Origin of the sequence: Spirosoma oryzae (assembly GCF_003002825.1) — a bacterium.
In the GTDB taxonomy this organism is placed as follows: domain Bacteria; phylum Bacteroidota; class Bacteroidia; order Cytophagales; family Spirosomataceae; genus Spirosoma; species Spirosoma oryzae.
Window position 1 is genome coordinate 288,358 of the sequence record NZ_PVTE01000005.1, and the last position, 50,640, is coordinate 338,997.

The following is a 50,640-nucleotide window of genomic DNA, read 5'->3' on the forward strand; positions in this document are numbered from 1 at the left end:
TGATCGCCTGCGCACCGGTGTCGGCCACCGCATCGACAATCTCCAGCGCCCGGTCGAGTGACTGATTATGGTTTCCCGACATTTCAGCGATTACAAAAGGCCGGGCATCGGGGCTAATCGTATGGTGAGCAACCTGAATCGGTTGGGTTCTGCTCATGGTGTATTCACGTAAAGCAAGCTCATTTTGCCGCTTGCTGGATCTGTAAATTTACCGGTTTCTCCTAAGAATGTAAATCCGGCCTGCTCGAAGGCCCGGATCGATGCTCGATTGTCGGGTTTAATGTACGCATGAATTGGCACGTCGCCCCACTGCTTTCGACAGGCTGCATACCCCTGCTGAATTAGTTGACTGGCCAGCCCCTGCCCACGGAATGATGCATCCACCGATAGGCCGATGATTACTTCGTCGGGCATGTCGGCTTCGGGTTGTCGCTCAAATCGAACCTGCCCGACGGGCTCACCGGCTTCGTTTTCAAACACCAGCAGCAGGGCGTTGGCGTCGATCAGTTTGCGCGTAAACCAGTTTGCGTGCGTTTCGGGCGAAATAGGGTTACTGGTAAACGACTGTCGGCGTGTATCGGGATCGTTGGCCCAGTCGAAGTACAGGGCGGAGTCGTCGGGTCGGGCGGGTCGGTAGGTGAGGGTCATGGGTGAATGCTGTCGGAGGCAATTAATGAAACAACGCCCGGAAACGATCGGGTGATCGGCCATCGAAATAACGGCGCTGATTGGCCAGCGACTTTTCGATCTGCTCAGGGGTAAACTGCATCGACTGGATGGCGAGTTTGAGCATCGTTTTCAGTGAAATAGATGGGTCCATTCGACTGAGTAGCTGCGGAAAATGTACGGACAACGCTAATTTTTCGTCGCTCAGGAAACGGGCAATACGGTCCTGATTATCGGCTGTCAGGATACCGATCAGTGGGCGATTGACGGCGCAGACTTCGTACGCAATCGTGCTGCAGGCGGTGATGGCCAGACTACATTGCCTCAACTCTACTACCATCTGACCGGCGTCCAGGTTTTGTAGAACGGTCAGATTGGGTAAAGTGGCTTGCAGGGTATCGATACTGGCGCGGTGCGCATACAGTGGCCCCAGTACGAGTCGGATCGCCTGCTTCGGATCGAGCTCATGGATGGCCTGCACGACGGTCAGCGAATAATTAGCCGGGTCGGCCCCGCCCAGACTGACGAAATACGGCCCATCGACCGGAGTTGGACCAAAGCCTTCCGGGTTCAAAAACGGTGGCCGTAACAATGCATACAGCGGTCCCAGGCAGAAAGTAGTATCTGGGTCGGCGTCATAGTCGGCTGGTGTAACGTTGCCCGCGTGGTTGATGATGACGTCGGCAGTCTGATGACCGTCCACCAAATCGTCAATAAAATACAGCCGTTTTACCCGCGCTTTGATCGTCTGCTGGTATGCACTGTCGAACGAGTACCCGTCTAGCACAACCTGATCCTGTTCGTTGAGCAAGGTCAGCAAGTCAGTGTCCGCAGTAGCTGCGGTTAATGCGATTACCCGAACACCCGTCTGCTCAAGCATCGACTGTACGGCCGGGTCGGGTTCTATGATCGCCATATACCGGTCAACCGACGGACCAAGTATGTTTGCCAGCGCCAGGCAGCGCATGACGTGGCCCAGCCCAATTTGACTATTAGCGTCGGCGCGGAAAATGATTCGGTTCATATGAATTGTGTAACCCAGACCCGCCCGGCGGCCCGGTCCAGGTCTGGTGGCCGTCAGGCCAATAAAGCTGCCGCTATAATCAGTTAGCCTACGGCTACCAGACGTGGACCCGTGCCGGCGGACCGGTCTGGGCTACTCTTTATGCATCAGTCGGTATTTAAATTCTGCGATCAGCCAGTCTTCTTCGGTGTCGATGTCGTGAGCATGTAACTCGGGGATGATCAGTCCGCCAGCGTTGTCGGTGATCAGTCTGCCGGTTTTCTGGAACACGTTTGGGCGGAATACGTAGAACTGTCCGGCATCGTGGTAAGCAGGTTCGAGATCCTGCGAACGGGTCAGCGCGTAGTCGGGGTTGAGCCAGGCCACGCGATTGTCGCGTACCGTAATCGCCCGCTGTACGGCGAAACTAAACCGTTGCACCGGGTAAACCGTATCAAACTGCCGATCAACCAGCAGGTCGACGGCGCGTTTGAGCAAATCGGCTGTGACAAATGGGGCGGTCGGGTACAGGCAGCATGCTAGCTCGAACGACTGACCCAATTGCGCATATTGCTCGAGTACTTCGGTCAGAACGTCGGCAGTCGTTGCATAGTCGTCGGCGGTCGTTGCGTGTCGGCGAAACGGTACCGACGCGCCGTACTGCCGGGCAATGGCTGCAATCTCGTCGTTGTCGGTCGAAACCATCACATCATCAAACAGGCCCGACTGCCTGGCCGCGTCGATGCCGTAAGCCAGAATGGGCTTGCCCAGAAAGGACCGGATGTTCTTGCGGGGGATGCGTTTGCTGCCGCCCCGCGCCGTGATGATCGCAATGGCTGTCATAGGATGACCTCACCCCCAACCCCCTCCCGCGACGGCGGACCGCCTAAAACAGGAGAGGGGGCTCTTCCAGGGATAGCGTTTATGTAATTAATTTTTACGTAAAAGGTACATGACGTCCTGATTGCCGCTCTCCGCCTGATTGATATAGGGATACAGCGTCTGTTTCTCCAGTGTCAGGGCGGGGAACTGCTGCTGGAACAGCGCGGCATAATCGGCTTTCCAGAGAAAACCATCGTTACCCCGATACGGTACGCTGGTCAGCGACGGACTGTAGTATTCGAAGCCCCAGATGTACTGCCGGCTACAACGAACCATCTCACCCATGATGCGGGGCAGATCGTCGGGGGCGATATGAATCAGGACGCCATTCGTGCAGACCAGGTCGAAGAAACCATCGCGGAAGGGTAAGTCAAAACCTGACCCCTGAACGATGTTGATGCCCTGCGTCTGCTGCTTCGCTTTCTCCACCGCGTAGGGCTGTAACTCGACGCCGTAGAGGTTGGTGAAGCCCATGTCCTGCAAACCACGCAGTTGCATACCCGTGTTGCAGCCGACCTCCAGAATGCGGGCGTCTCGGGGCAGATCAGCCAGAAAAGCCGCGTTCATGTCGGTCTTGGTAAGCCCCCAGTTCTGCCGGTAAAAGTCGTCCCATTCGGCTCGGTCGCGGGTATTACGGTCGGTATAGCTTTGGCCGAAGTCACCGGCCCAGAATTGTTCCTGTTGGGTCATAAATGGTTTTTAGTTTACGGTCTCCGGTTTACAGTTCTCTGTCAGACAATTTCCATAGCGGTAACCTACCGTGCGACGGACCGAGCCACAGCGGCCGCCGTAAACTGAAAACTGTAAACCGAAACCCCTTATTTCAATCCCAATTTTACCGACTCGATCACGTAGGCCTGCTCGTCGGGGGTGAGGGTGGGGAACATGGGGAGACTCAGGCAGCGGGCGTAGTAACGCTCGGCGTGCGGGAAGTCGCCGGGTTGCCAGCCAAACTGCCGGTAGTACGGCATCAGATGCACCGGTATGTAGTGTACCTGTACCATGATGTTGCGGCTCCGCAGAAAGTCGTATAACCCCTTCCGGTCGTCGGTCTGCACAACATAGAGGTGATAGGCATGGCCGACGTTGGCCGGTGGGACGATGAGGTCGAGGCCGGGCGTGTTGGCGAAGGCTTCGTCGTACCGGCGAGCGATAGCGGCCCGCTCGGCAAACATCGTATCGGCACGGCCGAGCTGACTCAGGCCCAGAGCTGCCTGGAAATCGGTCAGGCGGTAGTTGTAGCCCAGTTCCTGCATCTCCATGTACCAGCCCCCGCGCTCCGGTTCGCCCGGATAGGGCTCCGTAAAGTCACCGGCTTTGTTGGTGATGCCGTGGGTGCGTAGGCGCAACAGGTGATCGTACAAGGTTTTGCTAGCCGTCGTAATCATGCCCCCCTCGCCAGCCGCAATGTGCTTGACGGGGTGGAAGCTGAAAATCGCTAGATCGGCCAGTGAGCCGTCGCCACAGCGGTGCGTCTGTCCGGTTGCATCCGTGAAAAAGCCGCCCGGTGCATGACAACTGTCTTCGATCAGCCACAGCCCATGCGCATCGGCCAGTGCGCGGAACTCGTCCATCGGTACCGGATAACCCGCGAAGTCAACCGGGATGATTCCCGAGAAATACCCCGCCGGATGCTGCTCGATCAACGCCCGTACGGCGTCGATGGAGAGCAGCGCGGTCGTCGGGTCGATATCGGCAAAGTACACCTCGCCCCCGCAGTACCGCACGCAGTTGGCCGAGGCCGAAAAGGTAATGGGCGTGGTAATGACGCGTGTCCCCGGACCAACGCCGAGTGCCATGCAGCACAGGTGCAGGGCGGCTGTCCCATTGGCAACGGCAACGGCGTAAGGTGCGTTGACATACTGCGCGAAGGCTTCTTCGAACTGCGCAATGGTCGGACCCTGCGTCAGGAAAGGGCCGCGCAGCACAGTATTGACGGCGGCAATATCTTCGTCGGTAATATGCTGCCGACCGTACGGAATCGGTTTTTCAGGCATTGGTTCAGTTTTTTGTAGAGACGCGACCCTTCGCGTCTCGATACCCGGATGGTATCACCGCCGGATGGTTTGGCTGATACCAAATGTCTCAGTAAAACCATCCGGCTACTGAGACGCGAAGGATCGCCGGTCCGCCGGTGCGGTCTCTACACAGAAAAATCAGCGTCAACGTGCTGGCGGACCTGATCGCGGAGTTGATCGACGGTTAGCCAGTCGGTGTTAGTGCCGGAATTGTATTTGAAGCCCATCTCGACCTGCCGACCGTTGAATGCCTCCATGTACTCGTCGGTGCTCCAGATCGGCGTCGACGGGGTGATGACGTAGTATTTGTCGGTCTCGATCGTGTTCAGCGCGTCGGTTTCGGTAATCATCTCCTCATGTAGCTTCTCGCCCGGCCGGATACCCACCAACTTCTGCTCACAGTCGGGGCCGATGGCCGTGGCTACGTCGGTGATGCGGTACGACGGAATTTTGGGAACGTAGATTTCACCACCCCAGGCATGCTCCAGGGCGTACAGCACCATTTCGACACCCTCTTCGAGCGAGATGTTGAACCGCGTCATGTCAGGATGCGTGATGGGCAGTACACCGTCTTTGCGCTTTTCCAGGAAGAACGGCACCACCGATCCCCGCGACCCGATGACATTACCATACCGTACGACCGAGAAACGCAGGTCGCGGCTGCCTTTCGCATTGTTGGCGGCCACAAACAGCTTGTCGGAACAAAGTTTGGTAGCGCCATAGAGGTTGATGGGTGCAGCCGCTTTGTCGGTCGAGAGCGCCACGACCCGTTGGACACCCATGTCCATGGCCGCGTTGATGACGTTCTCCGCCCCGAACACGTTGGTTTTGATGCACTCGATCGGGTTGTATTCAGCCGCCGGAACCTGCTTGAGCGCAGCCGCGTGTATGATGACATCGATGCCTTCGCAGGCCCGCCGGAGTCGGTCGGCATCGCGCACGTCGCCGATGAAAAAGCGAATCGACTTGTATTTTGATTGCGGATAATACTGACTCATCTCGAACTGCTTCAGTTCGTCGCGCGAGTAGATCACCAGCCGTTTCAGATTCGGATAGCGCTGGTAGACCATCTCAACGAACTTCTTACCGAACGAGCCGGTACCGCCCGTAATCAGAATGGATTTATTGGTTAAATCGAGCATAAACAAATGGACGGGTTAGGCCGGTTGCGACAGCGGGTCGGGACCGGGTGCCGGGGTAGTAACAGCAGGTGAGGGTTGTGAAATAACGACGCGGGGGAAGGCGTCGATGTAGCTTTTTACGCTGGCGTTCAGTACCGACACACCGCGATAACGGGCGTAGGCCTGCAGGCGTTCATACCCCCGAAAGACTTTATGCAGGGAAAGAAACTGCGACGCCATCGACCAGGTCTGCTGCTGAGCGGCATCGGCATAGACGGGCACGTGCGCGACCTTGCTGGCATCTTCGTAAAAATGTGTCTGCTGCATCAGCAACTGATTCTGATCGCTGACCCGAATCTGCTCATGCCAGGACGTATCGGCCCCGAATAGGTAGATCGTTGAAAATCGGCGATTGATCATCAGGGCCAGCGTGGCGATAATCACGTTCTGCGACTGCATCATGCCAAAACCGTTGGCGCACAGCCAGAACGTCAGCCGCTGGAATCCGTCGACGACCGTGTAATTGAACCAGGCGATGGCGATGCGCGGATTTTTCTCGGCGAGCAGGCGCAGCAGGTAAGATCCTTTGGCGAACTGCGGTACGTAAAGCGTCATCGGCCAGTCGACCTGCTCAACAAAGGCGGTGATGGTCTGCCGGATGTCGGGCCGCTCGTCGGGTCCACCCTGGTAGGTAAAATAGGACGGGTCGAACAGGACGTAATTTTGCGGCTTAAGCTGCGCGAATACGGGCGAATGCGCGAAATTGTTTACGCAGACAAGCTCGGTCTGGCGTAGAAAGTCGGAGTGCAGCGCGAGCGACTGATTGAGCGAGGGGCCGTTACCCAGCACCGAACAGATCGGCTGGCGTGGGGCGGGCAGGCGGGTGCGGTGCTGAAGCCGGACGGCTACCTTGAGCAGCGACAGCAGCGATGCCAGCAGGTTGCTTACCCATTGATTTACCGACTTGAATCCGCGTTCAATCATACTGTTGCTCACGTTGGGCGTAAGCCTTTTTCGACAAAAGTAACGAAAAAAACGGCACGGCTGTCCGGGGCGTCGATGGCGTCAGAGCAGCCGTTCGACGGTTGTTTTCAGGGATGTCTGCGCGCCAAGATTACGCTTGAACTGCATCAGACTGGGTTTGGGGGTGCGGTCGCTGTTGAGCGAAACCCCTAAATCCAGGAGCGCGATCGATTGCTGCTGGCAATACGTCCACAGGCCATCAATCAGCAGCACCATCGGACTGTAGGCATCGTAGGCCGGGTCGGAAACGGGCAGGAAATGATAGAGGATACCGGGGCTGACCCGCACGGCAACCACGAGTGCGATAAGCCGGCCAACGTCCCATACGCCGAATAGGGGAAAGCGGTCGGGAAAGGTTTGAATGAGTTTAGTAAGCTGCGCTGGCGCTATGGTCTGTGCATGGTTACGCTGCTGATGTATCCGTTCGATAAAAGTAGTCGCTACAAAAATGTCGGGCGGAAACCATTGGGCAAACCGAAATCCGGCGGCTCGGCATTTGCGCAATCGACGCTGTTCGGCGGAGATAATGCGTTGCTCGAATGGCTGCTGGCTGACAGTCAAGTGGAAATTCTCGTACGTAGCCGTCGTTCGAAAGCCATGCCGGGCGAGCTGGTCTAGTAGCCGGGTGGTCTGTTCGGGTGCGTAACAGCCAGGGTAATTGACGAGCCGTATCGACGTAGCCCCTGTCGTTTCAGCCAATTTGATAAGTCGCTGAATCAGCTCTACCAGGACTGTATCCGGTAGATCGGGGACAAATTCGATCGAGCCAAACGGCGCTGCCAGCGGGCTGACGACCTGTTGGTCATGCTGGAAAAACGTGCACCGGCCATCGATATATCCAGTTAGCTGATTGACTGCCAGAATAGTATGAGCCGTGTTGCCCTGCTGACGGAGATGAGCGGGTTCGTTGAAGAAAAAACCGGGTTGGCTGAACGCACGCGTATCGGCCAGATCAATCCCACAGGCTGATTCGATGACATGCGATACGATGATTGACAAATTGGGTGGCGATAGCTGCATAAAGTGACACCCCTGCAAAAACCACGCGGGTTTAGCGAATCAGCAATAACGGGCCGTGCTGTTTTTCGATGGTCGTTTGCCGATTGCGGGTCAGCTGGTAGCGGACGGTCCAGGCGTATTCGCCGGCAGAACAAGGTTGCCCCCGAAAGAGACCGTCCCAGCGAAAGGGTTCCTCCTGCGTTTCGAAAATAACTTCGCCCCAGCGGTTGACGATCAACAGCGACTGAATCGTGATGTCGCCACAGCCGGTCGTGATAAAGGTGTCGTTGAGGCCATCGTCGTTGGGAGAGAAGCTGTTCGGCGCGTACAGCTGGCAGTCGCAGCCGCTGTAGTCGATGCTGACGGAGTCGGTCAGGGTGGCGCACTCGTTTTGGACCGTCGCCCGAAATACGTCCGTATGACTGACCTCCCGGTTAGCCGACAGAAAGCCGTCCTGCCACTGAAACCGGCCGTTGGTCACGTCGGGACTGATGATGTAGGTTTGTGTACCGCACAGCGTCTGATCGGGGCCAAGGTCGAGTGTCGGTGGTGGTACGTAACGGATCTGAATGGCGTTGAGTACGGCGCAACTGCCTTGCGTAACGCTGACCGAGTAGCTGCCGGGCTGCTCCACCAGCAATGTCCGTTGCCGTGATCCGTCCTGCCAGCGGTAGGTTGCGCCCGTAATGTCCGGGGCCGCTAGCTGAAGCGACTGACCAAGGCAAAGGGTGGTATCGCGTCCCAGCGAAAAATCAAGGGCGTAATTGACGCGAATGGAGTCGGTCAGGGCTTTACAGGCTGTAACGACCGTGACGGAGTATTTGCCGGGCTGCGTGACCTGTAGCGTTGGCTTGATGCTACCGTCGCTCCAGCGATAATCGATGGCCCCCGGTGTGGTAGCGTCGAGTTCGTAGCGGTCATTGCGGCTGCACAGTGTCTGGTCGTTGCCCAAGTCAAGCGTAACGCGGGTTAGCGAGATGTCGTCGACGAACAGGTAATAGGAGCCAAGGAAAGGCGGGTCTTTGTAGAAACTGCCAATGGTCAGGTATTCTTCGCCACCCCGCGCCGTAATTGTCCCGCTGATACGCTGCCATTGCAGCCGACCCACCGATGCCTTCGGCGTGTTGTCGAGTACCTGCGGACTGGCGTTGATTCGCTCGGTTGAGCCGGGATTTAGGGCGGGTTCCTTGGAAACGTAAGCGCCGAAGGTTTCGGTGATGTATTTACCCGGCGTATCAGTCGCAACGAACAGTTCGAAATAGTAGCACTCGTCGGCTTTCAGCGGCTGCGTCAGGCGAATGCCCATGTATTCGGCCCAGCCCCGATCGAAAAACAGGTGCCCTAATCCCTGGCCGGAATGGGGTGGCAGTAGCATCTGCCCGAAGTCGAAACAGCGGTGGTAAAAGTCGGGAGTCGCGCGGCTGGGGTTGTACCAGGGAACGGCTTCGGCCAGCAGATTGTCCTGCCGGGGGCAGGTGCGGTAGGTTTCGAAACTACCGTTCGGTACGAGGTTCTGTGCCCCGACACAGACCGGCAGTAGGATAATCAGTCCTAGTAAAAGCCCCGTATACCGTCGCTGCATAAAATCTGACCGTTCGGGGTTCGCTGGGTTGGCTTCGTGAACGTCAGATGTCGAAGATACAGATTTTTCGTCGGATAATACAAGGTAAATCGACAGGATTACAAGATTGACAGGACTTCTGCGATAGAAAAATCCTGTCAATCTTGTAATCCTGTCGAAAACACAGTACCCTCCGGAGACTTAGTACCCTTCGTTTTGCGTCAGGTAGCCGGGGATGTTCGAGGCACCGTCGATGGCTGTTTGCGGGATGGGGAAAAGCCGCTTCCGTACGTCGGTGTTGGTTTTTTCCGTCCAGGTACCCTCGTACTTACCGAAACGAATCATATCCGTCCGGCGCACCATTTCCCAGTACAGCTCGAAGCCACGTTCGCGGAATAGCAGGTCGAGGTTCATGCTCGTCAGGGCTGGGGGCGCAGTCGGGAATGTACGGGCCGCGCGAACCGTGTTCACATCAGCAAGCGCACTAGCGGCATCGTTGCTTTTGCGCAGTTTCGCTTCGGCCCGCATCAGGTATACGTCGGCCAGCCGGAGGATCGAAATGTCCGCGTCGCCGAGGTTACGGCCGCTGGTCGATTTCTTGCTGAATTCATACTTCTCAACCCGGTAGCCGGTGTTGTAGTCGCTGCCGGCTACGGTGAAGTTTACCTGTTCGGTGAAATTCACCGGTACCGTAGGCAGGTTACGGGTTACGTTGAACAGCTTGCCGACCTTGTAATTGCCATTCGCGCAGCGTACAAACGCACCGTTGACGCGCAGCAAGCCGTACTGCTGACCCCGTAGAATCCCCCGGTTGATGTTATAGTCATTGGCCGATACACACGAGTCAGCCGGATTGCTGTAGATCGACATATTTTGCCGGTAAAAACGCGGGTCGACCGTGGGGTCTTTCGGCGAATAGGCCTGCGCCCAGCTCTGGTAAAAGTCGGGCGTAATCGCTGGTCCGTCGGTGCCGTTAGCGGCCGGGTAAGCGGGAATCGGAAACTGGTTGCCCGACAGCGAGAAGTAGGCCAGCCGGTTGTTTCCGTTCAGCTCCGCGCGTTGGTCGACGGCGAAAATCAGCTCCTTATTGCTATGGTTGTCCTGGTTGAAGATTGTGAAGTAATCGCTCACCAGCTGGTACTGACCCGAGTTGATAATCTTGTCGCAATACTCGACTACCTTGTCCATGTCGGCCGACTGGAACGTAAACGATGTGGCCGTCCGGTTGCGGTACACGGCCGCGTTCAGGTACATCCGCGCCAGCAGTCCCCAGGCAGCGCCTTTGCTCAGCCGACCGGGGCCAACCGTTGTCAGCAAGTTAGGTTCTACCGCCAGCAGTTCGCTCAGCACGTAGTTGTAAGCCGCTTCACCCCGCAGGATCGCCGACGTACTTTGCGGATCTTCTTTTACGAACACGATACCGAACAGGTCGAGCAGCATCAGGTTGTAATACGCCCGCATCCCCCGTGCTTCGGCCAGGTAAACCTGCGCGCTGCCGTCCTTAACGGTTGGCAAGGCACTGATCGCCGAAACCGACCGCGACAGGCTTTGGACGAGGTTGTTCCAGGTGCTCAGCAGGTTTGGGTCCGTGCTGGTCGTGGTATGCTGGTGCAGCGCCAGGTAGATACCGTTGTCGCCCCAGTCGGTACCACCCCGGTACGGCAGAATAGCCTCATCGGTCGAGATTTCCTGGAGGGCGAAGTAGTTGGTATGCAGGAAGATATTAGGCAGTAGCGCGTAAACCGGCGCAATGTTGCCGTCGGCCAGCTGCTGATTCGACAGACCCGATACCGACGCTTCGTCGAGTACGTTCTCGGTCAGATTGGTGCAGCTATACGACCCCGTCAGGGCAACAGCTGCGAGTATGGAAAGGAGTTTCTTTTTCATCTTTATGAGGGTATACAGTATTCCGTTTTCGGTATACGGTGGAAGTGTAGCCTAGACCCGCGCCGTTGGACCGGTCCACGTCCGGGTGGGTGCGATAGTAACCAAAATAGTTACCACCTGCGAGCGTTGCCCTGACGGGCACCCGGACGTGGACGTCCAGGCTACATGATACGCGTCAGCTACCGTATACTGAAAACTGAATACCGCATACCGTTTTTAGAATGTCAGATTCAGGCCAACGATAACGGTCCGGGCTTTGGGGTAGGCGAGGTAGTCGATACCGTACGAGATGACACCGTTGATCGCCTGGTTGCCGTTGACTTCCGGATCGTAGCCGTTGTACGGCGTGATGACGAACAGGTTCTGTCCCGTTACCGACAGGCGGATGTTGTTAACCCAGCGGTTCATGCCGATGGCCTTGGGGTTCAGGTTGTAGCCCAGGGCGAGGTTGTTGAGCCGGAAGAAACGGCCGTCTTTCAGGAAGCGCGTCGATACCGGAGCCGAGTTGTTGATTGATTCCTGCGAATACTGGATGGCTTCAGGCGTTACGTTCAGACCTTTCGACAGCCGCAGCTTGTAGAAGTTGGCGTTGGCCGTATTGTCGTACACCATGTTGCCCGACACCCCGTTAAAGTTGATCGCCAGGTCGAAGCCTTTGTAGGCCAGTGTACTGTTGATGTTGAACTGCTTCGTCGGCAGGGCGCTGCCAGCGGCAATCCGGTCTTTATCCGTAATGATACCATCACCGTCGACATCGCGATAGGTGCTGATGCCCTTCTCATCGAAGCCGGTAAACTCTTTCAGGAAGAACGTACCGATCGGCTGGTTGTTGATGTAGCCGTTGATAGTCGCCGACGTCAAGCCCGATCCGTTGGCCGAACCCGACGTGATGACCGAGTAGGGTGAGTTCGTAACGACGTTCTTGATGAACGTGATGTTACCGCCGATGTCGAAACGGAATCCGCTTTGGCTGCTGTACCGGTAGTTCAGGTCCAGTTCAAGGCCCTGGTTGGTAATCCGCATGTCGGGTACGTTGGTCCAGTAGGTGCTGGCGGGTTGAACGGGGTCAGCCGGGATCACCTGCAACAGAATCTTCTCCGACACTTTCCGGAAATAATCGACCGAACCCGACAGGGCACCGTTGAAGACGGCGAAGTCAACACCCAGGTCGCTCTGTGTCGATACTTCCCACTGAATGTCGGGGTTGGCCAGACGCGTGTACGAAATACCGGCCGGGTAGCTGCTCGAACTGTTGAGCGGGTAACTCGTCGTACCCGACACCTGCGCGGTGTACAGGGCTTGCGTAATCTTGGCCGGAATTTCCTGGTTACCCGTCTGGCCCCAGCCTGCGCGCAGTTTCAGATCGGTGAACGGACCTGACTTCAGGAAGTCTTCGTCCGACAGACGCCAGCCTGCCGAGAACGAGGGGAAGATACCGTACTTGTTGTTCGAACCGAACTTGCTCGACCCGTCGGCGCGTACCGTAGCCGTCAGCAGGTACTTGTCTTTGAAGCTGTACGTGGCCCGGCCGAAGAACGACTGAAGCTCGTTCTGAATCGCGTAGCCACCTGGCTGGTTGTTGGCCAGCGTCAGATCCTGCCCCAGACCGGGATTGTAAATCGGCTCGACGGGTGTAATCGGGAATTTGTTGATGCTCCAGTTACGACCCTGTATGAAAAACTTCTGGTATGAATGACCGAGCAACGCCGTCAGGTTGTTATTGCCCCGGTTCAGCGTGTAAGTGAAGTAGTTCTCAACCAGCGTGTTGCGGTTGTTTGTGTAATAGCTGTCCAGACGGCCATCCTGCTGGGGTACTGCGTTCGCCAGCGACTGAATGTCCTGCGTAGCGTTCGAATAATCCAGCCCAACGTTCAGTTTGTAGACCAGGTTTTTCAGGATTTTGAACGAGGGCGATATGTTCGCAATAACGCGTGTGGTGGCGGTCGCGTCTTTGTTCAGGTTGAGCGCGATGATTGGGTTAACACCGCCTTGATACTGGAATGGCGCGCCGGTTGAATCGTAAGCAGGGTACGTTGGGTTGGCTGCGATGGCACTACCAATCAGGTTGCCGATGGGCGGACGCTGATTGTCGGTGTAGGCGGCATTCAGGTTGACATCCAGCGACAGCCGGTCTTCCAGCAACTGCTGCGTAACGTTGATACGGCCCGTGTACCGGTTCAACTGGCTGTTTTTCAGAATCCCCTGCTGGCTCTGCACACCTACCGAGCCAAAATACGTCAGCTTCTGCGAACCACCGTTGAAACCGAGGTTGTAATTCTGCGTGATAGCCGTGCGGCTCACCACTTTTTGCCAGTCGGTCGAAGCGCCACGGTCGTCCAGAACGCCACCCAGGGCCGTTACGCCTTGCCGGAAGTCGTTCGCGTTCAGTACGTTCAGTGGGCGGGCCATCTTCGAGATACCCACGCTGGTCGACAACGTCAGGTTCGACGTGCCCGACTTGCCTTTTTTGGTGGTAATCAGCACCACGCCGTTCGCACCCCGCGCCCCGTAGATCGAGGTAGCCGACGCATCTTTCAGCACGTCGATGCTCTCGATGTCGTTGGGGTTCAGGAACGTCAGTGGGTTGGTCGCACCGCCCGTACTTGAATTGTCGAGTGGCAGACCGTCGAGTACGAACAGGGGCGTACTACCCGACCGGATACCACCCGGTCCGCGAATGGTGATGGTCTGGTTGCTTCCCGGCTCACCGCTGGCCGAGGTTACGTTGACACCCGCGATTTTACCCTGAATCAGCTGTTCCGGCGAGTTGATAATCCCCCGGTTAAAATCGGCGCTTTTGATCGACTTGATCGAACCCGTCATGTCGCGTTTGGTCGTGCTACCGTAGCCGATAACCACCACCTGGTTCAGTTCCGACGCCGACGATTTCAGCCCGACGTTGATAGCGGTCTGGTTGCCCACGACGACTTCCTGCGATACGAAGCCGATGAAGCCGAAGACCAGCGTTACGTTGCCGTTGGGTACCGACAGGCGATAGTTGCCGTTGGCATCGGTCGTGGTACCGCGCTGCGTGCCTTTCACGACGACGCTACAGCCCGCGAGGGCCTCGCCCGTTGCCGCGTCGGTCACCTGACCCGTAACCGTCACATCCGCAACGGACAGCCGGGTCGTGACGGCCAGGGCCGGATTTTTTGCCTGAGTTGTTAGCGTTAACAAACTCAATAACGTGCAAACAACTGTCCATCGCGGAAACTTGAGCGATGTTAAGAACAGGTACATGTTTATAGTCATTGTTGATTAGATTGGGGTCGCAAATTTCTGGTCTACAGCGGCCGTTTTGTAGCCGATCGTATATATTTAAAAATTTAATAATATAGGAAAAGGACAAACGGCGGTGCCCGGCTGAGAATATGCATATATGGCAGGTTAGGGGGGTAAATTATTGACAATGAACGGTGTGTGGTACGCTGGGGCAGATCGCGCAAAGATGGGAAAATTGCAGTAAGTTGTGAAATAATATAAAAGTAGCTGTTCGGGTAGCTAACCGATAGATCAATAGTTAAAACAATAGGGACATAAAGCAGTAGCCGGTTTTTGCGTCAGCGTACTTGTTTAAAAAACAATCGGTACCTGTTAAGAAAAATAAAGAATATAAGTAGTCGCTGGTAATACAGGGGTAATACGGGTCGGCGTGCGGAATTAGCACAAGCAGTTAGCTTTGTATGTTTTTCCCCAGTCAAGTGCCCGTATGAAAACAGTTCTCTCTGCTCTGCTCGTTTGCCTTACCATACACGTTTCCCGTGCGCAACGTCCTGTCGATTATAGTGGCCAATTGGCGGCTGGCTACGAACTGGGTGTTATCCCCGGTCTGCAAACGCTGGACAATGCGCTGAATTTCGCCGTCATCGGCGACTGGGGGCGACAGGGGGAATTTCACCAGCGGGAAGTGGCGCTACAGATGGCGAAGGCAATGGCCGGGCTGGGTGGTAGTTTCATCATCTCAACCGGCGACAACATCTACCCGCAGGGCGTCGCCAGTGTGCAGGACCCACTCTGGCAAAGTAGCTTCGAGCAGGTCTATCACTACGCCTGGCTTCAGCGCGACTGGTACGCTATCCTCGGCAACCACGATTATTACGGCAACGTCGATGCGCAGATCGAGTACGGCAAAATCAGTCGGCGGTGGCACATGCCGGCCCGGTATTACACGATGAAAAAGCGACTGTCGGGCGGAAAAACTGTGCAGTTCGTTTTTCTGGATACCAACGGACTGGAAAACGGCTACTACAATGATCCGGAAATGGCGGGTGAATTGAGCAGGCAGGATACGACTGCTCAACTACGCTGGCTGCGCGAAACCCTTGCCGACGCTGACCCCAGCATCCGGTGGCGCGTTGTTGTGGGACATCATCCACTCTATACAGCAGGAAAACGGGTAGCGGTCTCCGGTCCGGTGCGCAGTAAGCTGGAGCCGATTCTGAACCAGTACAAAGTCGACGTATACCTGTGTGGGCACGACCACGATTTGCAGTACAACAAGGCCGCCGGGCCAACGCATCACTTCTTGTCGGGAGCCGGTTCGGAACTGAGCAATGTACCGCATCAGATGCCCTGGAATGTATTTTACAAGGGTGTTAACGGCTTCATGACGTTCTCCGTTCAGCCCGATCAATTCCTCGTCCAGATTATCGACGCCAAAGGGGCTATCCTATACACGAAGCTGATTCCGAAGGGGTAAAGAGCGGTTTACAGTTTACGGTATTCGATGTAGCCCAGACCGGGACCGGGTCGCCGGCCACCACGCGGTGGCCGCGATAGCGACCGAAAAAGCTGCCGCCTGGCATAGTTGCCCTAACGGGCATCAGACCGGGAGGTCTGGGCTACACGCTAGGCCCCGTGTGACGGATCGCACCACGGTGGCCACCGTAGACCGTAAACTGACTACCGTAAACCTACCGCTTCTTCCGACTGCAAACCTGTTCGTAGACGAGCTGCATAATCCCGTCTTTCAGGCCCAGATCGGGAACCATGATCGTACTGGCACCGGCCCAGCGCATCACCGATATGTAAATGTCGGCGGCTGGTACGATTACGTCGGCCCGGTCGGCGTTCAGGCGAAGTTTATTGATCCGGTCATCCTGACTGAAGCTGGCCACGTAATTACGGATACGCTCGATTTCTTCCAGCGTTGTCGTTGCATCGGAAAGCTTGGCCGCCATGTTGAACAGCTTGCTGATGTTGCCCCCCGTTCCGACGGCTACTATTTCCTGGCTGGCGTCCATGTGTTCTTCGACCCAGTCCTGCATTTTACGCCAAGCTCCTTTGGTTTCCTTGCCTTCCAGCAACCGGACCGAACCGATCTTGAACGATTTCGACGCGATCTTCGTCCGGTGCTGGTACAGGTTCAGCTCGGTGCTGCCTCCACCTACGTCGATGTGAACATACTGCCGATCGTCGAGCGACTGTACGACGACGTTATTGATCAGTTGGGCTTCCTTCTGACCGTCGATAATGTGAATCTTTATTCCGGTTTGCGCTTCGATGCGTTTGGCAACCTCGTGCCCGTTGTCGGCTTCGCGCATGGCCGATGTTGCGCAGGCCAGACAATGCTCGACCTCGTGCAGCTCCATCAGCAGTTTATAGACCTGCATCAGCTTGGTCGTACGCGCTTCACTCTCGGGTGTCAGTTCGCCGAAGTTGAATACGTCGTGGCCAAGCCGGAGCGGGAAGCGAACGTATTCGACCCGTTTAAAACTCACCTGATCGTCGTTGTGCAGAACGGTCGAGATCTGGAGTCGGGCTGCGTTGGAACCGATGTCAATAGCTGCCAGTTTCATGGGAGACGCACTAGTCGTGACTAAAAGAACGAGCGAAAAAAGGCCGTAAACCCATTCCGCTCGTTCTTACCGGCGCAAAAGTAAGGGTTTTTTGATGGATCAGGGTTTGTCGATGTATCTTTGTCAGTTAAGCATGCCCACCATTCGTTTGGCCACTTTTCCCAGTTTTAGTATTGATACTGAGTTAGCTTAGTCGATCGGATCAAAATACGATTTCTCTTGAAAACAATATACGACCACCTGCGCGACCGCATCCTCGTTCTCGACGGGGCAATGGGCTCTATGATTCAGCAGTATAACCTGACGGAGGAAGACTACCGGGGGGCGCGCTTTGCCGACTGGCCACACGACCTGAAAGGAAATAACGACCTGCTGTCGCTGACACGCCCTGATGTTATTCAGGAAATTCACCGGCAGTATCTGGAGGCTGGTTCTGATATTATCGAAACCAATACCTTCAGCGGTACGTCTATCGCCATGGCCGACTACCGTATGGAGGAGTTGGTCTACGAACTCAATTATGAGTCGGCCCGGATCGCCAAACTCGAAGCCGACGCCATGACGCAGCAAAATCCCGATAAGCCGCGTTACGTTGCCGGCGCGATGGGACCAACCAACCGCACGGCCAGCCTGTCGCCCGACGTAAACAATCCGGCGTATCGGGCCGTAACGTTCGATGAACTGGTTGATGCCTACTACGAACAGGTGCGCGGCCTTGTCGACGGCGGTGCTGATCTGCTGCTGATCGAAACTATTTTCGATACCCTCAATGCCAAAGCCGCGCTGTTTGCGGTCGATAAATATTTTGCGGATCAAGGGAAGCCATCCTTGCCGATCATGATCTCGGGTACGATCACTGATGCCAGTGGTCGGACGTTATCGGGTCAAACAACGGAAGCGTTCCTGTATTCGGTATCGCACCTGCCTTTGCTGAGCGTCGGACTAAACTGTGCGCTGGGTGCCCGGCCCATGCGTCCTTACATCCAGACGCTGGCGCAGGAAGCCCCGTTCTTTACGTCGGCCTACCCCAACGCGGGCTTACCCAATGAGTTTGGCGAGTACGATGAGACGCCCGAAATGATGGCGGAGCAGGTCGAGGATTTTATCCAGAACGGTTTCGTCAACATCGTCGGTGGCTGCTGCGGATCGACACCACCGCACATCAAGGCGATTGCCGACGTCGCGGCCAAATACCCACCTCGTCCGCTGCCGACGCCGGAGCCGTACCAGAAGCTGAGTGGTCTGGAGCCGCTCAAGATTACGGAGCAAACCAACTTCCTGAACGTCGGTGAACGGACCAACGTAACGGGATCGAAGAAATTTGCCCGGCTCATCAAGGAAGGGAACTACGATGAAGCCCTGAGCATTGCGCGGGGACAGGTCGAAGGGGGCGCGCAGGTTATCGATGTCAACATGGACGAAGGTATGCTCGATTCGGTCGAAGCCATGACGACCTTCCTGAACCTGATTGCGTCAGAACCTGACATCGCCCGCGTGCCCATCATGGTCGACTCCTCGAAGTGGGAGGTGATCGAAGCGGGTTTGAAATGTGTGCAGGGGAAAGCGATTGTTAACTCGATTTCGCTGAAGGAAGGGGAGGAAGCGTTCATCGAACGTGCCCAGCTGATCAAACGCTACGGGGCGGCTACGGTTGTGATGGCGTTCGATGAAACCGGGCAGGCCGACTCGTATGAACGGCGTATCGAAATCTGCGAACGGGCGTACCGGATTCTGGTCGACAAAGTCAATTTTGCTCCGCAGGACATCATCTTCGACCCTAACATCCTGACCGTTGCGACCGGTATCGAAGAGCATAATAACTACGCTGTCGACTTTATCAACGCTACCCGCTGGATTAAGGAAAACCTGCCGCTGGCCAAAGTGAGCGGTGGGGTATCGAACATCTCATTCTCGTTCCGGGGGAACGATGTCGTACGGGAAGCGATGCACTCGGCATTCCTGTACCACGCGATCCGTGCCGGTATGGACATGGGTATCGTGAACGCGGGTCAACTGGAAGTGTACGACAACATTCCGAAAGACCTGCTCGAACGCTGCGAAGACGTGCTGCTCAACCGCCGGGACGATGCTACTGAACGGCTCGTCGAATTCGCTGAAACGGTGAAAGCGAAGGGCAAAGCCATTGTGCAGGATGAAAGCTGGCGGCAGGAACCTGTTCGCGAACGGCTCAAACACGCGCTTATCAAAGGCTTAACCGACTACATCGATCAGGACGTTGAAGAAATTCGGCAACAGGTAGCCCGCCCGCTCGACGTAATCGAAGGACCGCTTATGGACGGCATGAATGTCGTGGGCGATTTGTTCGGCGAAGGGAAAATGTTCCTGCCGCAGGTCGTGAAATCAGCACGGGTGATGAAGAAAGCCGTGGCGTACCTGACACCCTTTATCGAAGCGGAAAAGAACGGGTCGGGCTCGTCGTCGGCGGGTAAAATTCTGCTGGCTACGGTTAAAGGCGACGTGCACGACATCGGTAAAAACATCGTCGGCGTCGTGCTGGGCTGTAACAACTATGAAATCATCGATCTTGGGGTAATGGTGCCAACCCAGAAAATTCTGGATGCCGCCCGCGAACACAACGTCGATATTATCGGACTGAGTGGGCTGATTACGCCATCGCTCGATGAGATGGTGGGCGTTGCCCGAGAAATGGAGCGGCAAGGCTTCAAAACACCCCTGTTGATCGGTGGCGCGACAACGTCGCGGATGCACACGGCCGTTAAAATCGACCCGCACTACTCTGGTCCGGTCGTTCACGTCCTCGATGCGAGTCGTAGTGTACCCGTTGCTGGTCGGCTCGTAAGCGATACCGCAGGGACGAAGGAGCAGATCTTTAACGAAATCAAAGCCGAATACAGCAAGCTGCGCGACGATCACAGCCGCCGTCGGCAGGATAAGGCCACGCTGACCATCGAAAAAGCCCGCGAAAACCGGACGCCTATCGACTGGACAGCCTTCGAACCAACGAAGCCGACCTTCCTCGGCAACCGCTACTTCGAGGATTACGACATCGCCGAACTGGTACCTTACATCGACTGGACGCCGTTCTTCCAGACCTGGCAACTGGCTGGTAAGTATCCCGCTATTCTGGAAGATAAGGTTGTTGGTGCTGAAGCGAAACAACTGTTCGCCGATGCCAACAACATGCTGAAAGACATCATCCGAAACAAGTCGCTCAAGGCAAAAGCTGTGGTCGGTTTCTACCCCGCCAACGCGACCGTAGATGATGTACTACTGCACGATTTTGAAGAAGAGCGTCGGCAGGTGGCCTGCGAACGGCACGGGTCGCACGAGCACATTCAGTATAAAATCTCGCGGGCATCGGACGTACAAACGGCTGTCGATGCGGCAGGTGAGCTGATCTACGACACGAAGACAGTGCTGCACTTCCTGCGGCAACAAAACCAGAAAGCGCCGGGCTTACCCAACTATTCGCTGGCCGATTTCGTAGCCCCGCTCGACAGCGGTCGGGAAGATTACATCGGCGCGTTTGCCGTGACGGCTGGGGTTGGTATCGAGCCGCTGCTGGAAGCCTACGAACGCGATCACGACGACTATAATAGTATTATGCTCAAAGCCATTGCCGACCGGCTGGCCGAAGCCTTCGCCGAGCGGATGCACGAGCGCGTCCGGACGGAGTTCTGGCCCTACGCACCCAACGAGCAGTTTACGAACGAGCAACTGGTCAAGGAAGCGTATCAGGGTATTCGTCCGGCACCGGGTTATCCGGCTTGCCCCGATCACACCGAGAAAGGCCCCCTGTTCGATCTGCTCGATGCCGGTAAAATCGGTATCGAACTGACGGAGAGTTTTGCCATGTACCCGGCTTCGTCGGTCAGTGGGTTCTACTTCTCGCACCCCGCATCGACTTATTTCGCGCTGGGTAAGATCAACAAGGATCAGGTACACGACTACGCCCTGCGTAAAGACATGCCGCAGGACGAACTCGAACGCTGGCTGGCCCCCGTGCTCAATTACGACGCGTAGTGGTAAAACGACAAAACACAAGGAAGCCCGACCGTCTGGCCGGGCTTCCTTGTGTCTAAACGACATACGCTGATTACGGAATCAGGACGGTGTCGATAACGTGGATAACGCCGTTCGACTGATTGACGTCGGGGATGGTGACGGTAGCGGTGTTGCCTTTCGCGTCTACCAGTTCAACTTTCTTGCCTTTCATCGTGGCCGTCAGTGATTCGCCGTTGACGGTTTTCAGGGCTGTTTTGCCTTTGCCGTCTTTAATCATTTTCATCAGCTCTTCCGCGCTAACCTTGCCTGGTACCACGTGGTAGGTCAGGACGCTGGTCAGTTGTTCCTTGTTCTCCGGCTTCAACAGCGACTCGATCGTACCTTTCGGCACTTTGTCGAAGGCTTTGTTCGTTGGTGCAAATACCGTGAACGGTCCTGGGCCCGATAGTGTCTCGACCAAGCCAGCGGCTTTAACAGCAGCTACCAGCGTGGTGTGGTCTTTCGAATTGACGGCATTTTCAACGATGTTCTTCGACGGATACATCGGCGCACCGCCAACCATGACCGTTTTTTCCTGAGCAAATGAAACCTGGCAAAACGCCAGAAGCGCGATTAATGAGAAAAAAAGTTTGGTAATCTTCATTGTAAGCATGTCAGGTGGTTTTGTGTAATGACCCAACTGCCAGACTTACGGCAGACAGACACAGCTTAGATTGGTTTACGCCAAAAAAAACGTCGATTAGGAAGTTATCCTGTTGACTAATAGAATATTGCGCAATGTGAAAAAATGATGAGTAGTCAATTTAGCTAGGTTCATCTACTGATAAACCCGGTTGAAACTACTCAGGATGGAGTTTTGTACGGGTACTAAAATCAGCCAGTATCACTTGTCTGTCAGCTAGCCGGACAGGCGAAGCAATTGGTGGCCCAGTTCCTGAAATGACTGCTGAAGCCGTAGAGTTTGTTTTGGCGATGGAAACTCTTTCCCACTGATGAACCGGTTGATCGTAGTTAGGTCAATTCCGGAGAGATCAGCAATGTGCGTAGCACGCAGCTGCCGCAGGAACGACCATAGTTCAGTCATGTCATGGCGTATATCGAATGCAAGCGTTTCGGGCAAGCCACAGCAGGCGCTTGTCGGATCTACCAACAGACCAGTGAGTATGGTGCGGACCTGCGTTGTCAGACAGGTGGTATCAGTACCCCGGACAACCAGAAACAACCCATCCAGACTTACCCGTCCCCAAAGCCCGTCGGCGGATTTTTCAATGATTAGTTCCAGCGACTGCACACGTGACAACGCCTGCCTCCAGTTGGGAAATGACTGTGTCTGATTGACGCGACGCATCAGGGCGTCGAAGGTTCCGGTGGATAATGGAATGGGACTTTGGGCAGGAAGTACAATGAGACGATCGTCGGACTGAGCGTCGTCAGGGGTCAATAGTTGAATTTGACTCGTTCTGGTGATTAATCGCCAACCCCGGTTCATGAGCAGCTTGTTGACGACAACTAATTTCATATGCGTAGATCGATATGGTAAAACAAGTACCGGGAAACGGATAGTAACCCAAGCCTATCGGTAGATAAGGCAAAGGCTTAGATCAACGCTGTGTGCAAGTTTGTGACCAGATCGCAGATTAGTGAATAGTATTTTTCGAAAAATGAGCACAAGCGACCGGTCTGTTTATATGGTTATAAAAAAATAACGATTTGTACTATCTTCTGTAAATCCGATCAATACAACAATACGTATATGGTCATATATCAATCGAGCTACACGCTTTTTGTGTTAGTCAATGGTATAACCCATACCATCGGTTTTGCTACCGAAAATCCGTGAAACTGTTGGTTATAAACCATTTATGTCCACCCCGGAATCGCGCGTTGGCACGTTGGGATGGACATAAAGTCAGGGATTAATTCGACGATACGATTGCCGGAATACGGCGCTATCGGGTCGCTGTCCTTTGGTTAACGAATGGCGTACTGAACCTGATCAATGGCATTGTGTACAGCGTTCGTCAGTGTTTTCCAGAAAGAAGACCGATGCGCCGAATTGGCTGTACGGTAAATTGTTTCAGGGCTGTTATCAATCGCATTATAGTAAATGACCCGGTCTTCAGTCATCTCAACAATCGACAGAATATCGTTGGCCTTCGCCACGCCCGCATCCAGAAGGCCGACGAGGTGCAGACGAGCATCAGCAAGCGTACGCGTCTGAAGAAACGTCGTCGTCATGCCATTGTTGTGAACGGTCAGGTAAGGGAGCATGGTGGTTGGTCTGGTATAAAATGCTGTATGTCAGGTCTATAATTCGTTTACAAGCACCGTGCTAAGTCGGAGGATACACATGCGCATGTATACGTACTACTGTATTTGTAAAGAGTAGGGCGGTTAGTTGAGAAATAAGCTACCTCCTTATAGAGAAAGGCAGGAAACCAAATAACTCAGTATTGCCTACTTAAGCCATATCGTTACTGTATTGCTTACTATACTGACTGGTATTGGTCAAAAGCGTCACTACTATTTGCTGGCTATTTTTTACAGAATCACGACTTGACCTGGTAGTTGATGACGATGGCCTGTCAGGATGGCGTTTCCTCCGAGGGTAGGCCGTCAGTCGGCGGTTTCTCGGTAGCAGGTGATTCTTCTGGTTGCAACTCCATTGTCCTTATCAGTCGCTTGTTAACGGATCAATAAAGCAATGACGGTTGCGTTATTGACTATGGCAATGCAGCCTGGTTCGTGGGGCAAGTCCTTGTTCCGAATCAGTTAAACCGGAATGCGTATAAAGTGAACGCAGATGCCGTTCTTTGCCATTGGGATCATAACTGCTGCTGTGGTGATGAGCCCTACGGTTCGTGCTGGCTAGTGCTTGCCCCGGTTGATACCCGTCAGCCAAACCGGCGGCATTAGCTGAAGAACTCGCGACCGTTATACCAATTGCGTTCAGGGTGTGTCGGAAGCCACTCGTACACGTACCAGAACATAAGAATTATCGCAGAGTTGTATGCTTGTTACTGGCAAGTCTGCGGCTATAGTACCTACATTATGAGCCTTTGGCAAACAATTCGGCAAGCAATCGTCCCATCACAGTCAGCCGTGGTGAGTGTGCCGGCAGATGCCTGCTTTTGGCGTGTCGACATGCATTCGCACCTGATTCCCGGTGTCGACGATGGCGTCAGTTCGCCTGAAGAGTCGCTGACGTGCATGCAGAAGCTTGCCGACTGGGGAATTGACAAGATCATTACAACGCCCCACGTCAGCCGCGACTGGTATCCCAACCGATCCGACACATTGCGGGCCGCACAGGCCGACTTACAGGCGATAGCGACCGATAACGGGCTTGCTTTGCAAATTGAGATAGCGGCTGAGTACATGCTCGATGAGTTCTTCCCGGATCTGGTTGCCAACGATGATCTGCTGACGTTTGGAGCCGAACGGTACGTACTCGTTGAACTGGGTTGGGCAGCTGCCCCCCGGCAGGTCGACGAACTGCTGTTTCGTATGCAGACAAAAGGGTACTCGCCCGTTCTGGCACATCCCGAGCGGTACGCGTATCTCTACGATGACACTACGTTGCTGACGACCCTGCACGAAAACGGCTGTCTGTTTCAGCTAAATTGGATGTCGGTGGCAGGGCGGTACGGCGAGCGGGCGCAGCAGCATGCCCGGCAGTTGCTGAAAAAGGAATGGGTCGACTTTATCGGTAGCGATATGCACCGCCCGTACGATCTGAAAACGATGGAAGCGCTGTTCTCATCGGCCGATTACGAACTGCTGAAAAAGCAGCCCCTCCGCAACGCGTCACTTCGCTGACGCTTACTTACCGAACGAACAGCCTGCCAAATCGCCTGAACGTTGCGGACGAGCGATTGGCTCGACAGGAATGGTGTTCATAACTGCCTGAAGTTCACTGTAAAAGTCATCTTTTGACAGCGATAATAGCGTCGACAGTGGTTTCGTCTTGACTGCGGAAGGGCGGAGCGGAAGGATATCGGGCATGGTGGTTAACGAAAGCGGTCTTGGAACGTATATAGTAAAGCAACGGCATATGGGCCATTCTATGTGTATACGTATTCGAGTTGTTGACTGGATTTAAGGTTTTTTAGGAATAAAGAAGTATTCCGTTAAGTATGAGCCGTAAGACGCTTTAGTAAGCGGTACGTCACGTTAGTTTATGAATCGCCGGATTTTTACTCGTTCGCTTGTCACCCTACCCATCCTGCCAGTTAGCCTGCCAGCCAGTAACGAACCAACCAGGACCGCCGATGAACGGACCTATTGGCGGCAAACGCTGCTACGGACTGTTGATCCCGTATTAACTGCCCTGAGTCGGGGACAACTGCGGGCGCAGATGCCCATCGAAGCCGTTGCGGGTGGTAAAGCTGGTCGGGCGGAGGTATCTCACCTGGAAGCGATTGGCCGGTCGGTAGCGGGGCTGGCCCCCTGGCTGGAACTTGCTGCCGACGACAGTGAGCGGGCAGTGCAGCAACGGTATCAGCAACTGACGCGTGACGCCATTGCGCAGGCTGTCGATCCGGCCTCGCCCGACTTCATGAACTTCACCAAGGGCGGGCAACCTGTAGTCGATACGGCGTTTCTGGCGCACGGCCTGTTGCGGGCACCTGTGCAGTTGTGGGAACGTCTGCCGAGTCGCACCAAAGAGCAGCTAGTGCAGGCATTTCAGAGCAGCCGGGCTATCAAACCCGTGTACAGCAACTGGCTGCTGTTCAGCGCAATTATCGAAGCCGCGTTGCTGAAATTTACCGGCTCGGGCGACCTGATGCGGATGGATTATGCCATCAAACAGCACCTCAACTGGTACAAGGGTGATGGCGCGTACGGCGACGGGCCAGATTTCCACTGGGATTATTACAACAGCTATGTTATCCAGCCGATGCTACTCGACGTGGTGCAGACGCTGGTTGATGCAGGAAAGGAAGACAAGACGCTGCTGGCCACGTTACGTACGCGGGCACAGCGCTATGCCGCTGTGCAGGAGCGGCTCATTGCGCCCGACGGGTCGTTTGCGGCCTTTGGGCGGTCGCTGGCGTATCGTTGCGGGGCGTTTCAACTGCTGGGGCAGGTGGCGTTACAGCGGAACCTGCCCACCGATCTGCCACCCGCGCAAGTACGCAGTGCGATGACGGCCGTTATTCGCCGGACGATGGAGCCGGCCGGTACGTACGACGCCAATGGCTGGCTTCAGATCGGTCTGTGTGGCCATCAGCCCGCCATTGGGGAGGGCTACATCTCGACGGGTAGTCTGTATCTGTGTACGGTGGGCTTTTTACCACTGGGTCTTCCCACCACCGATCCGTTCTGGGCTGGCCCGGCGCAGGACTGGACCGCTAAAAAAATATGGTCGGGACAAGACGTCCCGACCGATCATGCGATTCACTAAGCAACTAGCTTACCGGGCCAGCCCGTCCCGGCGGGCGCGTTCGTAAATGCGCTCGGAGCGGGCTTTGCTGTCGGGGTGGCTCGACATCAGTTCAGCTACTTTACCGCCCTGACTGCCACCGCTGAGTTTGGCCAGCTTTTCGAAGGACGTCGCCAGCGCAATGACGTTTTTACCATTGCGTTTCAAAAAGTCGTAGCTATAATCGTCGGCCTGACTTTCCTGATCACGGCTGAACTTAGCCCCTAAGAAGCCGTCGAATACATCGCCCAACTGTGAGCGCGACAGCCGACCTATAGCGCCAGGCCCTGCCCCGAGGGCGTTGCGAACCGCTGACCGGCGCAGGGCACTTTTCATGGCATCCCGCGAATCCTGGTTGATGACATGGCCGATTTCGTGGCCGATTACCGCCAGTACTTCGTCATCGCTCATCAGGTCCATCAGACCTTTGAACACCCGGACGCTGCCATCGGCGGTCGCAAACGCGTTAACGTCTTTCACCGCGTACACCTTATAGTTGATTGGAATACCGTCGATGGTACGAAATGGACCGACGATGCGGTTCAGGCGCTGTGTGTACGGGTCGTTCGCGCCGGCTACCGGGTTTTTAGCGTCCATCTGTTGAACGGCCTGTTTTGAGTATTGCGCAACCTGTTCGTTGCTTATCGTCACCGAGCCGATAGCGTCGGCAACGGCCTGTCCCAGCCCCTGCGCGTTGCTAACGACGGGTAAACTACCCATCATACAGAAAAGAATGATCAGCTTTTTCATCGTGTGTAGAGTAGGCAAAACTTGATTTGCTGTACCTATTGACTGACGAAGTAGGGTAAAAGTTTAACCAAACAGGTCAGTCCCATCGTCTGGTAAGACAAGTCGGTACGCTGCAATCAATACCGCCGGATTCGTTTTCGATACCAACGTCTGCTTGTCACCAGCCAGCGTTCCAGGGAAGTCAGGCGGTTCCAGTGCAGACTAAAATAGGGCTCTTCCCGCGCGCCAAAACTACGGTAAAAGCCTGCAATTGATGGTTTCTCCGGACTTTCAAAGTCGAAGATAAGGGACTGACCGGCCTGCGCCTGTATGTAACGATCGAGCAGTAACGTCCGGGCGTTTCCCCGCCGGCCCGTCTCGGACGCTGCGTTGAACAGATAAATCGCGCGGCCGTTGCTCGTTGCCAGCAGCATGCCCGCTTCGGTTTGCCCGTTCAATTGCGCGTATTGTAATGTCGCCAGTCCACGCTTGTGTAGTTCTACTAGTAGTTGTCGAAGTAGCGCGTAGGCCCAGTCGGCGACGCCCCCGTCGATGGTATGGGCGTGGTGCTGCCGAAACAGGGTCAGCAGGGGTTCCGGGTCCGTACTGTCGATGAGTTGCCAGGGTTGTCGGTGGGCGCGCTGCCGGTTGAGTCGGCGGTCGGGGGTGTAGTTAGTCAGAAGCTGCGCGTAGCCGACAGACAGATCGAGCACGTGCGTCGTACGGGTCTGCACCGTCAGCGTTGCCAGGGTGGGTTGAACGCGCAAGGCCAGTCGGGAACCATAGCGGAACTGCTGCACAACGGCGGCTACGAAAGGTGTCGGGTCGAGCTGGGCGTCGCGGCTAAACACGTCCAGAAAGGGGCAGAACAGCGGCTGATGGACGACCCACCGTCTGGCTTTCCGGCGCAGGGGAATGGGCATCACGGCCGTGTAACGACCTTGCGCATCCAGCTGAACCAGCGCCTGCCATTGCCAGTTGGGAGCAGGCAGCACCGCGTCGAGGTACCAGCTGTAGCCGTAAAGGAGCGGATGGCTTGCGTTGGCCACGCAGTCATCCCAGGCGCGGGTATCGAGCTGCGACCGGCGGAGCAGGGTAGGAGACACGGCTGCGTCGTCGCTACTTGAACAAGGCTTTCAGCTTTTCCACGGCGTTGCGCGTTTCCGACGGCTTGGCGACCAGATCGCTGATTGTCTGCACGGCGTGAATGACGGTGCTGTGGTCGCGTCCGCCAAAGTGGTACCCGATGGATTTGAGCGACAGGTCCGTTTTTTCCTTCGCCAGATACATGGCTACCTGACGCGGATGAACCAGCTCGCGCTTACGGCTCTTGGCTTTCAGATCGGCCACCGTCACGTTGAAATAATCGGCAACGGCTTCCTGCACCGAGTCGATGGTCACTTCACGCTCGGAATCCTCGACAATGTTGCGCAACGTACTCTTGGCCAGCTCCAGGTCGATGTCGCGCCGGTTGAGCGATGCCTGCGCCATAAGCGATACGATCACCCCCTCCAGTTCGCGGACGTTGGTATTGACGCTGTGGGCCAGGTATTCGATCACGGCGTCTTCGATGTAAATACCCTCGGCCTGTAACTTTTTCTGGATAATCGCAATGCGCGTTTCGAGATCCGGCGTCTGTAAATCTGCCGATAAGCCCCATTTGAAGCGCGATAACAATCGGTCCTCCAATCCGTCGAGGGCGCGGGGTGCCCGGTCCGATGTCATGATGATCTGCTTGCCCGACTGGTGCAGGTGGTTGAAGATATGGAAGAAGATTTCCTGCGTCTTTTCCTTTTTCTGAAGGAACTGCACATCGTCGATCACCAGCACGTCGACCTGCATGTAGAACGACGTGAAATCGCGGATACCATCGGTCCGGACGGCGTTGAGAAACTGGTTGGTAAACTTTTCCGACGTGACGTACAGGACGAACTTGTTCTGGCTGTTGTTCTTGATGTAGTTGCCGATGGCCTGCACCAGGTGCGTTTTCCCTAGTCCAACGCCACCGTAAATCATCAGCGGGTTGAACGACGTCACACCCGGCCGCTCGGCTACCGCGTAGCCCGCCGACCGGGCCAGCCGGTTGCAGTCGCCTTCGACGTAATTGTCGAACGTGTAGGTCGGGTTGAGGTAGGAGTCAAGCGTCAGCGAATCGAGATCCTTTAGCTGGAACGGGCTTTTCAGAATGTCGGGGTTGACGTTGTCGGGCTTGGCCGTCTGGGGCGATTTGGTCGTCGGGACGTTGACCGTCAGTGGGCGGTTCTGCTCGTTTCCTTTGTCAACGATGATCGAGTATTCGAGCTGTCCTTCGCGACCGATTGCCGTGTCGAGGGCCCGGCGCAGGGCATGCACGAAATTTTCTTCCAGCCACTCGTAAAAAAACTCACTGGGTACCTGAATCGTCAGAATTGTTCCGTTGAGTCGAAGGGGTACGATTGGCTCAAACCAGGTGTTGAAACTTTGCTCCGGTACGATGTCCCGAATCACGGCCAGGCAACGGTTCCATACCGTCGTTACTTCGCGTTGTGGGCCGGGTTGGTGAGTTCCGTTCACGGATAAAGTGATGCGTTACGTTATGGGATGCGAAAAAGGGAGACAAATGTAGGGAAATATCTGGCCCGGTGAGCAGTTTCGATCCTTGTCAGGCGAAAATACCGCGAAACGAGGGCTGGGTCAACGCTCCACGGTAATCCCTTTGAATAATACAAACCGACCGTGGCCCAGCAGTACAGGGACGCAACATTGTCCTGAAAAAGAGAAAGTACTACTTTTACCCGTAATAAGGCAACATAACCCGGTATGAACACGTCTTCATCACGACACGATACGCGCACTGACTTCAGCGACTGGCAACAGCAGGTCCGTCGGGAATTAAACGACGAACGGGCCGATGAAGGACTGCGCTGGGCAACACCGGAGGGCTTTACGCTGGAACCGTACTACACCGCCGACGCCCTGACCAGTTTGCCGCTGGACACGCTTCAGTCGGCGCAGCGCTCTAACGCCGGCTGGCTCAACGCGCCCGAACAAGTTGTACAGGATGCCACCCAGGCGAATGCGTCCTTGCGGCAGGCGCTCGGCGGGGGAGCCGATGCACTCGTGCTGACGATGCCCGACTCGGTAGATCAGGCGCAGCTGACGCGCTTGCTCAAGGACATCAAACTGAGCGAAACGCCCGTCTTTTTTCAGACGGATCAACCTGACAAATTGCTCAATACGTTGCAAACCGTCGCGCCCTATCGATGGCGGGGTGGTCTGTTGAGCGACCCAGTTGCGCAATACGTCCGTACCGGACTTGTAGCACAATCGCAACAAACGGCCGATGCGACCCGGCTGGCAGTAAACGCTCCCCATTTCCGAACCATCTGTATCAGCAGCCATGTGTTTCATAACGCCGGGGCGACGGCAACGCAGGAACTGGCTTTCCTGCTCGGTAACCTGACCGATCAGTACGACGCCCTGACGGATGCTAGTTTGCCAGTCGATGAATTGGTAAGCCGGACCATGCTGTCGGTGTCGGTCGGGACGAGTTATTTTCTGGAGATTGCCAAGCTACGGGCGTTGCGGGTGCTGTGGTTTCGGCTGATGGGGCAGTACAAACAGGCCAGCGTACCGGCTCCGTATGTTCACGCGCAGACGTCGACGTTTTACGACGCGAAGGCTACCCCCAACACCAACCTGCTCCGCTCGACAACCGAAGCGATGGCGGCCGTTATCGGTGGCGCGGACGTGCTGACGGTTCACCCTTTCGACGCGGTATTAACTACCCCGTCGGCCTTTAGCGAACGCATTGCCCGGAACGTGTCGGTGTTGCTGAAAGCCGAAAGCTACCTGGATAAAGTCGCCGATCCGTCGGCGGGTTCGTACTACATCGAAACGTTGACGCATCAGCTAGTCGAAGGAGCCTGGGCATTATTCCTGACGGTAGAACAGCAGGGAGGTGTACTGACTGGTCTGGCGTCCGGCTGGATTGCCGAACAGATCGAGCAGGCCTGGCAGGCTAAAGTCGAGTCTGTACGGCAGGGGCGGGTACTGGTCGGGGTCACCAAATTTCGCTACGACGAGCCAACTGCCGGTTCATCAAGCACAGTTGCTCCCGAACAAACGGGTCTGCTTCCCGACCGTCGGCTGGCGGCTGAATTTGAAAGCTAATTTGGTAACAGTAGCCGCGTTGATATTCAACACAGAGGCACGGAGAACACAGAAACCGTTTGGCTTGACTGGAAAATCGACGTGCATGCATCGGAATAAGCAAACATCTTTGTGCCCTCTGTGACTCTGTGTTTTAAACTAGCGATAACGAACGATGGCAAAGCGGTGGGTTGAACGATATGAATTCTTTCAAAAAGCATTAGGACAGTTGGTGGCGGGCTTGGCTGCCTATCCAGACTTGAATGAACTGGAAAAGGACGGTGCTATTCTACGTTTCGAATTCACCTTCGAACTGGCTTGGAAAACACTACAGGATTACTTGGCGCAGGAATCGGGTTATGTAGATGTGAAAGGTCCGCGTGTCGTTATCAAGCAGGCTATTCAGGATGGCTTTTTGGCTGACGGTCATCTGTGGCTGCAAATGCTTTTGGACCGTAACGAATTGACGCATAGCTACGACGAAGAAAAAAGCCGGGTTGTGTTGGAAGCAATCAGTACCACCTATGTCGGCTTGCTTACGAAGCTGGACAAGTCGCTAGCCAGTAAACTATGAACTACGGACTGCGCGATACGGACCTTGACTATATGCTGACGCTATTCCGGCGGGAGCCGGCGATCGAGCAGGTGTGGCTGTACGGATCGCGGGCAAAAGGGACCAATCGGCCCGGTGCCGACGTAGATCTGGCGCTCATTGGTGAGCAGATTACCCGACAGACGGTGGGCTGGATTCATAGTGTACTGGACGACGAAAGCCCCATCCCGTATTTTTTCGATGTTATCCACTGGAATACCATTGCTAACGACAAGTTAAAGCAGGAAATTCAGCGAACCGGGCAGCTCATTTATCAGCGGTAACCGGTTGCCGACCTGACCGATAAGTACTTATGAAACCCGACTTCATCAACCCCGTTCCGCCTGCGTCAGCGCAGCCGTCGCCAGTCGCCGATAAACCGTTTGTGACGGCGGAAGGAATTACCATCGCCACGCATACTGAAGCCACGAGTCCGTTTGCGGGCGATCAGGCTGGTATTCCGCCGTATCTGCGTGGCCCCTACGCCAGTATGTACGTGCGGCAACCCTGGACCGTCCGGCAGTATGCGGGCTTTTCGACGGCGGAAGAATCGAACGCATTTTACCGGCGGAATCTGGCTGCCGGACAAAAAGGCTTGTCGGTTGCTTTCGATCTGGCTACCCACCGGGGTTACGACTCCGATCACCCGCGCGTCGTGGGCGATGTCGGTAAGGCGGGCGTCGCGATCGACACGGTCGAGGATATGAAAATCCTGTTCGATCAGATTCCCCTCGATCAGATGTCGGTGTCGATGACGATGAATGGGGCGGTACTGCCGATCATGGCGTTTTACATCGTCGCGGCTGAAGAACAGGGCGTCGCGCCGGATAAGCTGTCGGGAACGATTCAGAACGATATTCTGAAGGAGTTCATGGTGCGTAATACATACATCTACCCGCCCGAACCGTCGATGCGGATCGTGGGCGATATTTTCGCCTATACCAGCCGGCACATGCCCCGCTTCAACTCGATCAGTATCAGCGGGTACCATATGCACGAAGCGGGTGCGCCGGCGCATATCGAGCTGGCTTATACACTGGCCGACGGACTGGAATACATTCGAACGGGGCTGCGGGCGGGGATGAACATTGATGCGTTTGCGCCCCGGCTGTCGTTTTTCTGGGGTATCGGCATGAATCACTTCATGGAGATTGCCAAGCTGCGGGCCGGGCGGCTGCTATGGGCGCGCATCGTGAAGCAGTTCGCGCCCAATAACCCGAAGTCGATGGCGTTACGGACGCATTGCCAAACCTCCGGCTACAGCCTGACCGAACAGGACCCATTCAACAACGTTGCCCGGACAACGATCGAAGCATTGGCCGCTGCGCTGGGTGGAACGCAGAGTTTACACACAAACTCGCTTGACGAAGCCATTGCCCTACCCACTGATTTTTCCGCCCGTATCGCGCGGAACACGCAGCTGTATTTGCAGCAGGAAACCGACATCACGCGTGCCATCGACCCCTGGGGCGGCTCGTATTACGTCGACTACCTGACGAAGCAACTGGCTGAAAAAGCGTGGGTGCTGATCGAGGAAGTCGAACAACTGGGCGGTATGACCAAAGCCATCGATACCGGACTGCCCAAACTGCGCATCGAAGAAGCGGCTGCCCGCAAACAGGCTCGTATCGACGCGGGGAAAGACGTGATCGTGGGTGTGAACCGCTATCAACCCGATTCGCAGACCGATATCGAACTGCTTGAAGTTGATAACAAAGCCGTTCGCGACGCACAGCTCAGCCGGCTGGCGCGGGTGAAGGCTGAACGTGATTCGGGCCGGGTTAAGCAGGCGCTGGCGGCCCTGACGCAGGCGGCTAACCCCACCCCCGCCCCCTCCCCATTAGGGAGGGGGGACAAGTCACTCAGTAGTTCTCCCCTCCCTAATGGGGAGGGGGCGGGGGTGGGGTCCGACCATACCGACAACCTGTTGGCGCTGGCGGTCGAAGCGGCCCGGTGCCGGGCTACGCTGGGCGAAATTTCGGATGCGCTGGAACAGGCGTTCGGGCGGCACCGGGCGACTATCCGGGCTGTATCGGGCATTTATTCGGCGGAGGTGTCGGACGATGAAAACTTCCGGCTGGCGCGTCAGCTCAGCGATCGATTCGCCGAACTCGACGGCCGTCGGCCCCGGATTCTGGTGGCCAAGATGGGGCAGGATGGGCACGACCGGGGGGCCAAGATTATCGCGACCAGTTTTGCCGATCTGGGTTTCGATGTCGATATGGGCCCTTTGTTTCAGACGCCCGCCGAAGTGGCCCGGCAAGCCGCTGAGAACGATGTACACATCGTCGGCGTATCGAGTCTGGCGGCTGGCCACAAAACGCTGGTTCCGCAGCTGATCGATGAGCTGGCGAAGCTCGACCGAGCCGACATCATGGTGATTGCGGGGGGCGTTATCCCGGCCGGCGACTACCAGTTTTTGTACGACGCTGGCGTTAAAGGCATATTTGGGCCCGGTACGGTTATTTCCGTGGCGGCTCAGAAGATATTGAACGAGCTGATGGCCGAGCTAGCCTGAGTGCCTGTTTCGCTACTGTATACCGGCCAATGATTGTGTCCTGTCAATCGTTGGCCGGTATTTTGGTTGCGATCACGCGTTGCTTCACGAACAAGTCAATCATGACACGGTTTCGCTTACTGAACCAGTCAATGATGCACGATGTAGCCAACCGTTCGCTGAACGAAATTCATCGTATACCGCTCAAAAACGCATTTATTTGTCGCTGAGATCGACGCTTCATCATGGAAAATACGCTGACAACGGAGCAAAAAATCAGGCAGGCGGCAACCAAAGTATTTCTGGAAAAAGGGTTCGATGGAACGACAACCCGCGACATTGCCGGCGAAGCGGGCATGAACGTCGCCCTGCTGAATTATTACTTCCGCAGCAAGCAGAAGCTGTTCGACTCCGTCTTTGACGAAATGTTGCAACTCTTCTTCGACGGTATCAAGACCGTACTCGATCAACCGATTCCCCTCAAAGACAAGGTCATTGCCCTGATCGACCATGACTTCAGCATGTTTCGGAAAAGCCCGGCGCTGGTCATTTTCGTACTGAGCGAATTGCACCGTAACCCGGATCGGTTTGTGCCTACGATTATCGGGGCGGAAGGTCAATTTATGCCGCATTTTCAGCAGCAGCTGGAAGAAGCGCATCAGGCTGGCCTTATTCGATCGATTGATGCCGCCCATTTGATGAGTATCATATCCGCCAGCACGCAGTTCATCTTCGTCAATAAAAGTATGCACATGAAAGTCTGGGGACAGACTGACAGGGAGTTTGAAGCATTCGCACTGGAGCACAAAAAGCTGGTCTGCGATATGATTATAAACTACTTGTTTATCACTTAAGGAGTGATTTTTTCTTTTTTGACCAAGAATTAAACAATTGATTAAGTAATCTGATTGAATCATTTGTTTGCCAGGCCGGCCACAGTAGCTGCAAAAACAGACCGCTGTAGGGCCTGGGTGATCAGGTGACGGCGCGCTGGACAATCGTACAACGGCGATCTGGTCATACAGGTCAGCGGTGCGGGTAGACCGTCGCGGTCAAACGACTGGTCGTTACGCAAACACAAAATCAGTTTAATACCTAGTTAACTCCCCAAAACAATCACGTTATGAAAAATCTGTTAGCTGTCCCACTCGCTGCCGTTTTCCTACTTGGTCTACAGGTTGCAAAGGCTCAATCGGTTACTGTACCGAATGCCGAAAGTACCCCCGAAGTAGCTGCCGTTACAACCACTACCGACGCTGGCGGCACCAACGGCGTAGCGCCTACCGAAACGAAGCGGGCGCAAGCCGATTACAAAAACTTTGCTTTCGGCATCTACGCGGGGCTGAATTCGACCAAGCTTCCCGGTGAAAGCAACAGCTCGAACGGGAATATTTCGGGCCGACTAGGTTATCAGGCCGGTTTCTTCGTCCGGGGCGGTGGCCGTCTGTTTGGTCAGATCGGTGCTGAATACTTTGCGTCAAGTTCAAACTATTTCACGGCCGGGTCGGGGCAGAGTGTTGCCAATATCCAGGATCAGATCAATATTCAGTACGTTCAGGTACCTGTATACATCGGGTACAAACTGACGGAATCGGACCGGGGTATCTCGGCCGTTCGGGTACAGTTGGGGGTTGAATACGCGAACCGGATCAACTCGAACAGTAACTCGTTCAACCTAAGCAACGGAGAAATCAAGAGCGGTACTTTCAACGGCCTGGGTCAACTTGGTCTGGACGCGGGTCCGGTATTTCTGGATTTGACTTACCACTACGGCTTCAGCGATGCAATCAGCGGTACCGGTTTCAACGGTTCAGCGCGCCGGATTCTGAGCGCCAGCGTTGGTTTCAAATTCTAGGCGACACTGAATTACACCCAAAGCCGCCGGTCTATACGTAGATCGGCGGCTTTTTTTATGCTGAAAAAATCGGCCGGTGTGTCAAGGGGCCGGATAGCGTCTGATGGCAGCAGCAATGCGTGTGGCTGCATAGCCGTCCCAGTATGGTATGGCCTGCGTGCGTTCCGGTGGGTTTGCCAGTAACGAGTCAACCGCCTGTAGTACGTTGTCGATGGTCATGTCGGGCTGAAGCCGGTTAGTGCCCAGCGCAATCGTTACAGGGCGCTCGGTCGAGGGACGGAGTGTCAGGCAGGGTACGTTCAGGTAGGTCGTTTCTTCCTGTACACCACCCGAGTCGGTCAGGACAAGGGTTGCCTGTTCCAGCAGGTTCAGAAACTCCAGATAACCTTGTGGTTTTAGGACCATCACGCCGGGCAGCCTTGTCAGCCGTTCCAATAAGCCAAACCGGGCTGCGTTTGTGCGCGTGCGCGGATGGAGCGGAAACACCACCGGCTGTCGTTCCGCGAGTTTGGTAACCAGTTCGATCAGGGTACGTAACCCGGCTTCCGAATCGACGTTGGCGGGGCGGTGCATCGTCAGCAACAGATAGCCCTTCGGCGTCAACCCCAGCGAGCCGACCGTATTGAGCGCCGTAGCCTGCGGGCGATAGTGAATGAGCGAATCGATCATGACGTTGCCGACCAGCCTGATTGTTTCATCGGCGATGCCCTCACGCCGGAGGTTATCTACGCCCGATTGTTCCGTTACGAATAGCAGATCGGCCAGTTGATCCGTCAGGATTCGGTTAATTTCTTCGGGCATTTGCCGGTCGCCGGAGCGAAGGCCGGCTTCGACATGCGCCACCCGAACGCCCAGCCGTACGGCCACCAGCGCGCTCGCCAGTGTACTGGTCACATCACCTACGACCACGAGCCAGTCGGGCCGTTCGGTCACCAGAATCGGTTCGAGCCGCAGCAGGATGTCTGCCGTTTGCCGGGTGGGTGAACCACGATCGATGCCGAGGTAGTAGTCAGGGCGGGGTAGGTCGAGTTGCGCAAAAAAGAGAGCGCTCATCCGGGCGTCGTATTGCTGACCCGTATGAATGAGCTTCGCATCGAAGGCCGGTTCCGTCCGAAAGGCACGGTGCAGAGCCGCTACTTTGACAAAGTTGGGCCGGGCTCCGACGATGGAAATAAGCTTCACGGAGTAAACTGGGTAAAATTCGGTAGTCCGGCGATCGATGGTTAGGCAGCCATTGCCTGGTAGACAAACTGCCACTGATCGACGTTGGCGTTGATGTCGAACCGCTGCCGGGCCAGGGCTATGGCTTTCGTGCGGTACTGTTGGTAGTGCTCGGTCGACAGGGTCAGGTAGTACTCAACGGCCTGTTGCAGGGCGTCGGGGTTACCGGCTACCCAACTACCGGCCTGCTCGGCTTCCAGCACTTCCCAGGGCGTTCCCGTCGATGCGATGACTGGTGTTCCCTGCACCAGCGACTCCAGCACGACGTTGCCAAAACTTTCCGACTTCGACGGTAAAATCGTGACGAGCGCATCGGCATAAAACTGGTCTTTGATCGGACCCGTCACCAGGCCAGAAAACACAATCTTCCGGTGCAGACCAAGCCGCCGAATCTGCTCACGGAGCTGTTGTGCATAGACCGGGTCGGATTCGGGGCCGGCAATGATCAGTTCGTAGTCGCTATTCCGAAACAGGGTCGATTGGCCAAGCGCATCAATTAGTTTGTCGATGGCTTTGATTGGGTGGATGCGGCCCATAAACAGCATGTACGGCCGGGCTTTGCGCGACACCGGAATCGGGATGTCCATCATGTTGCGTACCTCACTCACCATCGCCAGTGGCCCGAACTGCTGGCGGATATACCCGACTTCGGCCGGGCAGGTGGCGTGGAAAAGTATCTTTTTGCGTAGCCCCCAGATCAAACGCAGCACCAACCGCTTGATTCGGGGGCTGTAGTCCAGTGCGGGCGGACTCAACTCACCGTGGGGCGACCAGATGACCGGCTTCCCCAGTAGCAGGGACAGTACCGCCAGTACCAGCGAACTCGGGTAAAACAGGCTGTTGAGGTGGACGATGTCGGCTTTCTGCATGGTACGCCAGCCGTACCAGATGTGCCGGAAAGGCAGGTAGAAATGCGGATTTCGTGTGTAGATGACCTGCCCGCAGTCCATTGTCAGCCAGCGATCGGGTGGGGTAGATGATTGTTGGCCCTGTGCTGTTGCCACCACGAATACGGAATGACCCGCGCGGGTCAGGGCGCGGGCCTGCCAATAGATCGTGTTGCTCGGACCGCCTATGTGGCAGGGATAAAACCAATCGGCCGACATCAGAATGGTCATACAAACTAGATGGTTAATGGTGCGGAATCAGGCGTTGGTACTGCTCCCGATAGCGGCTGGCAATCGTGTCAGGGGCAAATCGACGGGCGTTTCGGTAGCCGGCTTCGATTAACTGTTGCCGGTATACGTCGTCATCGATCAACTGCCTGATGCCTTGCCGAATGGCCTCCGTATCGGTTGGGTCGACCAGGTGAGCAGCTCCGTCGGCTACGTCGCGCAGGGGCGCAATCGCCGACGTCAGCACCACCCGGCCAACGCGATTCGCTTCTGCAATAGGCATGCCGAAGCCTTCATATGTTGACGCGAACGTTACCACGTCTGCGCGGACGTATAGCGCTACCACATCGGCTAAATCGAGATGCTGGTACGACTCGTAGTCGATACCGCTTCCTCTCAGCCTGTCGCGTAGGTCGGGTGCGATCGGCCCCAGCAGTAGCAGTGTACAGGGAATGTGCTTCAGCGCGTCGAGCAGGCGGGCTACGTTCTTGTGCGGTGCCGTACCGATCTGTAAAAGCACCGGTTTTTCGGTCGAAAAAGGTTTGGACTGTGGTCGGAATGCCGGATTGACAGCGTTTGGTACGATTACGATTTTATCCGCTATCCGGCCGAGGTAGCGCCGTAAATCCCGGCGGGTTTTCTCCGAAATCGCTGTCACGACACTGGCCCGGCGGATGGGGAGGTAGTACCAGAATAGCCAGAAGAAGGCGTACCGCAGGGGGCTATGCCGAAAACGTTCGAGCGGAATGCAGTCGTGAATGGTCAATACAGTGCGCGACGCGGGTAGTGCCAGTACGGCGTAGTGTACGTCGCCGGTTACGTGGATCACCCCGTCGAACCGCTGCCGCCGGATGAAGCGAAGGTTATGCCAGACTTCACGCAGCCCCCGGCTGATGCGTGGCAAATAAACAGCGTTGGGTACCGTGCCCGTTTGTTCGCCCACCGCCTGTCGAACCGTAGCGAACAGCGTTTCGATGCTGTGACCGGTGCCGGGGCTACGAAACAGATAAGTGATCCGCATGCCGGTTACAAGCGAACGGAAAAACGACCCAGCAACCAGTAAAGGACCATCAGGAATAGCGTGTTGTTCAGCAGGCTACCCCAGGTTGAGAGCAGGTCGGTTTCCATCGTCAGACATCCGATGAAGAGCATGGGTAGCCATAGTATGATTGTTGGGCGGGTGGTGGCGACTTGACATACTAACTGAAATGCGTAGCCGAGCAGCAAGCCGTAGCCCAGGGCAAATAGTATGCCCCCGTAGCCGAAGTTAACGTAGCCTTCGCCCAGTGGCGATAAATTGATGCTTGTGTTTTCCGACTGTGGCAGCGACGTAAAGCGCCGAATATTTTCGTAGCCACCCGTCTGTGGTTTGTTGGCCCATAGAAAACGGGGGACGAAAGGATGCATCAGCGATAGCAGCACTTCACCGTTGGCATACGGTTCGTGGAGTGGTACTTTCGCCATGGCACTACCAATCATCAATCCCTGGTTGAACCGCGTGAACGAACGGTAAAAGTGAATGGGCGTCAGCAGTTTTGCGGGATCGCTTAACCGATCGGCAATCAGTTCGCCCATCAGACTGGCATCACCGCTGCGTTCCTGTCGCGAATAACCCCAGGTATTGTGGCGATACTCGGCTTTCAGGGACTGGATCAGCAGCAGCAAAGCAAAAGCGAACGTGACAAATACGGCCTTGACTTTCCCCGATAACGGGGTTGTCCGACCTGCCATCAGAAACAGCGTGAGGAGCATGAGCCAGAAGAACAGCTCGCCGAACATACCTTCGCGAACGGTGTAGGCACCCAGTACGAGCCCGACCAGCCCGACGATGGGCCAGCGCAGCGGGCTCCGCGCGTACCAGTTGTACAGGACGCTGATATACAGACAGTACGAGGGGATGTAGCTGACAAACGTCGGCGCTCCCGGCATAACCGTGCGGACGCCGAAGCCTGCCAGCCCGATCAGGAACAGGATGACACCGGCCCGTTGGTTGTCGCCCAGCGCATCGATGGCTGACTGAATCGCTTTCTGGTGATCTACGTGTGCGGCCGTGGTGCGGTTCCAGGCCATCAAGCCCAGATAGAACAGGCTAAACGCGGGTAGGGCATAGCTGAAATACGTGTTTGACTCGATGGGCATTGACGACGGTAGCAGCCAATAAGTCGTTGCGGGCACCAGCAAGATTTCCAGTGCCGCAACAAAGGCGATACAGGCCAGCAGGGCAATTCGGCGACTGATTTGATCGACGAACGTGAAGAACAGGTACAAGGGCAGGGCAAAGGCAACGGATTCCAGGATGGTGCCCTCCCAGCCGTCGTAGGCTATCCAGAAAAGAACCAGCGTTGTCAATAGACGCTTCATGGCGTGAGGTGGCTCAGAGCTGTTGCCGGGTGTATCCGTACCGTTTCTGGCCGGCGAAACAGCCAATACGCGATGGCGAACTGGGTAGCATAGCCAATCATCGTAGCCCATGCCGCGCCGGCGATACCCAGCCGGGGAATCAGTAGCACATTGAATGCCAGGTTCACGACCACGCCAGACAGCGTGTGCCACAGGACGTAGCGCGTTTGGCCGAAGGCGTACCACTTCAGTTCGAGCAGGTGAATGCTGGTCAGAAACAGGTATCCGGTAGCGACGATGGGCGCGATAGCCATCGCCTGCCCGTATTGGTTCGACAGCAGTAACGTACCAATCAGGTTACGGCCCAGGAAAAAGGCAAGACACGCCAGCCCCGTACCCGGCATGTAGTGCCGCAGGTAGCGGAACACCAGCGCATTGACCATTGAAACCGGCTGATTATCCCGGCGAAGTGCCAGCATTCGGGGCGACAGGAAGGCCAGCAACGGTGTGCTTAGTAGCAGAAGTTTCGCGCCAAGACTATAGCCCATCGCGTATTGCCCGACGTCGGCATCGGTCAGGTATAGCCGAATCAGGTAGCGGTCAGCGTAGTTGAGCAGCCACGCACACAGGGCCATGCCAAACAGGGGTGTCACATAGCGACGATAGGTCTGGACAAGTTGTGGTCGGTTGGGTAGGGGCGAAGGCGTATGGCGGATCAGCTTGTACAGGGGAGTCACTGACAATAGGGCAAACAAGCCGTTGACCAGCGCCATCGACTGCCAAAGCCCGGTGGTCGTGTACTGATGCAGTCCGATAACCAGCCCCCCAAACGACACCAGCATACCAGCCGCGTAGCCCATCTGCAACCGGGCGAACGACCGATGCTGCCCCTGCGCGTTGCGATAGTCGGTACCAAATTGATAGAAACCCTGTCCCACGGCCGCCAGCCACACCAGCCCGAACAGCGAATTTCGGAAATAGAGACCCGCCAGCAGCGCGACCAGCGGCAGCAGAATCGTAAACAGTGCCAGTAAAAGTTGACCGTAGAACCGGACGACCGTCGTGCGCGAAAACTGCCCGAGTGCCGATTTGAATGACTGAATCGTAGGCGTGACAAGTAGACTGTGCACGAAGGTCATTCCCGCCAGTAGCAGACTGTATTCACCCCATACGTCGGGCGAAATGTACAGGGCGGTTAGCTTGCCGTAGATAAGGCCCAACCCTGCTGACAGGCCCTGCCCACTGAGTAGCGTCAGCAGGGGGGCGAACCGGGTGGGTACCGAAAGGGGATTAGCGAACCGGCCGATCTTCATACGACGGGGGCAGGCTGTGCCCGGTTATACGCAGCAACTGCCCGACGCGCTGATCGAACGTGTGGTGCTGCTGAAAATGGGCGTGTTGACTAGCGGCCAGTGCGTGCCGCTCGGCGGGACGGGCCAGATAATACCGGATCATGTCGATCGCTTCGGTTATCGTCCGGTAGGTGACCCGTTCGGCTGGCACACCGCTGTACTCGTCGAGCGTTGCCTTATAGTCGCAGAGTTGAAACGCACCAATGCCGTTGATTTCGAAATACTTCTGATTGGCTGACGAGATTTCGGCGTAATGGAAATTGTTAAACACGATCCGGGCACCATACAGCAGCCGGTTTTTCTCGTCGCCTACCAGGTACCGCCCCAGAAACGCGGCTCGCACTGATGTGGGCAGATACGGCCCTTCGCTACCGAAGACGGTTACGCGAATACCCGCCTGCTGCAACTGCCCGACCATGCGGGCGCGGTAGGCGTACAGGCCTCCGTATAGCAGCACGTCGATATTGGTTTGCTGTTCAGCGTCGGCTTTGTCGAGGTCAGGGCGACGGTGCAGGCGCGGGTTAAAGCCTTCGGGCAGGTAGTGTGCATTCAGCCCCGCTTTGTCGCGCAGGAACTCGGCGATGTACGGTTCTTTCGTGAAATAGTGGTCGAAGTCGGCGGCAATGATCTGCTGTTTTTCCAGGTTCGACAGGGCGTCGGGGTTGACCTGGGCCACCGTAGCGCCAGGCAGCAACTGCTTTACGACGTCCACAAAAACCGGGTGCAGATGCCGGTACACGACCAGCACCAGATCCGGCCTCTCGGTAGCTACCCGGCGGGCCAGTTGCGTACACATAGCCCGGTCGTAGGACTCGACAAACCGACTGGCCCAGTAGTGTGCTTTACGCGCCAGCGTGTACTGACCCGCTCCGTCGATAATGAGCGCCTGTCCACCCAGCGCCCGCACGGAATCGGCCAGATGGTATTCCAGCGAATCAAATGCGCAACTGCCGACGATAACGGTTTTCATGTCAGTTTACGGTATTCGGTTTACAGTTTAAAATGTAGCCCAGACCGGTCCGCGCCACGGGCCAGTCACCGATCGATGAACCATCGCGCGCCGTCGTAAACCGAATACCGTAAACTGTACACCGTTCCTACAGCCGCCAATAGTCGATATCCGTTTCGCCGTTAAGCGTGTACAGTCCTTTCAGGTCGAGAAGAATGGGCGAGCCGTTCATCAGCGACCGGAAATAAGCGATGTCGAGTGATTTATAGACGTCGTGCCCCACGGCTACGATTACCGCGTCGTACTGCGCCGAGGGCGTGTCGAGCAGCGTCATGCGGTAGCTACGGGCCACCTCGTTCGGCGATGCATGCGGATCGACCAGATGCACGCTGATCGAATAATTCATCAATTCCTGTACCAGATCGGCGACGCGGGAATTACGAATGTCCGACACGTTTTCCTTAAACGTCAGACCCATAATCAGTACTTTGGTCTGCCGGGGATTTTTGCCGTGTTGCAGGAGCTTTTGCAGCAGTTTCGTCGCTACATAAGCTGGCATCGCGTCGTTGATGCGCCGACCCGAATGGATAACCTGCGGATCGTAACCGAGCTGCCGGGCCTTGTAGAGAAGGTAGTACGGATCGATACCGATGCAGTGCCCTCCGACCAGCCCCGGTGTGAAAGGCAGAAAATTCCATTTTGTCGAAGCCGCCCGGATAACCTCGTGCGTGTCGATACCCATCCGGTCGAAAATGATCGCCAGCTCGTTCATCAGCGAAATATTCAGATCGCGCTGCGTGTTCTCGATCACCTTGGCCGCTTCCGCCACCTTGATGCTGGGTGCCGTGTAAATACCCGCCCGGATGATACGCCCATACACCGCAGCGATGACGTTGGCCGCGCCGGCATCGCTCCCTGAAACGACCTTGAGAATATCGACCAGCGTACGGGCTTTATCGCCAGGGTTGATGCGTTCGGGTGAGTAGCCGAGTTTGAAATCCGGCCCCAGCCGTAGCCCCGACGTCTGTTCCAAGATGGGCAGGCAGTCGTCTTCTGTACAGCCCGGATACACCGTCGATTCGTAAATCACGTAATCGCCCGGCTTCAGCGCCCGACCCACTTCATCCGACGCTCGTTGTAGAAAACGCAGGTCGGGCACTTTGTAATCGTCGATGGGGGTCGGAACGGCGATGATGAAGAAGTGAGCGTGGCGCAGGTCATCCGGGTTGGCCGTGAAGCGAATGTCGGTACCGACGAACGCATCGGCGCTCAACTCCCGCGATGGGTCTTCACCCTGCTGCATCAGCGCGACCCGCTCGGCGCTGATGTCGTAGCCAATGACCCGAAACTGCCGGGCAAAGGCCAGCGCCAGTGGGAGACCAACATACCCCAGTCCGATGACGGCAATGGTTTTTTTCTTCTGTCTGAGTGCGTCGAGCAAAACGGGGTTCAGTTTACAGTTTTCGGTTTTCAGTGCGGGCCGGTCTTGGCTACACATTAGGCAACAATCGCCCGCAGCTTGCTGATTACATCTGCCTGCCGGGCCAGCAAATAACCGATGCCGAGCAGTAATCCAACCAGGGCGTAGATGAGTACGAGCGTGGCGCGCTTGGGCGATACGCGAAGTAGGGGAATTTTTGCTGGTTCCAGTACTTTAAATACCGGCGTTCGTTCCTGCACCTTCAGCCGGGCCTGTTCGTATTGTCGCGACAGTTCGGTGTAGACCGTCTGAGCGATCGTCAGTTCGGCTTCCATCCGTTGTCGGTCCATCGTGGCAGCCTGCACCACCAGATATTTGTGCTGATCGTTGTAGTGAAACACGTTGTACTGCGCGGTCTGGTAGCGTCGGCGGGCTTCGTTCAGGCGCTGACTGTAAAAGTGCAGGTCCTGCCGCGCTTTTTCGGTTCGGTAGCTTGTTACATACTGCGTCAGGTAGTTCATTGCCTGCTGCGCCACCGTGGCGGCTGCGCTTGCGTCGGGCATTCGGGCGCTGATCGAAATGACGCCTGAGCGGGTATCGAGCCGGGCCGCGACCCGCTTTTCGATCTCCTCGGCCAACTGTTGTTGTCGGAACGTCAGTTGCACTGGTTTGTTGGGTCCGGCCGGGGTCGAGACGGCTGTGGCATTTGGATGGGGGCGTAACCAGTTGAGCAGTGAAAATCCCGGTTTGTCGCCGTCGGGATCGAGCAGTTGGGCAACGGTCAGCTTGCCGCCTGTCGACGTGACAATCGGCTGATCGAGTAGAAACAGAATAAACGGCGTGCTCTGCAACACATTCGGGTACAGATCTGGTCGTACGGCGTCGAGCCCTTCGGCATCCGACAGATCGATACCGCTAAAACCGGCCACTGATGCCAGCCGCCGAAATACATCGCCCGATCCGCTGTTCATCTCGGGCATGATCCGCGCTTCCGATACGTATTCAGACGGTGTCAACAGCGCCACGACGACGCCCAACACGGCAAAGCTGCCCACAAACAGCGCCAGTCGACTGCGCCCCCGCCACACGGTGCGAATCAGCTCGTCTGACGATAAATTTAACATACGATGTATGGTTTACGGTTCTCGGTATACGGTTGGTGAGTAGTATGTAGCCTGCGAGCTGTGTAGCCTGGACCTCTAGGTCCGGGTGCCCGTCAGGGCAATTCATGCAGGCGGTAGCTTTTCGGTCGCTTCGCGCCCACCCGGACCTGGAGGTCCAGGCTACTCGTCTCACAGGCTACACACACGCTAACTCGTTATAAAAACAAACGAATGACAGACAGGACGACGGCAGCACCGGATGAGATGACCGTCAGCAGAGCCGCTCGTTCGGTGGCAGATAGTCGATTCTGTTCTTTGGGTGGTTCTGTCGGGATCACGACGGTCATACCGCGCTCGGGCGTTGGATACCGATGCAGTCCCAGAAACGAGCGCGTCGAAACGATCTTCCCGTTGGCCCGTATGGCGTACACCTTACGGCGCTGTGCCTTGCTGGTAAAGCCCCCGGCTTCGCTGATGTACTTCCGAAACGACTTGGCCGGGTCGAATCCGACCGTGGCCGGGTTCAGCACTTCGCCCCGAACCTGCACCAGTTCGGTTCGGCGTGGAATCGTCAGCGTGTCGCCGTCTTCCAGTAGCAAATTGGCCACGTCGGACGGATTGTTCAGGATGCGCTGAATAGCAACGGATACTACCTCGCCCCGGCGCGTAAACCGGGCCGACAGCAGATCGGCGTCTGGCTTTAAGCCGCCTGCCCGGCCGATCAGATCGGCAATACGGTCGGTACTCGTGCGGATGGCGTAGGAGCCGGGGTAGACCAGTTCACCGACAGCGACGACGTCTTTCTGCGCTTCGTACCGGGGGGAGGTTCGAACAAACACCTGATCGTACGGACGCAGCACGAGTTGCGCGTCGGCGGGGTTGAGCCGCAGGTGCCGGTCGATGCTGAACGAAAGCAACTGCGTGTTCTGGCCGGTAGGAATCCCGCTCGTATCGGCCCCGACGCGCCGGGCGATTTCCAGCCGCGCTGAGATGGCACCATCCGTGAATCCGCCCGCCAGCACAATCAGGTTGGCCACCGTCAGGCTATCGACAAAGGGAAACGAGCCGGGCTGGTTGACGGCCCCCAGAATGGATACCGTGCGCGTCTGCCGTAACTGCCCGACGCTGATAATGTCGACTACGTCGTCGCGCTTTAACGGCATGTCGGGCCGCTGCCCCCGCAGCACGTTGCCCAGATCGACCGAGATCAGTTCGGGGTCGAGGTTGTCGCGCAGTCGGCGGATGGTCGCCCGGTTCAGAAACGCATCTTCCCGCAGCCCTTCCGCCGTTCGGATTAGCTGGGTCAGCGTCGGGTTTTGCGTCAGCGCGAAGTCGCCGGGCCGGAACACCGCTCCCTTGATCGTGACTTTATTTTCGACCCGATTCAGCAGACTGCCCACCGTGAGCTGATCCCCGGCCTTGGGCGTGAACGTATCGATTTCATTAGCCGGAATGGTCAGTAACTGCTTCCCCGTCGCCGTATTTCGCAGCAGACTGACCGACGCGGTGTAGGCCTGATCGGTGAATCCACCGGCCATCGTCAGCAACTGCCGGAGCGTTTCGCCCCGTCTGGCTTCGTACAGTCCCGGTTGCCGCACCTGCCCTGTCAACTCGACGCGCGTATCGTAATGGTCGACAAAGATGATGTCCTGATCGTGCAGCCGGATATTGGCCGACTGATCGGCCCGTAGCAGAAAATCGTAGATGTCGAGTGTTTTGACAAGTCGATTGGCCCGGTACACGCGTACGTCTCGGAACGAACCCCGGTCGGGCGATGGGCCACCGGCGGCATACAGTGCGTTGAATACGCTGGCCAGCGACGAGAGCGTGTAGGTGCCCGGCCGGACGATCTGCCCCAGCAGCGTAACGCTGATGCTGCGTACACTGCCCAGCGTCACTTGTGCTCCGATGCCACCCCCGTTGTTCAACCCCTGGAACAAGGTCCGCAGCCGCCCAACGATACGCTGTTCGGCCTGCTCAATGGTTAGGCCGCTGACGTAGATCGGAGCCAGGTTTTCGATCCGGATACTGCCCTCCGGACTGACCCTGGGCCGGTAGGTCTGCTGCGCGTTGCCAAAAATAGCGATGACCAGTTCGTCGTCAGGGCCAAGCTGGTAGTTGCGGGGCGTCGGGATGCGCAGATTCGGTTCAAACGAAAGACTGGCGTTGCTGAATAGCGATGCCCCAAAAACGGTGGGTAATGGAGAGGTTCCTGAATGGATGGTTGCGGCTACCGGCGGGGTGGGCGTCGGCGGCTGCTCCCGCGTAACAACGGCCGGTGCTGATGGGCTACCCTGCCGATTCGGCGTACCGACCGTTTCCTGAATGCGTTGCCGCATGCGGGTAATATCGGCGTCGGTAAAGCCCCGGCTGCGGGCCAGTTGCTCCGTCTGCGATTCGGTCATTCCGCTAGCCTGCGCCTGCTGCACAAACTGCCGAATCTGATCGGGTGTCAGGCTCTCGGCCGTTTGCGCCCGGCCAGACGACGTCAGACAAACCAGCAGCAGAACCAGCCTGACGATTAGTAAAAAATGACTAGGAACGGGTGGGTGGATAGTAATTCGCTTCACGAAAACAAGCGGTCTTTGTATTGATCGACACGGGCCAGTGACGGCTACGTATCGTTTTCGTGAAGCGTATGTACAAATTGTACGCCGAAAAAATAGAGGGCTTCAGACAGGATTACAGGATTGGCAGGATTTGATTTTTCTGACGCATGAACGTTTCGTAAGAAGTATATAAATCCTACTAATCCTGTAATCCTGTCTATGTATCTACAATCGCTGCATCAACTGGCCGACGATGCCGTTTTTCCAGCTGACGTAATCGCCCGCTTCGATGTGGATGCGGGCCTGCCGGACCAGCCACAGGTAGAAGGTCAGGTTTTGCAGCGACGCAATCTGACCGCCCAGCAGCTCATCGGCTTTGAAAAGGTGGCGCAGGTACGCTTTTGTGTAGAACGTACTGGCGTAGCCACCCAGCCCCGCGTCGATCGGGCTGAAATCGCGGCTCCACTTCTCGTTTTTGATGTTGATGATACCAGCCGTCGTGAAGAGCAGGCCGTGTCGCGCGTTACGCGTCGGCATGACGCAGTCGAACATGTCGACGCCCAGGCCGATGGCTTCCAGAATGTTGGCTGGTGTGCCCACGCCCATCAGGTAGCGTGGCTTATCGGCGGGCAGAATGCCGTTGACCAGCTCGATGGTTTCGTACATCTCTTCCGCCGGTTCACCCACGGCCAGCCCACCGATCGCGTTGCCCTCGCGCTCCTTACTGGCAATCGTTTCGGCCGACTGTCGGCGCAGGTCGGCATAGGTGCTGCCCTGTACGATGGGAAATAAGGTCTGCCGGTAGCCGTAAGCGCCTTCGGTTGCATCAAATCGGGCGATACAGCGGTCGAGCCAGCGGTGGGTCATCTCCATCGACTGCCGGGCGTAGGTGTAGTCGCAGGGGTAGGGCGTACACTCATCGAACGCCATCATGATGTCGGCACCGATAACGCGCTGAATGTCCATTACCCCCTCCGGTGTGAACGTATGTTTCGACCCGTCGATGTGCGATTTGAACGTTACGCCCTCCTCTTTGATCTTGCGCGTATTCGACAGCGAATACACCTGATACCCGCCTGAATCGGTCAGGATGGGGCGACGCCAGCCGTTGAATGCATGCAGCCCCCCCGCCCGTTGCAGTACGTCGAGGCCGGGCCGCAGGTAGAGGTGGTAAGTATTGCCCAGAATGATCTCGGCGTTGACGTCGGTTTCCAGTTCGCGCTGATGCACGGCCTTGACCGTGCCGGCCGTCCCGACGGGCATAAAAATCGGTGTTTGTACGGGGCCGTGGTCGGTCGTAAAAACCCCCGTACGTGCCTGCGACTCCGTATCGCGGGCGGTAATCGAAAATGTCATAGGACAAAGATACGCAGAAAAGACCGGCCAACGGGTCGACTACACCGCTCGGGTCGGGCTAGGCTAATTCCATGCGCTTGGGGGCCATTTCGGTGTTGTAATCGTCGATGATCTGCCGCAGAATCTGCATATCGCGGGGACAGGCTTGGGCAAACGTGTCCCAGTTTGTGATGGTCAGCCGGTCGGGCATGTCCTGCCTGACGACCGCGATAACGCAGTCCCAGAACGCGTCCCAGCTGACGCCGTACCAATCCGGAAACTGCAGTTCGATTTTTGCCAGTTCGTGAAAAGCGGCTTTACTGTGAATACCGGTCAGGTCGAGCGTCATTGGGGGAGTATGTTCTTTTCATAAACGAAAGAACGGAGTTAGTCGTGTACCCCCCGCCCCCCTGAAGGCTAATCTTGTAGGGGTTTCACGTCCTGTACTTAACTGGCTTTATGGACAGGCTTTTTTACCCCTAAATCCCCTGAAGGGGACTTTACTCGCACTTAGAAAAAGTCCGGCAGCGGCCGACCGCCCTTCAGGGGATTTAGGGGTAAAAAAGCTCCTTTGCGAAGTGCTCGGTTTTGAAGGCTCAAAACCCCTACAAGGTTAGCCCTGAAGGGGGTGAGGACTCGGCAATTTTAGGGTCACAAAATCGCCTTTTTTGTCATTCCGACGCAGGAGGGATCTTCGTTGACAGGCGGTTTTGTTTGCTTTTGCCGAAGATTCCTCCTGCGTCGGAACGACAAAAACGCTTCCCCAAACAACCTCTGAAGGGGGTGAGGACCCGGCAATTGCTGTGGTGACTTCTCCCCCTTCAGGGCAGGGCTGTTAAGTTCTAGCCTGTTTACCCCCCGCCCCCCTGAAGGGGGAGTAGTTTGCTTGCAAATTCCACCCCCTTTAGGGGGCTGGGGGGTAGATGGACCGAAGGTAATTTGGCTACCGTCAGCGTCAATTTAAGAACTTAACAGCCCTGCCCTTCAGGCTAATCTTGTAGGGGTTTTGAAAACGAGTAAATTTGGTGACACAACCCCCAACAAAATGAGTGAATTCAGTCAGATGACACGCTTTCGGCCTC

General features: G+C 56.1%; 41 protein-coding genes (1 of these 41 only partly in view). 10 read left to right on the forward strand and 31 right to left on the reverse strand.

Translation table 11 applies throughout. The features are described from left to right. The 12 genes from pseI to CLV58_RS07765 form a co-directional block, all read right to left on the reverse strand. Window positions 1-157: the start of a pseudaminic acid synthase gene (pseI, locus tag CLV58_RS07710; protein WP_106137208.1), read on the reverse strand. 905 nt of this gene lie to the left of the window's left edge; the window shows 157 of its 1,062 coding nt (coding positions 1-157); the start codon lies at window positions 155-157; its stop codon lies off the left edge, out of view. Then, entirely contained in the window at window positions 154-648 is a 495-nt protein-coding gene (locus tag CLV58_RS07715) for a GNAT family N-acetyltransferase (protein ID WP_106137209.1), read from the reverse strand. Before CLV58_RS07715 ends, pseI begins: the two co-directional genes overlap by 4 nt. A 22-nt stretch (window positions 649-670) precedes the next feature. Next, the gene (pseG, locus tag CLV58_RS07720) at window positions 671-1,690 is read right to left on the reverse strand and encodes a UDP-2,4-diacetamido-2,4,6-trideoxy-beta-L-altropyranose hydrolase (protein WP_106137210.1); all 1,020 of its coding nucleotides are present in this window, start codon (window positions 1,688-1,690) and stop codon (window positions 671-673) included. Window positions 1,691-1,822: 132 nt separating this feature from the next. Further along, a complete protein-coding gene (pseF, locus tag CLV58_RS07725; RefSeq protein ID WP_106137211.1) occupies window positions 1,823-2,512 on the reverse strand; it encodes a pseudaminic acid cytidylyltransferase in 690 nt (229 codons plus the stop codon). A gap of 87 nt (window positions 2,513-2,599) precedes the next feature. Continuing rightward, complete coding sequence (locus tag CLV58_RS07730; RefSeq protein WP_106137212.1) at window positions 2,600-3,241, reverse strand: pseudaminic acid biosynthesis-associated methylase; 642 nt, start codon at window positions 3,239-3,241, stop codon at window positions 2,600-2,602. Window positions 3,242-3,369: 128 nt separating this feature from the next. Continuing rightward, the gene (gene pseC / locus CLV58_RS07735) at window positions 3,370-4,548 is read right to left on the reverse strand and encodes a UDP-4-amino-4,6-dideoxy-N-acetyl-beta-L-altrosamine transaminase (RefSeq protein ID WP_106137213.1); all 1,179 of its coding nucleotides are present in this window, start codon (window positions 4,546-4,548) and stop codon (window positions 3,370-3,372) included. Between the two features lie 146 nt (window positions 4,549-4,694). Beyond that, window positions 4,695-5,711 (reverse strand): UDP-N-acetylglucosamine 4,6-dehydratase (inverting), encoded by a 1,017-nt coding sequence (pseB, locus tag CLV58_RS07740; protein WP_106137214.1) that lies wholly within the window; start codon window positions 5,709-5,711, stop codon window positions 4,695-4,697. Window positions 5,712-5,726: 15 nt separating this feature from the next. Further along, window positions 5,727-6,674, reverse strand: coding sequence for a hypothetical protein (locus tag CLV58_RS07745; protein WP_106137215.1), 948 nt, complete (start codon window positions 6,672-6,674; stop codon window positions 5,727-5,729). An 81-nt stretch (window positions 6,675-6,755) separates the two neighbouring features. After that, window positions 6,756-7,733 (reverse strand): GNAT family N-acetyltransferase, encoded by a 978-nt coding sequence (locus tag CLV58_RS07750; protein ID WP_106137216.1) that lies wholly within the window; start codon window positions 7,731-7,733, stop codon window positions 6,756-6,758. Window positions 7,734-7,764: 31 nt separating this feature from the next. After that, window positions 7,765-9,294 carry a T9SS type B sorting domain-containing protein gene (locus CLV58_RS07755; protein WP_106137217.1) on the reverse strand — a complete coding sequence of 510 codons (1,530 nt, stop codon included), beginning with the start codon at window positions 9,292-9,294 and terminating at the stop codon, window positions 7,765-7,767. A gap of 180 nt (window positions 9,295-9,474) precedes the next feature. Next, window positions 9,475-11,160 (reverse strand): RagB/SusD family nutrient uptake outer membrane protein, encoded by a 1,686-nt coding sequence (locus tag CLV58_RS07760; protein ID WP_106137218.1) that lies wholly within the window; start codon window positions 11,158-11,160, stop codon window positions 9,475-9,477. 216 nt (window positions 11,161-11,376) lie between these two features. Next, window positions 11,377-14,412, reverse strand: a complete 3,036-nt coding sequence (locus CLV58_RS07765; protein WP_425443498.1) for a SusC/RagA family TonB-linked outer membrane protein — start codon at window positions 14,410-14,412, stop codon at window positions 11,377-11,379. Window positions 14,413-14,869: 457 nt separating this feature from the next. Between CLV58_RS07765 and CLV58_RS07770 the strand changes: the two genes are divergently transcribed. Continuing rightward, the gene (locus CLV58_RS07770; RefSeq protein WP_106137220.1) at window positions 14,870-15,859 is read left to right on the forward strand and encodes a metallophosphoesterase; all 990 of its coding nucleotides are present in this window, start codon (window positions 14,870-14,872) and stop codon (window positions 15,857-15,859) included. A gap of 214 nt (window positions 15,860-16,073) precedes the next feature. On the opposite strand, the gene CLV58_RS07775 is transcribed toward CLV58_RS07770, so the two are convergent. Then, window positions 16,074-16,958 carry a Ppx/GppA phosphatase family protein gene (locus CLV58_RS07775; protein WP_106137221.1) on the reverse strand — a complete coding sequence of 295 codons (885 nt, stop codon included), beginning with the start codon at window positions 16,956-16,958 and terminating at the stop codon, window positions 16,074-16,076. 219 nt (window positions 16,959-17,177) lie between these two features. Between CLV58_RS07775 and metH the strand changes: the two genes are divergently transcribed. Beyond that, window positions 17,178-20,963: a methionine synthase gene (gene metH, locus CLV58_RS07780; RefSeq protein WP_106137222.1), complete on the forward strand. Its 3,786-nt coding sequence runs from the start codon at window positions 17,178-17,180 to the stop codon at window positions 20,961-20,963. Between the two features lie 73 nt (window positions 20,964-21,036). Here metH and CLV58_RS07785 read toward each other — a convergent pair whose 3' ends face one another. From CLV58_RS07785 to CLV58_RS07795, 3 genes are all read right to left on the reverse strand, one after another. Next, window positions 21,037-21,588, reverse strand: a complete 552-nt coding sequence (locus CLV58_RS07785) for a fasciclin domain-containing protein (protein WP_106137223.1) — start codon at window positions 21,586-21,588, stop codon at window positions 21,037-21,039. Window positions 21,589-21,843: 255 nt separating this feature from the next. Further along, a complete protein-coding gene (locus tag CLV58_RS07790) occupies window positions 21,844-22,464 on the reverse strand; it encodes a hypothetical protein (RefSeq protein WP_106137224.1) in 621 nt (206 codons plus the stop codon). A gap of 452 nt (window positions 22,465-22,916) precedes the next feature. Further along, the gene (locus CLV58_RS07795; RefSeq protein ID WP_106137225.1) at window positions 22,917-23,216 is read right to left on the reverse strand and encodes a hypothetical protein; all 300 of its coding nucleotides are present in this window, start codon (window positions 23,214-23,216) and stop codon (window positions 22,917-22,919) included. A gap of 780 nt (window positions 23,217-23,996) precedes the next feature. Here CLV58_RS07795 and CLV58_RS07800 point away from each other — a divergent pair. After that, window positions 23,997-24,764 (forward strand): tyrosine-protein phosphatase, encoded by a 768-nt coding sequence (locus CLV58_RS07800; protein WP_245882260.1) that lies wholly within the window; start codon window positions 23,997-23,999, stop codon window positions 24,762-24,764. 3 nt (window positions 24,765-24,767) lie between these two features. On the opposite strand, the gene CLV58_RS27970 is transcribed toward CLV58_RS07800, so the two are convergent. Beyond that, window positions 24,768-24,950 carry a hypothetical protein gene (locus CLV58_RS27970; RefSeq protein ID WP_146141387.1) on the reverse strand — a complete coding sequence of 61 codons (183 nt, stop codon included), beginning with the start codon at window positions 24,948-24,950 and terminating at the stop codon, window positions 24,768-24,770. 175 nt (window positions 24,951-25,125) lie between these two features. On the opposite strand from CLV58_RS27970, the gene CLV58_RS07805 reads away from it, so the two are divergent. Beyond that, complete coding sequence (locus CLV58_RS07805) at window positions 25,126-26,352, forward strand: DUF2264 domain-containing protein (protein ID WP_106137226.1); 1,227 nt, start codon at window positions 25,126-25,128, stop codon at window positions 26,350-26,352. 9 nt (window positions 26,353-26,361) lie between these two features. Here CLV58_RS07805 and CLV58_RS07810 read toward each other — a convergent pair whose 3' ends face one another. The 3 genes from CLV58_RS07810 to dnaA all read right to left on the reverse strand — a co-directional run bounded on the left by CLV58_RS07810 (window position 26,362) and on the right by dnaA (window position 29,652). Beyond that, a complete protein-coding gene (locus CLV58_RS07810; protein WP_106137227.1) occupies window positions 26,362-27,120 on the reverse strand; it encodes a M48 family metallopeptidase in 759 nt (252 codons plus the stop codon). A gap of 116 nt (window positions 27,121-27,236) precedes the next feature. Next, window positions 27,237-28,205: a GNAT family N-acetyltransferase gene (locus tag CLV58_RS07815; protein WP_245882261.1), complete on the reverse strand. Its 969-nt coding sequence runs from the start codon at window positions 28,203-28,205 to the stop codon at window positions 27,237-27,239. A gap of 13 nt (window positions 28,206-28,218) precedes the next feature. After that, window positions 28,219-29,652 (reverse strand): chromosomal replication initiator protein DnaA, encoded by a 1,434-nt coding sequence (gene dnaA / locus CLV58_RS07820; protein ID WP_106137228.1) that lies wholly within the window; start codon window positions 29,650-29,652, stop codon window positions 28,219-28,221. Between the two features lie 246 nt (window positions 29,653-29,898). Here dnaA and CLV58_RS07825 point away from each other — a divergent pair, with 246 nt between their 5' ends. The 6 genes from CLV58_RS07825 (at window position 29,899) to CLV58_RS07855 (ending at window position 36,174) form a co-directional block, all read left to right on the forward strand. After that, window positions 29,899-31,251 carry a methylmalonyl-CoA mutase family protein gene (locus tag CLV58_RS07825; RefSeq protein WP_106137229.1) on the forward strand — a complete coding sequence of 451 codons (1,353 nt, stop codon included), beginning with the start codon at window positions 29,899-29,901 and terminating at the stop codon, window positions 31,249-31,251. A 154-nt stretch (window positions 31,252-31,405) separates the two neighbouring features. Further along, window positions 31,406-31,804, forward strand: a complete 399-nt coding sequence (locus CLV58_RS07830) for a nucleotidyltransferase substrate binding protein (protein ID WP_106137230.1) — start codon at window positions 31,406-31,408, stop codon at window positions 31,802-31,804. Further along, complete coding sequence (locus CLV58_RS07835; protein ID WP_106137231.1) at window positions 31,801-32,106, forward strand: nucleotidyltransferase domain-containing protein; 306 nt, start codon at window positions 31,801-31,803, stop codon at window positions 32,104-32,106. The genes CLV58_RS07830 and CLV58_RS07835 overlap by 4 nt, the downstream gene beginning before the upstream one ends. Before the next feature lie 29 nt (window positions 32,107-32,135). After that, window positions 32,136-34,340: a methylmalonyl-CoA mutase gene (gene scpA / locus CLV58_RS07840; protein WP_106137232.1), complete on the forward strand. Its 2,205-nt coding sequence runs from the start codon at window positions 32,136-32,138 to the stop codon at window positions 34,338-34,340. Between the two features lie 224 nt (window positions 34,341-34,564). Beyond that, the gene (locus tag CLV58_RS07850) at window positions 34,565-35,173 is read left to right on the forward strand and encodes a TetR/AcrR family transcriptional regulator (protein ID WP_106137234.1); all 609 of its coding nucleotides are present in this window, start codon (window positions 34,565-34,567) and stop codon (window positions 35,171-35,173) included. Window positions 35,174-35,442: 269 nt separating this feature from the next. Beyond that, window positions 35,443-36,174 (forward strand): porin family protein, encoded by a 732-nt coding sequence (locus CLV58_RS07855; RefSeq protein ID WP_245882262.1) that lies wholly within the window; start codon window positions 35,443-35,445, stop codon window positions 36,172-36,174. Window positions 36,175-36,255: 81 nt separating this feature from the next. Here CLV58_RS07855 and wecB read toward each other — a convergent pair whose 3' ends face one another. The 11 genes from wecB to CLV58_RS07910 form a co-directional block, all read right to left on the reverse strand. Beyond that, the gene (gene wecB / locus CLV58_RS07860) at window positions 36,256-37,356 is read right to left on the reverse strand and encodes a non-hydrolyzing UDP-N-acetylglucosamine 2-epimerase (RefSeq protein ID WP_106137235.1); all 1,101 of its coding nucleotides are present in this window, start codon (window positions 37,354-37,356) and stop codon (window positions 36,256-36,258) included. A 41-nt stretch (window positions 37,357-37,397) separates the two neighbouring features. Next, complete coding sequence (locus CLV58_RS07865) at window positions 37,398-38,513, reverse strand: glycosyltransferase family 4 protein (RefSeq protein ID WP_106137236.1); 1,116 nt, start codon at window positions 38,511-38,513, stop codon at window positions 37,398-37,400. A gap of 13 nt (window positions 38,514-38,526) precedes the next feature. After that, window positions 38,527-39,531 (reverse strand): glycosyltransferase family 4 protein, encoded by a 1,005-nt coding sequence (locus tag CLV58_RS07870; protein WP_106137237.1) that lies wholly within the window; start codon window positions 39,529-39,531, stop codon window positions 38,527-38,529. A gap of 5 nt (window positions 39,532-39,536) precedes the next feature. Beyond that, window positions 39,537-40,871 (reverse strand): hypothetical protein, encoded by a 1,335-nt coding sequence (locus CLV58_RS07875; RefSeq protein WP_106137238.1) that lies wholly within the window; start codon window positions 40,869-40,871, stop codon window positions 39,537-39,539. After that, complete coding sequence (locus CLV58_RS07880) at window positions 40,868-42,163, reverse strand: lipopolysaccharide biosynthesis protein (protein ID WP_106137239.1); 1,296 nt, start codon at window positions 42,161-42,163, stop codon at window positions 40,868-40,870. The genes CLV58_RS07875 and CLV58_RS07880 overlap by 4 nt, the downstream gene beginning before the upstream one ends. Then, the gene (locus CLV58_RS07885) at window positions 42,141-43,172 is read right to left on the reverse strand and encodes a CgeB family protein (RefSeq protein WP_106137240.1); all 1,032 of its coding nucleotides are present in this window, start codon (window positions 43,170-43,172) and stop codon (window positions 42,141-42,143) included. The genes CLV58_RS07880 and CLV58_RS07885 overlap by 23 nt, the downstream gene beginning before the upstream one ends. A gap of 127 nt (window positions 43,173-43,299) precedes the next feature. Further along, window positions 43,300-44,649 (reverse strand): nucleotide sugar dehydrogenase, encoded by a 1,350-nt coding sequence (locus CLV58_RS07890; RefSeq protein WP_106137241.1) that lies wholly within the window; start codon window positions 44,647-44,649, stop codon window positions 43,300-43,302. After that, the gene (locus CLV58_RS07895; protein WP_106137242.1) at window positions 44,649-45,695 is read right to left on the reverse strand and encodes a GNVR domain-containing protein; all 1,047 of its coding nucleotides are present in this window, start codon (window positions 45,693-45,695) and stop codon (window positions 44,649-44,651) included. The genes CLV58_RS07890 and CLV58_RS07895 overlap by 1 nt, the downstream gene beginning before the upstream one ends. A gap of 194 nt (window positions 45,696-45,889) precedes the next feature. Next, window positions 45,890-48,244 (reverse strand): SLBB domain-containing protein, encoded by a 2,355-nt coding sequence (locus CLV58_RS07900; protein ID WP_245882263.1) that lies wholly within the window; start codon window positions 48,242-48,244, stop codon window positions 45,890-45,892. Window positions 48,245-48,448: 204 nt separating this feature from the next. Then, window positions 48,449-49,579 carry a tRNA guanosine(34) transglycosylase Tgt gene (gene tgt / locus CLV58_RS07905; RefSeq protein WP_106137243.1) on the reverse strand — a complete coding sequence of 377 codons (1,131 nt, stop codon included), beginning with the start codon at window positions 49,577-49,579 and terminating at the stop codon, window positions 48,449-48,451. A gap of 58 nt (window positions 49,580-49,637) precedes the next feature. After that, a complete protein-coding gene (locus tag CLV58_RS07910; protein ID WP_106137244.1) occupies window positions 49,638-49,907 on the reverse strand; it encodes a barstar family protein in 270 nt (89 codons plus the stop codon). Window positions 49,908-50,640: the final 733 nt, after the last annotated feature.

Excerpts from the sequence above, each read along its gene's own strand:
- CLV58_RS07715 (WP_106137209.1), bottom strand. The coding sequence starts at position 648 with ATGACCCTCACCTACCGACCCGCCCGACCCGACGACTCCGCCCTGTAC.
- pseG (WP_106137210.1), bottom strand. The coding sequence starts at position 1,690 with ATGAACCGAATCATTTTCCGCGCCGACGCTAATAGTCAAATTGGGCTG.
- pseF (WP_106137211.1), bottom strand. The coding sequence starts at position 2,512 with ATGACAGCCATTGCGATCATCACGGCGCGGGGCGGCAGCAAACGCATC.
- CLV58_RS07730 (WP_106137212.1), bottom strand. The coding sequence starts at position 3,241 with ATGACCCAACAGGAACAATTCTGGGCCGGTGACTTCGGCCAAAGCTAT.
- pseC (WP_106137213.1), bottom strand. The coding sequence starts at position 4,548 with ATGCCTGAAAAACCGATTCCGTACGGTCGGCAGCATATTACCGACGAA.
- pseB (WP_106137214.1), bottom strand. The coding sequence starts at position 5,711 with ATGCTCGATTTAACCAATAAATCCATTCTGATTACGGGCGGTACCGGC.
- CLV58_RS07745 (WP_106137215.1), bottom strand. The coding sequence starts at position 6,674 with ATGATTGAACGCGGATTCAAGTCGGTAAATCAATGGGTAAGCAACCTG.
- CLV58_RS07750 (WP_106137216.1), bottom strand. The coding sequence starts at position 7,733 with ATGCAGCTATCGCCACCCAATTTGTCAATCATCGTATCGCATGTCATC.
- CLV58_RS07755 (WP_106137217.1), bottom strand. The coding sequence starts at position 9,294 with ATGCAGCGACGGTATACGGGGCTTTTACTAGGACTGATTATCCTACTG.
- CLV58_RS07760 (WP_106137218.1), bottom strand. The coding sequence starts at position 11,160 with ATGAAAAAGAAACTCCTTTCCATACTCGCAGCTGTTGCCCTGACGGGG.
- CLV58_RS07765 (WP_425443498.1), bottom strand. The coding sequence starts at position 14,412 with ATGACTATAAACATGTACCTGTTCTTAACATCGCTCAAGTTTCCGCGA.
- CLV58_RS07770 (WP_106137220.1), top strand. The coding sequence starts at position 14,870 with ATGAAAACAGTTCTCTCTGCTCTGCTCGTTTGCCTTACCATACACGTT.
- CLV58_RS07775 (WP_106137221.1), bottom strand. The coding sequence starts at position 16,958 with ATGAAACTGGCAGCTATTGACATCGGTTCCAACGCAGCCCGACTCCAG.
- CLV58_RS07785 (WP_106137223.1), bottom strand. The coding sequence starts at position 21,588 with ATGAAGATTACCAAACTTTTTTTCTCATTAATCGCGCTTCTGGCGTTT.
- CLV58_RS07790 (WP_106137224.1), bottom strand. The coding sequence starts at position 22,464 with ATGAAATTAGTTGTCGTCAACAAGCTGCTCATGAACCGGGGTTGGCGA.
- CLV58_RS07795 (WP_106137225.1), bottom strand. The coding sequence starts at position 23,216 with ATGCTCCCTTACCTGACCGTTCACAACAATGGCATGACGACGACGTTT.
- CLV58_RS07800 (WP_245882260.1), top strand. The coding sequence starts at position 23,997 with ATGAGCCTTTGGCAAACAATTCGGCAAGCAATCGTCCCATCACAGTCA.
- CLV58_RS27970 (WP_146141387.1), bottom strand. The coding sequence starts at position 24,950 with ATGCCCGATATCCTTCCGCTCCGCCCTTCCGCAGTCAAGACGAAACCA.
- CLV58_RS07805 (WP_106137226.1), top strand. The coding sequence starts at position 25,126 with ATGAATCGCCGGATTTTTACTCGTTCGCTTGTCACCCTACCCATCCTG.
- CLV58_RS07810 (WP_106137227.1), bottom strand. The coding sequence starts at position 27,120 with ATGAAAAAGCTGATCATTCTTTTCTGTATGATGGGTAGTTTACCCGTC.
- CLV58_RS07825 (WP_106137229.1), top strand. The coding sequence starts at position 29,899 with ATGAACACGTCTTCATCACGACACGATACGCGCACTGACTTCAGCGAC.
- CLV58_RS07830 (WP_106137230.1), top strand. The coding sequence starts at position 31,406 with ATGGCAAAGCGGTGGGTTGAACGATATGAATTCTTTCAAAAAGCATTA.
- CLV58_RS07835 (WP_106137231.1), top strand. The coding sequence starts at position 31,801 with ATGAACTACGGACTGCGCGATACGGACCTTGACTATATGCTGACGCTA.
- scpA (WP_106137232.1), top strand. The coding sequence starts at position 32,136 with ATGAAACCCGACTTCATCAACCCCGTTCCGCCTGCGTCAGCGCAGCCG.
- CLV58_RS07850 (WP_106137234.1), top strand. The coding sequence starts at position 34,565 with ATGGAAAATACGCTGACAACGGAGCAAAAAATCAGGCAGGCGGCAACC.
- CLV58_RS07855 (WP_245882262.1), top strand. The coding sequence starts at position 35,443 with ATGAAAAATCTGTTAGCTGTCCCACTCGCTGCCGTTTTCCTACTTGGT.
- CLV58_RS07865 (WP_106137236.1), bottom strand. The coding sequence starts at position 38,513 with ATGACCATTCTGATGTCGGCCGATTGGTTTTATCCCTGCCACATAGGC.
- CLV58_RS07870 (WP_106137237.1), bottom strand. The coding sequence starts at position 39,531 with ATGCGGATCACTTATCTGTTTCGTAGCCCCGGCACCGGTCACAGCATC.
- CLV58_RS07875 (WP_106137238.1), bottom strand. The coding sequence starts at position 40,871 with ATGAAGCGTCTATTGACAACGCTGGTTCTTTTCTGGATAGCCTACGAC.
- CLV58_RS07880 (WP_106137239.1), bottom strand. The coding sequence starts at position 42,163 with ATGAAGATCGGCCGGTTCGCTAATCCCCTTTCGGTACCCACCCGGTTC.
- CLV58_RS07885 (WP_106137240.1), bottom strand. The coding sequence starts at position 43,172 with ATGAAAACCGTTATCGTCGGCAGTTGCGCATTTGATTCGCTGGAATAC.
- CLV58_RS07890 (WP_106137241.1), bottom strand. The coding sequence starts at position 44,649 with ATGTGTAGCCAAGACCGGCCCGCACTGAAAACCGAAAACTGTAAACTG.
- CLV58_RS07895 (WP_106137242.1), bottom strand. The coding sequence starts at position 45,695 with ATGTTAAATTTATCGTCAGACGAGCTGATTCGCACCGTGTGGCGGGGG.
- tgt (WP_106137243.1), bottom strand. The coding sequence starts at position 49,579 with ATGACATTTTCGATTACCGCCCGCGATACGGAGTCGCAGGCACGTACG.
- CLV58_RS07910 (WP_106137244.1), bottom strand. The coding sequence starts at position 49,907 with ATGACGCTCGACCTGACCGGTATTCACAGTAAAGCCGCTTTTCACGAA.